We start from the raw sequence: 57,671 nt of genomic DNA on the forward strand, positions 1-57,671 counted from the left end.
GGTGAAATCCGATGCCCAGGCCCGCGCACGCGCCGGGCTCGCGGCGTATGAATCCCATTTCTACGGTTCGGATATTGATGGTCGTGTAATTGAGCGCGCCCGCAGCAACGCCCGTCGCGCCGGGGTTGGCGAGCTGATGACCTTCGACGTCAAAGACGTCGCACAGCTTTCTAATCCGTTGCCGAAAGGCCCGTACGGCACCGTTATCAGTAACCCGCCGTACGGCGAGCGCCTGGACAGCGAACCCGCGCTGATTGCGCTGCACAACCTGCTGGGCCGCACGCTGAAAAGCCAGTTTGGCGGCTGGAATCTGTCGATGTTCAGCGCCTCGCCTGAGCTATTAAGTTGCCTGCAATTGCGCGCCGATCGCCAGTTCAAGGCGAAAAACGGGCCGCTGGACTGCGTGCAGAAAAACTATCATCTGGCAGAAGTCACGGGCGATGCGCCGGTAAGCAGTATGGGCGATGATTTTGCCAACCGTCTGAAGAAGAACCTGAAAAAGCTCGATAAATGGGCGCGCCAGGAAGGCATCGAATGCTACCGCATCTATGACGCCGATCTGCCGGAATACAACGTGGCGGTGGATCGCTATGCCGACTGGGTGGTGGTGCAGGAGTACGCGCCGCCGAAAACCGTGGACGCCAACAAAGCGCGCCAGCGTCTGTTTGACGTCATCGCCGCGACGATTTCCGTGCTGGGGATTGCGCCGAACAGGCTGGTGCTGAAAACCCGCGAACGGCAGAAGGGAAAAAACCAGTATCAGAAGATGGGCGAGAAGGGCGATTTCATGCAGGTCAGCGAGTTTAACGCGCGCCTGTGGGTCAACCTGACCGATTACCTGGATACCGGTCTGTTTCTCGATCACCGCATCGCCCGCCGCATGCTGGGGCAGATGAGCAAGGGCAAAGATTTCCTCAACCTCTTCTCCTACACCGGCAGCGCCAGCGTTCACGCCGGGCTGGGCGGGGCGCGCAGCACAACGACGGTGGACATGTCCCGCACCTATCTTGAGTGGGCGGAGCGCAACCTGCGCCTTAACGGCTTAACCGGACGCGCGCATCGTCTGCTACAGGCGGACGTGCTCGGCTGGCTGCGCGACGCGGATGAACAGTTCGACCTGATCTTCATCGATCCGCCGACCTTCTCCAACTCGAAACGCATGGAAGATACTTTCGACGTGCAGCGCGACCATTTGCGACTGATGACCGATCTCAAACGCCTGTTACGCAAGGGCGGCACCATTATGTTCTCGAATAACAAGCGCGGTTTCCGCATGGATCTCGACGGTCTGGCGAAGCTGGGGCTGAAAGCTCAGGATATTACGCAAAAAACGCAGTCTCAGGACTTTGCCCGCAATCGTCAGATCCACAACTGCTGGCTGATCACCGAAGCCTGAAGGAATTGAAGAATGTCACTGATTAGTATGCATGGCGCGTTGCTGTCGTTCAGCGATGCGCCGCTCCTTGATGATGCAGAACTGCATATCGAAGATAACGAACGCGTCTGCCTGGTTGGCCGCAACGGCGCGGGCAAATCCACGCTGATGAAAATCCTTAACCGTGAGCAGGCACTCGACGATGGCCGCATCGTGTATGAGCAGGATCTGGTGGTGTCGCGCCTGCAACAGGATCCGCCACGCAACGTTGAAGGCAGCGTGTACGATTTCGTCGCTGAAGGGATCGAAGAACAGGCGGTTTACCTGAAGCGTTACCACGATATTTCGCGGCTGGTGATGATCGATGCCAGTGAAAAGAACCTCAACGAGATGGCGCGGATCCAGGAACAGCTCGATCACCACGGCTTATGGCAGCTGGAAAACCGGATCAACGAAGTGCTGGCGCAGCTCGAACTGGATCCTAACGCCGAGCTGGCGTCGCTGTCCGGCGGCTGGTTGCGTAAAGCGGCGCTTGGCCGCGCGCTGGTCAGCGGACCGCGTGTCCTGCTGCTCGATGAACCGACCAACCATTTAGACATCGAAACCATCGACTGGCTGGAAGGGTTCCTGAAAGCGTTTAAAGGTACCATCATCTTTATTTCGCATGACCGTTCATTTATTCGCAATATGGCGACTCGCATCGTCGATCTCGACCGTGGCAAGCTGGTGACTTATCCCGGTAATTACGACCAGTATTTGCTGGAAAAAGAAGAAGCGCTGCGTGTTGAAGATCTGCAAAACGCAGAGTTTGACCGCAAATTAGCGCAGGAAGAGGTGTGGATCCGTCAGGGCATCAAGGCGCGTCGTACCCGTAACGAAGGTCGCGTCCGTGCGCTGAAAGCGATGCGCCGTGAGCGCAGCGAGCGCCGTGAGGTGATGGGCAGCGCCAGAATGCAGGTCGAAGAAGCGACCCGTTCCGGCAAAATCGTGTTTGAGATGGAAAACGTCAATTACCAGATTGACGGCAAAGTACTGGTGAAAAACTTCTCCGCTCAGGTACAGCGCGGCGACAAGATTGCGCTGATCGGCCCGAACGGCTGCGGTAAAACCACGCTGCTGAAGCTGATGCTCGGCCAGTTGCAGGCCGACAGCGGCCGTATCCACGTGGGAACGAAGCTGGAAGTGGCGTATTTCGATCAGCATCGCGCCGAGCTGGATCCAGACAAAACGGTGATGGATAACCTCGCCGAAGGCAAACAGGAAGTGCAGGTGAATGGCAAACCGCGCCATGTGCTCGGTTACCTGCAGGACTTCCTGTTCCACCCGAAACGAGCGATGACTCCAGTGCGTGCGCTGTCGGGCGGGGAACGTAACCGCCTGCTGCTGGCGCGCCTGTTCCTGAAACCCAGCAACCTGCTGATCCTCGATGAACCGACCAACGACCTGGACGTGGAAACGCTGGAACTGCTCGAAGAGCTGATTGATGGCTATCAGGGCACCGTGCTGCTGGTCAGCCACGATCGTCAGTTTGTCGATAACACCGTGACTGAATGCTGGATCTTCGAAGGGGAAGGGCGTATCGGGCAATACGTCGGCGGCTATCATGACGCCCGCGGGCAGCAGACGCAGTCGCTGGCGCAAAAGCAGCCGGTTGAAAAGAAAGTGACGGAAGTCGCTGCGCCTAAAGCAGAAATTGTGAAACGCGGCGGGAACAAACTAAGCTATAACCTGCAGCGTGAACTGGAACAGCTACCGCAACGCCTTGAAACGCTGGAGGCGGATCTGGAATCGCTACAGGCCCAGGTGGCCGATGCCGCGTTTTTCAGTCAGCCACACGACCATACGCAAAAGGTACTGGCCGAACTGGCGCAGGCGGAGCAAACCCTCGAAGAGGCCTTTGAACGCTGGGAATATCTGGAATCACTGAAAAACGGCGCGTAACTGAGGACTCTGCATGTGCGAACAACATCATGCTGCACGGCATATTTTGTGCCCACAATGCGATCTGCTGGTGGCGTTGCCGCACCTTGAGCACCGGCACAAAGCCGCCTGCCCGCGCTGCGGCACCACGCTGACCATCGCGTGGGACGCGCCACGCCAGCGTCCGACCGCCTATGCGCTGTCGGCGCTGTTTATGCTGTTGCTCTCCAACTTGTTCCCCTTTGTGAATATGAACGTGGCGGGGGTCAGCAGCGAAATTGAGCTGCTGGAAATCCCCAACGTTCTGTTCTCAGAGGACTATGCCAGCCTCGGAACCTTCTTTATTGTGTTTGTCCAGTTAGTGCCCGCGTTCTGCCTGGTGACCATTCTGTTATTGGTGAACCGGGTACGGATGCCGCGCAGTCTGCAAATTCACCTCGCCACTATTCTGTTTCGCCTCAAAAGCTGGGGCATGGCGGAAATCTTTCTCGCCGGGGTGCTGGTGAGTTTCGTCAAGCTGATGGCCTATGGGGATATTGGTATCGGCAGCAGCTTTATTCCCTGGTGCCTGTTTTGCGTTCTGCAACTGCGCGCGTTTCAATGTGTGGATCGCCGCTGGCTGTGGGACGACATCGCCCCGATGCCACATCTCCCGGTGCCAATGAAAGTCGGCGTTTCCGGTTTGCGTCAGGGGCTACGCTCCTGCCCGTGCTGTACGGCCATTCTGCCCGCCGACCAGCTCGAATGTACGCGCTGCCATACGATGGCGCACCCGCGGCGTAAAAACAGTCTGCAGTGGACCATGGCGCTGCTCATCACCTCGTTCATTCTTTATCTGCCGGCGAATCTGCTGCCGATCATGATTACCGATCTGCTCGGCGACAAAATGCCGTCAACCATCATGGCTGGGGTGATTTTGCTGTGGAGTGAAGGATCGTACCCGGTGGCGGGGGTGATTTTTATTGCCAGTATTATNTGCCGACGCTGAAGATGATCTCTATCGCCTGGCTGTGCTGGGACGCTAACGGCCATGGCAAGCGCGACTGCGAAAGAATGCACCTGATTTATGAAGTGGTCGAGTTCGTGGGCCGCTGGTCGATGATTGACGTGTTCGTCATCGCCGTACTGTCCGCCCTGGTGAGAATGGGCGGCTTAATGAATATTTATCCGGACATCGGCGCGCTGATGTTTGCCTTGGTTGTGATAATGACAATGTTTTCGGCAATGACCTTCGATCCGCGTCTGACGTGGGATCGCGAGCCGGAGCCTGGCCATGAGGAGTCGTACAAGCATGGAAACTAACCGCGGGGAAGCGAAAGTGCAAAAGGTAAAGAACTGGTCTCCTGTCTGGATCTTTCCCATCGTCACCGCGTTGATTGGCGCGTGGATCCTGTTTTATCACTACAGCCATCAGGGCCCGGAAGTGACGCTGATTACCACCAATGCGGAAGGCATTGAAGGCGGGAAAACCACCATCAAGAGCCGCAGCGTGGACGTTGGTGTGGTGGAAAGCGCGACCCTGACGGACGATTTAACCCACGTGGAAATTAAAGCGCGTCTCAATGCAGGGATGGAAAAACTGCTGCATCAGGACTCGGTCTTCTGGGTCGTGAAACCGCAGGTCGGGCGTGAGGGCATTAGCGGCCTTGGCACGCTGCTCTCCGGCGCTTACCTTGAGCTGCAGCCAGGCAGCAAGGGCGGGCAGCTTGAACGTTATCAATTGCTGGATGCGCCACCGCTGGCACCGCCGGATGCGAAAGGTATCCGCGTGATCCTCGACAGTAAAAAAGCCGGACAGCTCAGCCCTGGCGATCCGGTGCTGTTTCGCGGCTATCGCGTGGGATCGGTGGAGACCAGCACCTTCGATCCGCAGAAACGGGCGATCAGCTATCAGCTGTTTATCAGCGCGCCGAATGATCGTCTGGTCACCAGTAACGTGCGTTTCTGGAAGGACAGCGGTATTGCCGTGGATCTGACCTCGGCGGGGATGCGCGTTGAGATGGGCTCCCTGTCGACCCTGTTCGGCGGTGGCGTCAGCTTTGATGTGCCTGAGGGCATTGACCTCGGTCAGCCGGTAGGGGAGAAAACGGAATTCCGCCTGTATGACGATCAGCGCAGCATTCAGGACTCGCTATACACCGAACATATTGATTATCTTGTGTTCTTCAAAGATTCGATTCGCGGCCTGCAGCCGGGTGCGCCGGTAGAATTCCGCGGCATTCGTCTGGGCACCGTCGGTCAGGTACCCTTCTACGTGCCGGGGCTGCGTCAGGCGCTGAATGATGACTACCGCATTCCGGTGTTGATCCGCATTGAACCTGAGCGCATGGCCAGCCAGCTGGGGGAAAACCCGGACGTTGGCGCGCATCTGAACGAGCTTATTCAGCGCGGCTTACGCGGCTCGCTGAAGACCGGCAATCTTGTCACCGGCGCGCTGTATGTCGATATGGATTTCTACCCGAAAGCGCCTGCGGTTTCCGGTATGCGCGAGTTTGGCGGTTATAAGATTATCCCGACGGTGAGTGGCGGTCTGGCGCAGATCCAGCAGAAACTGGTGGAGACGCTCGACAAGATCAACAATCTGCCGCTCAATCCGATGCTTGAGCAGGCGACCAATACTCTGTCGGAAAGTCAGCGTACGATGCGCCATCTGCAAGCCACACTGGATAATCTTAACAAGCTGACCGCCAGCCAGTCGATGCAGCAGCTGCCGCAGGATATGCAGCAGACACTGCGTGAACTGAACCGCAGCATGCAGGGCTTCCAGCCAGGCTCCGCCGCCTACAACAAAATGGTGGCGGATATGCAGCGTCTCGATCAGGTATTACGCGAGCTGCAGCCGGTGCTGAAAACGCTGAATGAGAAGAGTAACTCGCTGGTATTTGAAGCGAAGGACAAAAAAGATCCAGAGCCGAAGAGGGCGAAATAATGAAAAAGTGGCTAATGGTCTTGCTGACCTGCGCGCTATCCGCCTGCAGCAGCAGCGGCGAAAATAAAACGTACTATCAGCTTCCGCTGGCGCAGAGTGGCGCGCAAAGCGCCACGACGCAGGGCAGCCGCCTGCTGTGGGTTGAGCAGGTTGCTATTCCGGATTATCTGGCCGGGAACGGCGTGGTCTATCAGACCAGTGATGTGCAGTACGTCATTGCCAGCAATAACCTGTGGGCCAGTCCGCTCGATCAACAGCTGCGTACGACGCTGGTGGCGAACCTGAGCAGCCAGCTGCCGGGCTGGGTCGTGGCGTCTCAGCCGCTGGGGAATAATCAGGACACGCTGAACGTCTCGGTGACCGGGTTTCATGGCCGTTACGATGGCCGGGTGATTGTCAGCGGTGAGTGGCTGCTCAACCATCAGGGGCAGCTGACTAAGCGTCCGTTCCATATTGAACTGATGCAGCAGCAGGATGGCTATGATGAAATGGTGAAAATGCTGGCCCAGGCCTGGCGCCAGGAAGCCGGTTCAATTGCCCAGGCGATCAACCAGATGCCATAAGTAAAATTCATCGTCAGCAGGGCCGTAATCGATGCAGTATCGGTTACGGCCTTTTTGTTTTTAGCATCAGTAGATTACTTGTTCTGGCTCACATTTTTTGTACAAATGAACTTCTGAGTAGCTCACAAATATGACACTGGTGTGAATTTTGCGCATTGACGATGCATCTGATTCGGGGTATTCGTTATGTGTGGTCGCAGATTTTGTGATCACTGTTTTCTTTTCCACCAGATCACAAGAATGAGGGAAACGAGGCATGAAGAGACAAAAACGAGATCGCCTGGAACGAGCACATCAACGTGGATACCAGGCTGGCATCGCTGGCAAATCGAAGGAAATCTGTCCATACCAGACCTTAAACCAAAGGTCACACTGGCTGGGAGGCTGGCGAGAAGCCATGGAGGACAGGGCAGTAATCGCCTGATGCTGTCTCTTTAAGAAGCCACCGCCCCGCGGTGGCTTCGCCGTTTTATACTTCNAGTCACTTACTACTGTAAGCTCCCGGGGATTCGCTCCGTTGCCGCCGCGATGCAACGTAAATGATTTCGTATAAAATGGAACAGGATTAGAACGTGGAAGTATCCTGGAACAGACCCACTTTCAGATCCGCTGCCGTGTAGATCAGACGGCCATCGACCAGCACTTCGCCATCCGCCAGGCCCATGATCAGGCGGCGGTTAACGATGCGTTTGAAGTGAATACGGTAGGTCACTTTCTTCGCGCTTGGTAGAACCTGGCCAGTGAATTTCACTTCACCCACGCCCAGTGCGCGCCCTTTACCTTCGCCGCCGAGCCAGCCGAGGTAAAAACCCACCAGCTGCCACATAGCATCAAGACCCAGGCAGCCCGGCATCACCGGATCGCCAATAAAGTGACACCCGAAGAACCACAGGTCCGGGTTGATGTCGAGTTCGGCTTCCACATAGCCCTTATCAAAATTGCCGCCGGTTTCGGTCATCTTGACGACACGATCCATCATCAGCATATTCGGTGCCGGTAACTGCGGGCCTTTCGCGCCGAACAGTTCACCGCGACCAGAGGCAAGAAGGTCTTCTTTTGTATAGGATTCGCGTTTATCTACCATGTTTTCAGTAAACCTTATTTTGAGTTCGGGACGCAGGATAGCTAACACGTGTACGCTGAACAAGTCCGATCAGTTAGAATTAAACCAGCCCAGCCAACGTAACGGCCACGGATAGCGGTGACGGGCATCCTGCTGTGACGCTTGTGCAATACGCTCCTGAATGGTTTGTAACAACGTTGTCTGGCCGTCAGCGTCCCACAGCAGTTGCGTCAGCAGCGGCAGCGCGTCGGTAACATCATCGACCGCCCAGATAAAGAATTGCTCGTCTTCAACCGCTTGTCGAACTTCCTGCGATAAACTCAGATGGCGCACGTTAGCGGAAGGAATAATCACACCCTGTTTGCCGGTCAGATCGCGATGCTTACAGATAGCAAAGAACCCTTCGATTTTCTCATTCAGACCGCCGACGGGTTGCGCACGACCGAACTGATCCACCGAACCGGTAATGGCGATACTCTGGTTGATCGGCGCGCCGGAAAGGGCACTGATCAGCGCACACAGCTCGGCCATCGAGGCGCTGTCACCGTCCACTTCACTGTAAGACTGTTCAAAGGTGAGTGACGCCGAGAAGGGGATCTGCTGCTCAAGGCCCAGCTCCGCCATCAGGAACGACTGCATGATCAGCATCCCTTTGGCGTGGATGTTGCCACCCAGCTCCGCTTTGCGCTCAATGTCAGTAAACTCGCCGTCACCCACATGTACCACACAGCTGATGCGCGACGGTTCCCCAAACGCGCGGGGGTGGCCAGGAAATTCGATGACCGACAGGGCGTTGATCTGCCCGACGCGTTCGCCTTCGGTTTCGATAAGGATCTGCTCAAGCAGAATCTCATCCTGCATGCGCTCAGCAAGGAAACCTTCGCGCCACTGGCGTTGTTCCAGCATCGTGGTGAGCTGCCCGGCGCTGAATTCGCTGCCTTCAGTAAAGGCTGCGGCTTCACGTAGCTGACGGCCCAGCCAGAGCAGGCAGAGCGGCAGCGGTTCTTNTCTTCGAATTCGGTATAAATGGCGTTGGCGCTGAATTCTGGCTCCATCTCCTGGAAATCCGCCAGCGAATCGCGTTCGCCTACCAGCATCACTTTCAGCGACAGCGGCATTGACGGCACATGAACCGGTAGCGGGCGCGAATCGTCAAAACTCAGCCAGTCGAAACGCTGGCGGGTGACGATGTTCTTTAAACGCATCCACAGCAACGGCTGGGCCAGCAACGCGCGCAGAGAGATAACCAGCACGCCACCGTTTGCCTGATGCACCAGACCCGGCTGCAGGGTCACATCACCGTTAAACTGGCGTACGCAGCCAAAAAGTTGCTCGGCCTCGACCCAGTCGGCATAAATAACCGGTCGGGTGCTGGCGAAGTTATCTTCTGCGGATTCTGCAGGTCGTTGCGTGACGATGCCGTTGTTGATGTCGTAACGGACACCACAAAGTGGCTGTTCATGCGGCTGCATGCTCTCTGTCAGCGTGGTGAGAAGCTTAAGATACTCAGGCTCCTCGGGCGCTTTCACCAGCACCACCGGCGAGATGGCTTGCGGATAGAGAAACTGCTCCAGCGCGTAATGCAAACGGGCCTGCGTGTCGCGGAGTATCGAATCGGTTGGTAAGGTCAGCTCGGTCTGAGCAAACAAAGCCTGATAGTCAGTAGTATCAGGAGCCAGCTCACGTCCGGAAAGTTTATTGATGGTCAATGTCGATATTTTTTAGTCAGATGTAAAACGCGGGATTATACCTTATGCTGCGCAGTAGCACACGGAGAATGCAGTGGTCAGGTATGACGGAGCGCACTTCTGTTCATGAATATCGATTTCTTCTCAGCGCATCGGGAAAAAACTGATATCCTGAAATGAGTTACACGGTCACCTTGGGATCGCGATGAAATATCAACAACTGGAAAACCTTGAAAGCGGGTGGAAGTGGAAGTACCTGGTGAAAAAACACCGGGAAGGCGAACTTATCACGCGTTATATCGAAACCAGCGCTGCGCAGGACGTGGTGGAGAAGTTGCTGACGCTTGAAAACGAACCCGTGCTGGTCAATGAGTGGATTTTGACGCATATGAACCCGGCGCTGGCGAATCGTATGAAGCAGACGATCCGTGCCCGGCGAAAGCGTCATTTCAACGCCGAGCATCAGCATACGCGCAAGAAATCTATCGATCTGGAATTTATCGTCTGGCAGCGGCTGGCAGGGCTGGCACAGCGGCGTGGTAAAACGCTGTCAGAAACCATCGTTCAGCTGATTGAAGACGCAGAGAATAAAGAGAAGTACGCCAGCAAAATGTCGAGCCTGAAACAGGATCTGCAGGCGCTGCTTGGCAAAGAAGAGTAATCAAGATGCTGAATTTCAGGCAATAAAAAACCCCGCGATGGCGGGGTTTTTTGTAGACGTTAAACTTAAGCCTGCGGCTGAGTTACGACGTCTTTGATGCCTTTAACTTCGATCTCTACGCGACGATCCGGAGCCAGGCAATCGATCAGTGCAGCGCGAGCTTTCACGTTGTCACAGGTAGAACCGGTAACCGGGTTGGATTCGCCCATACCACGTGCGGAGATCTTGTTGGACGGGATACCTTTAGATACCAGGTAGTCAACAACAGACTGTGCACGTTTCTCGGACAGACCCTGGTTGTAAGCGTCAGAACCGATACGGTCGGTGAAGCCCAGAACCACTACGGAACCGTCTTTCGGATCCAGGTTGCTCAGCTGAGAGTACAGCTGATCCAGCGCCTGCTGACCTTCCGGTTTCAGGGTTGCTTTGTTGAAGTTGAACAGAACGTCAGACTTCAGGGTGAAGTGCTTGGTCTGTACTTCCGGAGCCGGAGCCGGAGCCGGTGCAACTACCGGAGCTGCTTCCTGCTGGCCGAAACGGTAGGAAACACCAACGCTCAGCATGCCGTTGTCCGGACGAACGCCAACGGTACCACCATCACCGATGTTGTTAACCCACTGGTATTCCAGACGGGTAGCGATGTCACGGGTCATTGCCCACTCAACGCCGCCAGCGAATACTGGGGAAACGCCAGTGTCGTGGTTGTCACCAACAGCTGGGTTGTTGTTGCTGGAGTCAGCACGCCATACCATGCCGCCCAGACGGGTGTATACGTCCAGATCGTCAGTGATTGGGTAACCCAGTTTAGCAGTCAGCTGAACGCCCTGAGCTTTGAACGCGCCGTTCTGAGTGTCGCCTTTGTACGGCATACGACCCAGCCAGTCATAACCCATTTCGAAACCAACGTACGGGTTAACCTGGTAACCACCGAACGCGCCTGCACCCAGTTGACTTTCGTGAGTCGGGCCGTCGTTGTTCAGGGAGCTGTCATACCAGCCAGTGTCGTGGAACTGGGACCAACCCAGCTTACCACCTGCATACCAGGTGTTATCTTTCGGAGCGGCCTGCGCTACGGTAGCGAAGCCAGCCAGTGCCACTGCAATCGCGATAGCTGTCTTTTTCATTTTTTGCGCCTCGTTATCATCCAAAAATCGCCATGAAGATACTCAAGAAATTCACGGTTAAATCCTTCACCGGGAGCGTGACTTGTTAATAACTATGCCGTTACTTGCGGCTTAAGCCGGTCACCCCTGGCGATGTAAAGTCTACAACGTAGTTGGAAACTTACAAGTGTGAACTCTGTCAGGCATATGAAAAAAAAAGAGTTGTATACAGAATATTTAACAATTTTGCAGAAATATTAAACAGCATAAAATAGCGCAAACCGCGCCAGACAAGCACTCTCACCGTTTTTGCTGAAAATTGAGACGCTGCTTTTAAAAGCGAAAAAAAATTCCAGGATTAATCTTAAATTCGCTCAATGATAGAAATTTGAATGAATTTTTAGCCCGTTTAGCTGTCTCGTGGCTGTAGAGGTTGCGCGAACCGGACGCATAAGGAAACCGATGGCTTGCCCTTCCTCAGCCGCCATCACCAGTCTCGCGTGTTCATCTTCTGTCAGTTCATCACTTAACCAGCCGATAACCACACTGTAGTTGCCGGTGCGCAGCGCCCGAATCATTGATTCCAGCGTGTTGCAGGGCGACATCTGGCTCAGCTGCATCACCTTTGTCAATGGCAGCCCGGAATCCTGAACCCATTCGCGGCTCAGTTTTTGCTGCGGCGTTAACCACAATTGCCAGCGCGATTGCTGACCCAACTGTTGTAATAAGGGTAGCAGTAAAAGTTGCGTCATCATGGGCTGGTCTTCGTGGTAGACCACTTCGCTAATCAGCCCGGAAGAGGCCTGCGTTGACGCGACGCGTGAATGACGAACCGGGGTAGCGGAAGTCATCGTTGAGTGATTTGCATAACCAGAAGTATACATAGTTTATCCAGCCCTGTGGGTTACTGTATGAATATACAGTACAGCCACTGTGTATAAAGATCAACCCCATTTTCTGAAAGCGTCTCGCAAAAATTCACTGAAGTCGTACAGATGTTCAAAATCATCTTGCCGCCTGCGTCGAAGTTGCCTATTTTCCTGCTTAACGGATCCGTTAATTAAAAAATCACATCTAACGGCATGATTAACAAAGGAATAATCATGAAAAATGATTCTTATAAAAGGATATATCAGTCGCAGGAATATCTGTCTCCATTGGGGACCATTGAATACCGTGCGCTGTTTGGCGGATACAGTCTGGCCATCGAAGAGACCGTTTTTGCGATGGTGGCAGAAGGAGAACTTTATTTGCGCGTGTGTGAGCAAAGCGCGCCGTACCGCGTTAATCACCCGACGCCGTTACTCACGCTACGTAAGCGCGGTCGGCCCGTGCTGCTCAATTATTACCATGTTGACGATGCGCTGTGGGACGATCGCTGCACGCTGTTAACCCTCTCTTCACATTCGCTCGAGGAGGCACAGCGGGAAAAAGACCTGCGTTACGACAGACGAAGGCTGAAGAATCTGCCCAATATTACCTTTCATATGGAGCTGATGCTGCTGGAGGTCGGGATTCGCGACAACAATATGCTCTGTACGCTGGGCGCTGAACTGAGCTGGTTGAAACTGCGGGAAAAAAGAAAAGGAATTAGCGTCAGCGTGCTCTTTGCGCTGGAAGGAGCGATTGCCGGCGTTCATGCGGCGGCACTCCCGGCGCAACGGCGCCAGGAGTTGATGGAGTGGGTCAGTAGCCTTCCGGGATCGCCTCTGTCGCTGCAGGAGAAACTTGCCGCTGAAGGCGACTTATCTCAGGGAGAAGCGTAACCAGCAGACCAATTTGCTGCAACACCAGCGGCTCTTTGCTTTCTGCCCGGGGCTCCAGGTGATGGATCCGTTGCATCAGGCCCGTCAGCGCCTGATGCACCCGTGGTTCATCTTTCGGTGTATGGTGGAATGCATCGTCAACGTAGCATACCGCGTCATCCAGCAGCGCCAGAATATCGGGGTTCGTCAACTGCTCGCGATGCGCGCCCAGCGCCGAGATGTAGCTGGTAAAGGTGTGGTTGAGACACAGCAGGCGAAACGCGGTCTCTTTCATCTCAGCCGTCACCTTGGGCTCTGTCGACATGTTTGAGATTACGGACGCCAGTTCGGCATCGCAGTTCCAGGCTTCGCGGCGAGCAATGCGATAGGCCAGACGGTTATCACGGCCCTGATGGTATTGCTCAAGGATCGCATCCAGATACCGGCAATTGGCATCCACGGCACGCTCCAGCACGCGAGGCAGGTTGCGAAACCGCCAGTCCGGCCAGATGAAACTGACCGCCGCCCAGGCGATGGCACAGCCGATGAGCGTATCAAAAATACGAGGCAGCGCGACCTCAAAGCCTTCGCCCAGCAGGTTGAAGCACAGTAAGACCAGCAGGGTGATAAACATCGTGGCGTTGGCGTACTGCACGGTACGGAAGGCAAAAAAGAGCACGCCGGTGACCACAATGAGCACCAGTTGCCCTTCAACGGATGGGACGAGCAGCAGAACCGGTAAACCGATAGCGACGCCGACCAGCGTGCCGAAAATACGCAGCGCCAGGCGGTGGCGGGTAGCGTTGTAGTTCGGCTGGCAGACGAACAGGCTGGTCAACAGGATCCAGTAGCCATGATGCAAACCGGTCAGTTGTATAAAGGCATAACCGGCGCACAAGACCAGCGACATACGAATGGCATGGCGAAACAACGCCGACTCCGGCGACATATTACGGCTCAGCCGTGCGCGGATATCGCTGAACCCATGCAACCGGTCGTCCGAAAGCAGGTTTTCCGTATCGTTGCGCGGCTGATTTTGCACTTGCTCAGACTCAATCGTCGCCAGTTGAGCGTCGATGGCGCGCAGGTTATTGAGCAAAAAGCCCAGCGCTTTGATCTGATCTGCCGGTACGCCGCTGGCGCGTACTCTGTCCAGCGCGGCATCCAGATGGGTAAAAACACGTTCGAAGCGCGGATCGTGCTGATAGGGCGTGCGCAGCAAAATGGAACGGGCCAGTTGCTGACAGGCCTGCGACTGCATCGACATCAAACGCTGAAAACGAAACATCACGTCGCTGTAGCGGAAGTTATCGCGTAACGTCTGATACTGAATATGCGCCGAGCTGGCGCGTTCGTGAATGTCCTGCGCCACGAAGTAATAATGCAGTGTCCGGCGCGTGTTGCGCTGACCGCGGTCGCCGCGTAATCGGGTCAGCAATGAGGCTTTTGTCTGGTTGAGCATGGCGACCAGTTGGCCGTTAGCGAGCACCAGTTCGTAGACCGGCGCCTGGCTTTCCTCCTCGATATCCGGGTCAAACAGACGTGACTTGAGCTCGAGATAATGCGCCAGTTGCTCGTAGCTGCGGGCGAGATTGTCCTGTAACGGACGAACAGGAAAAATCAAATGCCCGGTCAGTGTCAGCAGGTTATACCAGACAGCGCCCGCCAGCAGGAAAAGCGGCTGCTGGTACCAGTGCTCATACAGCGACACGCCGAGCATGGTGTAAATGGCAATCAGCAACGCACCAAACGCGATGGTGGCGTAACGCTGCCCGAGACCGCCGAGCAGGATAAAACCGCTGGTGGAAAGGGTCAGCCCCAGCGCGAACAGCCACGGCCATGGAAAAAGCAATTCCACCGAGGCGGAAGCGATGAAAAAGCAGACCAGGGTTATCAGCAAATTTCGCAGGCGGCCTGTCAGCCGGTCGTCGAGATCGGTCAATGCTGCCGCGACCACTCCGAGCGTCAACGGGATGGTGAGCTTAACGTCGCCCAGCCACCAGGGCAGGGCGGTAGTGCCGCAAAGGGCAATAAAAATTCTGACGTTGTAGAGCCAGGAACTGTTCCATGTATAGCGGCGAAGCAACGGGCTTAGCATAGCGATAACCGGTCCGGATTATTGAAAACGACGGCGGGCATTGGCTTCACGCGCGGCGCGCGCGGTCTCTACGGACACGACGCGGCGACCCACCGGCCACAGCGCAATCGCGGCGATTTTAAAATTAGCGATCCCAACCGGAATACCAATAAGGGTGATGCATTGCGCGATACCGGCAAAGAGATGCATCAGGCACAGCCACCAGCCGAAGAGAACAAACCAGAAAATGTTGAGGAGCGTACCACCGGCGTTCATTACCGCGCTTTTGCTGTCCGGGTTGAGTTCATCCACATGTACGGCCTCATTACCATAAGGGAGAAGAGACAGTTTGGTGATTTCCCAGCAGGAGCGGCTCAGCGGCAGTGTGACGATCAAAATGATGCTGACCACCGTCGCCAGAAGCCAGCCGAGCGTGGTGGCGAAACCCCCCAGTACAAAATTCAAAATATTCAAAACAGTACGCATAAATCCTCGGTCCATTGCGGAAATGTCGTTGACCTCGTAATTGTAACGTTTTTTTGCGCTGGAGCACCTGGTATCTGGCGGTTAAACTGTGGAGTAATAAAACGTGGCGGGATTTGGCATGACATGGAACTAAAAGCAACTACGCTGGGCAAGCGCATGGCGCAGCACCCTTACGATCGAGTAGAAATCCTTAACGCCGGGGTGAAAGTCTCCGGCGATCGTCATGAATATCTCATTCCTTTTAACCAGTTGCTGGATATTCAGTGCAAGCGCGGGCTGGTGTGGGGCGAGCTGGAATTTATTCTGCCGGAAAACAAAGTGGTGCGCCTCCACGGCACGGAGTGGGGCGAAACGCAGCGCTTTCATCATCATCTGAATGCGCTCTGGGAGCAGTGGGGCCGCGAAATGAGCGACATCGCCGCTCGCCTGCTCACCGAACAGTTGGCAGAAATCTCACGCTTCAGCGCAGAGGGCAAATGGCTGACCCGTCAGGCGACGCTCGGCGTCCAGCAAAAAATCCTGCGCGCGCTGGATGCTTTGCCGATCCCTGTCGCGCGGCAGGAGACGTTCGACAACTGTCGCGAACTCTGGCGCCAGTGTCAGGGCTGGCTGAAAGACATCGACAGTAGCCGCCTGCAGCATAATCAGGCTTATACCGAGGCGATGCTCAGCCAGTATGCCGCTTTCTTTGAAAAGATAGAGGCCTCGCCGCTGAATCCGGCGCAGGCACGGGCGGTGGTCAATGGTGAGCAGTCGCTGCTGGTGCTGGCGGGGGCGGGCAGCGGTAAAACCTCCGTGCTGGTGGCGCGGGCCGGCTGGCTGTTAATGCGCGGGGAAGCATCACCCGAACAGATCCTGCTGCTGGCGTTTGGCCGTCAGGCGGCAAAAGAGATGGACGAGCGGATCCGCGAGCGGCTGAACACCGATGCCATCAGCGCACGTACGTTTCATTCCCTCGCGCTGCACATTATTCAACAGGGCAGCAAAAAAGTGCCTGCCATCAGCAAACTGGAAAACGACAGCAAGGCGCGGCAGGCACTGTTAATCAAAACCTGGCAGCAGCAGTGCAACGAGAAAAAAGCGCAGGCTAAAGGCTGGCGGCAGTGGCTCGACGAAGAGATGGGCTGGAATGTGCCGGAAGGCAACTACTGGCAGGACGAAAAAGTGGTGCGGCGGTTGGGCGGGCGGCTCGATCGTTGGGTNTATGCACGGCGGCTCGCAGGCTGAGATGATTGATGCGGCGCCGGAAGAGGTGAGAGATCTCTTCAGTAAGCGTATCAAGCTGATGGCTCCGCTGCTTAAAGCCTGGAAAACGGCGCTGAAAGCGGAGGATGCGGTGGATTTTTCCGGGCTAATCCATCAGGCCATTAACGTGCTGGAGAAGGGACGTTTTGTCAGTCCGTGGAAGCATATTCTGGTGGATGAATTCCAGGATATCTCCCCGCAACGGGCGGCGCTGCTGGCGGCGTTGAGAAAACAGAATTCGCGCACCTCTCTTTATGCAGTAGGCGACGACTGGCAAGCCATTTACCGCTTTAGCGGCGCGCAGCTCACGCTGACCACCGCCTTTACTCACTATTTTGGCGAAGGCGACAACTGCGCGCTGGATACTACCTACCGCTTTAACAGCCGTATCGGCGATGTGGCGAACGCGTTTATTCAGCAGAATCCGCATCAGCTCAACAAACCACTCAACAGCCTGAAAGTGGGGGATAAAAAAGCGGTCACCCTGCTGCCTGACGATCAACTCGATGCGCTGCTCGACAAGCTCAGCGGCTATGCAAAACCGGATGAGCGTATTCTGGTGCTGGCGCGCTATCACCATCTGAAACCGGCCAGTCTGGAAAAAGCCGCCACTCGCTGGCCGAAGCTGGCGATCGACTTTATGACCATTCATGCCAGTAAAGGGCAGCAGGCCGATTATGTGATTGTCATGGGGTTGCAGGAGGGGCAGGACGCGTTTCCGGCACCTGCCAGAGAGTCGATCATGGAGCAGGCATTGCTGCCGCCGCCGGAGGATTTCCCGGACGCCGAAGAGCGGCGGTTGCTGTACGTGGCGTTAACGCGTGCGCGTCAGCGCGTCTGGTTGTTGTTCAGTAAAGAACAGCCGTCGGTGTTTGTTGATGTGCTGAAAGCGCTCTCTGTACCGGTGGCGCGCAAACCGTAACCGCAGGCTGGCGCGTTGTGCGCCAGCCCGGGTATTTACTTCAGGCGATCCGCCAGATAACGCGGATAATCGGGGATCAGGATGTCCACTTCATCACTGAAGTTAGGCGCCTGAATAATGAAATCTGCAGTAGAAAGGTTAGTGGCAACCGGAATATTCCACACTGTCGCCAGACGCAGCAGCGCCTTAACGTCGGGATCGTGCGGCACGGCGTTGAGCGGGTCCCAGAAGAAAATCAGCACGTCGATCTTCCCTTCCGAAATCTGTGCGCCTACCTGCTGGTCGCCCCCCAGCGGGCCGCTCAGCATGGCGTTAACGTTAAGCCCGGTGGCGCGCTGGATCAGATTCCCCGTGGTGCCCGTCGCTGACAGCGTGTGGCGCTCCAGCAGCGAACGATGGCGCTCCACCCATTTCAACAGCATGTCTTTACAGTGATCGTGCGCCACCAGCGCAATATGCTTGCGCGCCGGGAGCGTGCGTGTTGTGAGTTCCATAGTACCCTTCCGCATGTTGAGATGCAGACAGAGTACTGGATGCAATCATGGCTGCAAACCGCGAGGGCAAAAAAATGATAATTCTGTGCAGAAATGCGGGGTTATGACGAGGGTTGCTGACGCGCCCACTGCAAAAAACGGTTGCGCGTGTCCGAATCGGCCTGCTGAAACCAGTATTTCAGCCGCTGCTCGGCGAGGGTTTGCGACTGCAGTGACGGAAAATCCAGCTCGGTTTTTTTCGACAGTAGCGTGCTGTCATCCGGCATAGTGGCGCTCAGTGGAGAATGCGAGGCCAGCGTCCGGTTGTGGTTATACACCGCCGTTGCCCGTTCATAATCAATGCCGGAGGCGGTTTTCGTCACCGCGAGAATATCCAGCCTGACCGGGATGGGGGCCGCATTTCCGTCGAGCAGTGAGATGCCGGGCGCGGCATCGAACGCTTGCGTCTCTGTTTGCGTCTCCAGACGCGGCAGATTGACATTCACCAGGCTGATTAAGCGGGTGTCAAAACTGGCGATCAGCGGCGGCGAGACGTAGCGCTGATAACTCCTGTCAGGCAACTGAATAACTTTTTGTACCCGAAAAACCACCTGATGTGGGCCGTTATCCAGTTCAATACCGTCGGCACCGCGAAGTAACGAACTGGAGACTTTTTTGCCATCAAGCACCAGCAAATCGACATCTCCCGCCAGGCGCAGCGTAGTGGCCGGGGCAAGGGCCGGGATCAGGAGCGTTGCACACAGCAGCAGAGTTCCGGCTTTCATTGGTATCTCCTGATAAAGAGTGAGCCCACAGAGAGTGTATCAAAATTTTACTAACTACGATTTTATTAACATATAGACACGGTCGTCGGTTTTGCCCTCATACTTCAGTATGGGATGCATGGTTGGCTGGTGTGGAATGTCGTACACTTTGATGAATTGCCCGGAGGATAATGATGAAAGAGAACGATATTGCAGGCATTTTGACATCCACCCGCACCATCGCGCTGGTGGGTGCGAGCGACAAACCTGAACGCCCGAGCTATCGGGTGATGAAGTATCTGCTCGATCAGGGATATCACGTGATCCCGGTTTCTCCGAAAGTGGCGGGCACCACGCTGCTCGGGCAGAAAGGCTACGCAACGCTTGCTGATGTGCCGGAAAAAGTGGATATGGTTGATGTGTTCCGCAACTCAGAAGCCGCATGGGGTGTGGCGCAGGAAGCCATTGCCATCGGCGCGAAAACGCTGTGGATGCAGCTGGGTGTGATCAACGATCAGGCCGCCGTGCTGGCTCGTAATGCGGGGCTGAATGTGGTGATGGATCGCTGCCCGGCGATTGAAATTCCGCGCTTAGGCCTCGCGAAATAATAAAAAACCCCGCTCTGGCGGGGTTTTTACTAATTACGCAGTCGTGGTGCCTGTAGCTGGCGGCGAATGGTTTGCGCCAGCTCATCCATTGACGGCTGCTCGGGATGTTCATCGCTCATCTCGCCGCTCAGCTGAGCTTCAGCAAGGTACGTATGCACTGGCTGACCGTCATCATCTTCCATCACTACATGATACCAGGGGGCGGCCCGCAATTGGGCATTCACCGCCATTTCGTCTTCAGCGGGTTCATCAAGCGAGTATTCTGGATCGATATCAACAATAACGCCCAGATAGCCCAACAGGGAGTGGCGGACCTGCTGGCCGATACCGAATTTGCTGGCAATCATAGTCACCTCCCGGGAAACATTACCTGCCTTTGATATGCGGGCAAATGTTCCACTTTTCAAGTTACATGACGCGACAGGCAAACCCTTTCAGATACAGCCCTTCCGGGTAGGTAGCGATCACCGGGTGATCGGCGGCCTGACGGAACTGCTCTATAAATTGTACATCACGACCAGCATCTATTGCGGCATCAGCGATGATTTTCTGAAATAAATCGGTCGTCATCAGTCCTGAACAGGAGAAGGTCAGCAATACGCCGCCCGGGTTCAGCAAATGGATCGCCAGCATGTTGATATCTTTGTAACCGCGGCAGGCACCCTGCAGCTGGCTTTTGTTTTCGACGAATTTCGGCGGGTCCATGACGATCACGTCAAACGTCTCACCCTGGTCACGGTATTTGCGCAGCAGCTTGAACACGTCATCACGTACAAAGTCCGCTTTGCTGAGATCCAGGTTGTTCAGCGAGACGTTCTGCTTCGCAACATCCAGCGCCTCCTGCGAAGTATCGACGCTCACCACCTGGCGGCAGCCGCCCATCAGCGCGGAAACGGCAAAACCGCCGGTGTAGGAGAAGCAGTTCAGCACGCGTTTATCGGCAACGCGGCTGTCGCGTTGATCGAGGTAGTAACCGGTTTTATGGCCCCCCTGAATATCCACCAGCAGTTTCATGCCATGTTCTTCAATGGGCAGCAGGGCGGGGGGCAGTTCACCCGTCACCGGGCCTTGTGTCAGCGCCATGCCTTCTTTTTTACGCACGGCGACGTCGCTGCGGTCGTAAATTGCACATTCCGGGTAGAGCGTCTGCAGCGCGGTGATCAACGCTGCACGCTGATATTCCGCCCCCGCGCTGAGCAGTTGTAAGACCAGGAAATTGCCAAAGCGGTCGATGGTCACGCCAGGCAGGCCGTCAGATTCACCGGCGATGAGGCGATAGCTGTCGAGCCCGTCCTGCTGCGCCAGCCAGCTGCGCCACTGCTGCGCCTGCTGTAAGCGACGGACAAAGAAATCGCTGTCGATGGCTTCGCTCGCCTCAAACGTCCAGACGCGGGCACGAATTTGTGACGCCGGTGAGTATGCGCCGCGCGCCAGCCATTTCCCCTGATGGTCGACGATATCAATGGTTTCGCCGAGGCTGGCTTTTCCTTCCATACGGGCAACCGCGCCGGAGAAGATCCAGGGATGACGGCGCAGTAACGATTTCTCGCGCCCTTTGGCTAACACTAAACGGGAAAACCTGTTCAATTCTGTTTTTTGACTCTCATGTGCTGTGTTCATTAGGTACTCCCATGGAAAACGCAAGCATTACAACATCAGTTGGAAATGGCGCGTAGGGTAGCACATGAGAAAGGGTGTTTGGGGGCTTTCATTGCCTCCTTTCTATTCCGCGCCGCAATAGCGATAATACCCACACGAACTGTGAATCCGGAATCACGATGAAATACTCTCTGCCTTACCGCAAGCTGCGCAAACGGCCGATGAAACTCGGTACGACGGTAATATTAATGGTCAGCGCCGTCCTGTTTTCTGTACTGCTGGTGGTACACCTGATCTATTTCTTTCAGATAAGCCACATGACAAGTGATGCGCTGGCGAACAAAGCGCTGGCGGTTGCCCGGACGCTGGCGGATTCCCCGGAGATCCGCCAGGGATTGATGAAAAAACCGCAGGAGAGCGGCATTCAGGCGATTGCCGAAGCGGTGCGTAAGCGTAACGACATGCTGTTTATTGTTGTGACGGACATGAAAACTCTGCGCTATTCCCATCCGGAAGCGCAACGCATCGGGCAGCCATTTAAAGGCGACGATATCTTGCTGGCGCTTGAGGGCAAAGAGAACGTCGCCATCAACCGGGGGTTTCTCGCCCAGGCGCTGCGTGTTTTTACTCCGATTTATGATGACAATCACCGGCAGATCGGCGTGGTGGCGATAGGTCTGGAGCTGAGCCGGGTAACTGAGCAGATCAACGACAGTCGCGGCAGTATCATCTGGTCCGTCTTATTTGGCGTGCTGGTTGGCCTGCTGGGCACCTGGGGGCTGGTGAAGGTGCTTAAACGCATTCTGTTCGGGCTGGAGCCGTATGAAATCTCCACCCTGTTCGAGCAGCGTCAGGCGATGCTGCAATCTATCAAAGAAGGGGTGATTGCCGTCGACGCCAGCGGCGAAGTGACGCTCGTTAACGAGGCGGCACAGGAGTTGCTGGACTATCGCCGGTTGCAGGATGATGCGCAGCTTTCTACGCTCAGCAACACCTGGTCGCAGGTGGTGGATTTAAGCGAAGTTCTGCGTGACGGCACCGCGCATCACAATGAAGAGATCAACATTAAAGACCGGCTTCTGCTCATTAATACTGTACCGGTACGTAGCAACGGTAAAATTATTGGCGCCATCTCTACCTTCAGGGACAAAACGGAAGTTCGCCAGCTGATGCAACGGCTTGATGGCATGGTGAACTATGCTGACTCACTCCGTGAACGATCCCACGAATTCATGAATAAATTGCATGTGATTCTGGGATTGTTACATCTGAAGAGTTATAAGCAACTTGAAGACTACATCATTAAGATGGCGAACAACTATCAGGAAGAGATTGGCTCACTGTTGGGTAAAATAAAATCGCCGGTCATTGCGGGTTTTTTGCTGAGTAAAATCAATCGCGCATTCGATTCTGGCCACAAGCTGGTGATTAGCCATGACAGCCAATTGCCGGACAGCAGTGATGAAAATCAGGTTGGGGTATTGATTACCGTACTCGGAAATTTGATTGAAAACTCGCTCGACGCGTTAGGTCATCAGCCTGGGGGGGAAATTAGCGTCTCCTTATACTATCGCAATGGCTGGCTACATTGTGAAGTCAATGACGACGGTCCTGGAATAGAGCCGGATCGTATTGACCTTATTTTTGTGAAAGGCGTCTCGTCTAAAGGATCTGAACGTGGCGTTGGTTTGGCACTTGTTAAACAGCAAGTTGAAAGTCTTGGCGGCACTATTTCCGTGGAATCCGAACCCGGTGTTTTCACGCAATTTTTCGTACAGATTCCCTGGGATGGGGAGAGGGCCAGCACATGATCTCTGTCTTTATTATCGATGACGACGCGATGGTCGCGGACTTAAACCGCCGCTATGTCTCACTGATCCCTGGTTTTCAGTGTTGCGGAATCGCCTCCACGCTGGAAAAGGCCAAAGAGGTTATCTTCCATAGCGACACCCATATCGACCTGATTCTTCTGGATATTTATCTGCAGAAAGAGAACGGCCTGGATCTGCTTCCGCTGCTGCATGCTGCGGGTTGTAAAAGCGATGTCATCGTTATTTCTTCCGCCGCCGATGCGATCACCATTAAGGACTCGCTGCACTACGGCGTCGTTGATTATTTAATCAAACCGTTCCAGGCGTCACGTTTTGAAGAAGCGCTCACCAACTGGCTGCAAAAGAAAAAAGACATGGACAAGCACCAGTATTATGAGCAATCAGAGCTTGATCAGCTAATCCATGGCGGGGCATCCCATGAACAGGATCACCGCCGTTTGCCGAAAGGGTTAACCCCGCAAACGCTGTGCACGATTTGCCAGTGGATTGACGCGCATCAGGATGCTGAGTTTTCCACCGACGAGCTGGCGAATGCGGTAAATATATCTCGCGTATCCTGTCGTAAATATCTTATCTGGTTAGTTAACTGTCATATTCTCTCGACCAGCATCCATTATGGCGTAACCGGAAGGCCTGTTTATCGCTACCGTATTCAGCCAGAACATTATTCTTTACTTAAGCAATATTGTCAGTAGAAGATAAATTGGCGCGACAGGATTATGACGTTATTTATTTGTGATAATTATTATCATTATGAAAAATAAAAAAGTGTAAGGTTGCTGCTTCAAAAATCGTAAATTGTGCCAGATCAATTACAGGAAAATATAACTTCTAATTCAATGAGTTGATATCGCCAGATGTCACATTGTTTTTAATTTCAAAAACGCTAACAAAAGTTAATAAAGTATCTTCTGTCTTATAGAATGTGTATTTTTAATCCCAAAGGAGTAGTCCGGAAATAACTGGATACATATATTAAAACGATAATAGTAGCAATGGATACTGCTACATCTTAGGGATAAGCACATTCTGTGAGCTGATAATATGTTCATGATTTTCATAAAGATACAACAAAAGCCACTGAGTCTGCCTCTGCTCGCCTTTTTCAAAACTGCCCATCGCCAGAGAGTCATGCTCCCTGAAAACACCATAAAAGCCGATAAGAACGATCATGGATGTCATGAGAAGTCCTTATTCAATATTTACAAATTAATCACGCTTTCAGACGGAACGAATATTGGCCAGGCTCTGCACCCAATTCACAAAAAACAGAACATGGCTGTGATCTATTTATCAAAATTGGATAGTTTTATCGCGAGGGTAAATAAATGCTATTTAGTATACAACTTCTCATAATATTAATATGTTTGTTTTATGGTGCCAGAAAAGGCGGTATCGCGCTGGGTTTGTTAGGCGGTATCGGTCTGGTCATTCTGGTTTTCGTTTTCCATCTCGAACCCGGTAAACCGCCTGTTGACGTTATGCTGGTGATCATCGCCGTGGTCGCCGCCTCGGCAACCTTGCAGGCGTCGGGCGGGTTGGATGTCATGTTGCAGATCGCCGAGAAAATGCTGCGTCGCAACCCGAAATACGTCTCCATCGTCGCACCGTTCGTGACCTGTACACTGACTATCCTCTGCGGTACCGGGCACGTGGTCTACACCATTCTGCCGATCATTTATGATGTGGCGATCAAAAACAACATTCGTCCGGAACGCCCAATGGCGGCCAGTTCCATCGGCGCGCAAATGGGGATTATCGCCAGCCCGGTCTCCGTGGCAGTGGTTTCTCTGGTCGCTATGTTGGGTAACGTGACTTTCGAAGGCAAGCATCTGGAGTTCCTCGATCTGCTCGCTATCACTATCCCGTCCACGCTGATCGGTATCCTGGCGATCGGTATTTTCAGCTGGTTCCGCGGTAAGGATCTGGATAAAGACGAAGATTTCCAGAAATTCATCTCTGTGCCGGAAAACCATCACTATGTGTATGGTGACACCGCCACGCTGCTGGACAAAAAACTGCCGAAAAGCAACTGGCTGGCAATGTGGATCTTCCTCGGCTCCATCGCCGTGGTTTCCATCCTGGGTGCCTTCTCTGAACTGCGTCCTACGTTTGGTGGAAAAGCGCTGTCAATGGTGCTGGTCATCCAGATGTTCATGCTATTGACCGGGGCGCTGATTATCATCCTGACGAAAACCAACCCGGCGTCTATTTCTAAAAACGAAGTCTTCCGTTCCGGGATGATCGCGATTGTAGCGGTGTATGGTATCGCCTGGATGGCTGAAACCATGTTCGGCGCGCATATGTCTGAAATCCAGGGCGTACTGGGCGAAATGGTGAAAGAGTATCCATGGGCTTATGCGATTGTTCTGCTGCTGGTATCTAAGTTTGTTAACTCCCAGGCGGCCGCACTGGCGGCGATTGTTCCTGTCGCACTGGCTATCGGCGTCGATCCGGCGTACATCGTGGCGTCTGCCCCGGCGTGCTACGGCTACTACATTCTGCCGACTTACCCAAGCGATCTGGCGGCGATTCAGTTCGACCGCTCCGGAACCACCCGCATTGGCCGCTTTGTTATTAACCACAGCTTCATTCTGCCGGGTCTGATTGGCGTCAGCGTATCCTGCGTATTTGGCTGGATCTTTGCCGCTATGTACGGATTCCTGTAAGAAGCCTGTTTGTATTCACCGGGGCTGACTGGCGTGACAGCCGTCATGGCGATCGGCTCCGGTGAAAAGATGTCAGGAAAATGAAAATGGCAATCAAGAAAGAAAATACCGGCGTTGCTGGTGTGAAAAAAGATGAGAAGCAGGATACGCAGTTTTTGCTGGACTCCTTCATGCGCAAACATGCTTCTTACAAACAATACCGGTACCCCCTCTCACCACGAAAAAAAGCCGGGCATGAACAGCGCAGTTAACGACAGCGGGTTTCCGCTCACTTTCGCCTCCGTCAGTGGAGGCGCAGAACTGTGTGCATATCTGCCTGAATCATAAATAGCCACAACGATCAGTGAGAAAACAATGTCGAACAAACCCTTTCATTATCAGGATCCTTTTCCCCTTTCAAAGGATGACACCGAATACTACCTCCTCAGTTCCGATTATGTGTCCGTTGCAGAATTTGAAGGGCAGGAGATCCTCAAAGTAGACCCGCAGGCGCTGACCTTGCTCGCGCAACACGCCTTCCACGATGCCTCGTTTATGCTGCGCCCGGCGCATCAGCAGCAGGTGGCCGATATCCTCAGCGACCCGGATGCCAGCGAGAACGACAAATACGTCGCGCTGCAGTTCCTGCGCAACTCTGAAATCGCTGCGAAGGGCATTCTGCCGACCTGCCAGGACACCGGTACGGCGATCATCACCGGTAAAAAAGGCCAGCGCGTCTGGACCGGCGGCGGTGACGAAGCGGCACTGGCCCGTGGGGTGTACAACACCTATATCGAAGATAACCTGCGTTACTCGCAGAACGCGGCGCTGGACATGTACAAAGAGGTCAACACCGGCACCAACCTGCCGGCGCAGATTGACCTCTACAGCGTGGACGGCGACGAGTACAAATTCCTCGGGGTGTACAACACCTATATCGAAGATAACCTGCGTTACTCGCAGAACGCGGCGCTGGACATGTACAAGGAGGTTAACACCGGCACCAACCTGCCGGCGCAGATTGACCTCTACAGCGTGGACGGCGACGAGTACAAATTCCTCTGCATCGCCAAGGGCGGCGGCTCGGCCAACAAAACCTACCTGTATCAGGAAACCAAAGCGTTGCTGACGCCGGGTAAACTGAAAAACTACCTGGTTGAGAAAATGCGTACCCTCGGCACCGCGGCCTGCCCGCCGTACCATATCGCGTTTGTGATTGGCGGCACGTCTGCCGAATCGACGCTGAAAACCGTCAAGCTGGCCTCGACCAAATACTACGACGGTCTGCCGACGGAAGGTAACGAGCACGGCCAGGCGTTCCGCGATGTGCAGCTGGAAAAAGAGCTGCTGGAAGCGGCGCAGGATCTTGGTCTCGGCGCGCAGTTTGGCGGTAAATACTTTGCGCACGATGTCCGCGTTATCCGTCTGCCGCGCCACGGCGCCTCCTGCCCGGTGGGAAGCTGGCCTCGACCAAATACTACGACGGTCTGCCGACGGAAGGTAATGAGCACGGCCAGGCGTTCCGGGACGTGCAGCTGGAAAAAGAGCTGCTGGAAGCGGCGCAGGATCTTGGTCTCGGCGCACAGTTTGGTGGTAAATACTTTGCGCACGATGTCCGCGTTATCCGTCTGCCGCGCCACGGCGCCTCCTGCCCGGTGGGGATGGGCGTCTCCTGCTCGGCGGACCGCAACATCAAGGCGAAGATCAACCGTCACGGCATCTGGCTGGAAAAACTGGAAGATAACCCGGGCAAATACATCCCGGAATCGCTGCGTAAGGCGGGTGAGGGTGAAGCGGTGCGCGTGGATCTGAACCGTCCGATGAGCGAGATCCTCAACCAACTGTCGCAGTACCCGGTGTCCACGCGCCTGTCGCTGACCGGCACCATTATTGTCGGGCGCGATATCGCCCACGCGAAGCTGAAAGAGCGGATGGACAAAGGCGAGGGGCTGCCGCAGTACATCAAGGATCACCCGATCTACTACGCCGGTCCGGCCAAAACGCCGGAAGGGTACGCCTCCGGTTCGCTGGGGCCCACCACCGCAGGGCGTATGGATTCCTACGTCGATCAGCTCCAGTCCGAAGGCGGCAGCATGATCATGCTGGCGAAAGGCAACCGCAGCCAGCAGGTGACGGACGCCTGTCATAAGCACGGCGGTTTCTACCTCGGCAGCATTGGCGGCCCGGCGGCGGTACTGGCGCAGGGCAGTATCAAAAGCCTGGAATGCGTGGAATACCCGGAACTCGGCATGGAGGCTATCTGGAAAATCGAGGTGGAAGATTTCCCGGCGTTTATCCTGGTGGATGACAAAGGCAACGATTTCTTCCAGCAGATCCAGTCATCGCAGTGCACGCGCTGCGTGAAGTGAACAACATTGTTCTCCAGTTTGCTATTCTGACAGTGTAAAGAGACAGGCATTACAGGAGAACAATGATGGCAAACGTCTGCACGCTTGCATGGGTTCACGGCATCGTTCAGGGCGTCGGGTTTCGTTACAGTACGCAACGTGAAGCGCTGAAACTGGGGCTGACTGGCTACGCCCGCAATCTGGATGATGGCAGCGTCGAGGTGCTGGCCTGTGGCGACGCGCAACAGGTGGATGCGTTAATCGACTGGTTAAAAGCGGGAGGGCCGCGGAGCGCGCGGGGGNCAGCATGCGGATCGCCGGTGAGGTATTGAATTCGAGGTAAAACGCGCGCACAAAACGCACCACTTCCCAGTGTTCGGGGGAGAGGGCGATGCCTTCGTTTTCGGCGATGGTCGCGGCCATCGGCTCACTCCACTGCGTCGTGTCTTTCAGATAGCCTTCGCTATCGGTCTCAATTTCTTTGCCGTCAAAAATAAACATAAGTCTTCATAATCCAAACGAACTGGCGGCAGTGTAGCAAAAAAGAAAGCCCCGCATAAGCGGGGCTTGAGTGTCGAACGCTAACCGTTAGTCTCTGCTGGCGAACCCAAGAATGCTCAGCAGGCTGACAAAGATGTTGTACAGCGAGACATACAGGCTGACGGTGGCGCGAATGTAGTTAGTTTCGCCGCCGCGGATGATGTTGCTGGTCTCAAACAGGATGGCGCCTGAAGAAATCAGGATGAACACCGCGCTAATCGCCAGGTGCAGCGCCGGCAGTTGCAGGAAGATGTTCGCCACCATACCAATCAGCACCACCACGATGCCCGCCATCAGCATGCCGCCAAGGAAGGACATGTCTTTGCGGGTGGTCAGCACGTAGGCCGAGCAGCAGAAGAACACCAGCGCGGTACCGCCCAGCGCCATGCCGATCACATCGCCCATCCCGGCAGAGAGATAAGCATTAAGAATCGGACCCAGGATGTAACCCAGGAAGCCGGTAAAGGCGAAGGCCGCCAGGATACCGCTGGGTTTGTTTGCCAGCTTGTAGGTCAGGAACATCAGACCATACATGCCGACCAGCGTCAGGATCAGCCCCGGCGAAGGCAGCATCAGCACGGTGCTGGCCGTGGCCGTGATGGCAGAAAATGCCAGCGTCAGGCTGAGCAGAAAATAGGTATTACGCAGAACTTTATGCGTACTCAGCAGCGATGAACGATCGCGTGACGAGGTAATTATACGATCCATAAGTCACTCTCTTATGACAGATATCATTAACGAAGAAGCATAAAAAAACGAAAGAAAAAGCCCTAATGCTTTTACCCAACTTTACTGATTTCGCCCCGGCTATGAATAGCAGATTATTTCACCGTTAATCATAAATGCAGCATAAACGATTTTTTCATTTGGCGAAGCAGATCGACATCTTATAGGTTACTGAAAATTATTGCTTTATCACTATTCCACGTCTAAGAGTGGATGCAGTGTCGCAAAAATTTTCTGCATAAGGCAATGGATATGAAATCACCTAAACACAATCGCATTACGCAACGATTACTGACGACAGGGCTGCTGTGCGTGACATCGTCAGCTTTTGCCGCCACGGTGCCTGCGGGAACGGAGCTGGCGGCGGATCAGACGCTGGTCAGAAATAACGGCAGCGAGCCGTCGTCGCTCGACCCACACAAAGTCGAAAGTGATGTCGAAGCGAACATTATCAAGGATATGTTCGAAGGGCTGGTATCGGTCAATGTTGACGGTCAGGTCGAGCCGCGGTTGGCTGAAAAATGGGAAGAAGAAAACAATACCGTCTGGACCTTCCATTTACGCCCCGGCGTCACCTGGTCCGATGGCACCGCCATTACGGCGCAGGATATCGTCTGGAGCTGGCAGCGTCTGGTGGGTTCGCCGTACGCCACGTATCCGGCAAACATGCACATTGTTAATGCGGCAGAGATTGCCGATGGCAAAAAAGCCCCCGATACGCTGGGCGTGAAGGCGCTCAACGACACCACGCTGCAGGTGACGCTGACGCAGCCCAACGCGGCGTTTTTGCCGATGCTGGCACACCAGTCGATGGTGCCGGTCGATAAAATCCTGATTGCCCGTTTTGGCGATAAGTGGACGCAACCCGAGCATATCGTCACCAGCGGCCCGTATAAACTCTCACAGTGGGTGGTGAATGAGCGCATCATGGCGCAGCGTAACCCTCGCTACTGGGATGACGCGCATACGATTATCAATACCGTCACATACCTGCCGATTGCGTCTGAGACTGCTGATGTGAATCGCTATCGTGCGGGTGAGATTGACATTACCTCGACAGTGCCGATTAACCAGTTCGCCTCGCTAAAGAAAACGCTGGGCGATCAGGTCAATGTGAAGCCGCAGCTGGCGACCTATTACTACCAGTTCAACACCACCAAACCGCCGTTTAACGATCCGCGCGTGCGTCGGGCGCTGAATATGGCGCTGGATAAAGAGATCATTGCGCAAAAAGTGCTGGGGCAGGGGCAGCGTGCGGCCTGGCTGCTTAGCCAGTCCGATATTGGCGGCGTTAAATTGACTAACCCGGACTACGCCAGCTGGCCGATGGAAAAACGCATCAGCGAGGCGCAGAAGCTGCTGGAAGCAGCTGGCTTTGGCAAAGATCATCCGCTCACCTTCAACCTGCTGTACAACACGCAGGAATCGCACCAGCGTATCGCCATTGCCGCCAGCTCAATGTGGAAAAAGAACCTTGGTGTGGAGGTGAAACTGCAAAATCAGGAATGGAAGACCATGCTCGATAACATGCACACCGGCAATTTTGACGTGGTGCGATATGCCTGGATTGCTGACTATGACGACGCCTCGACGTTTCTGAACAATTTCCGTACCGGTGACAGTGAAAACACCAGCCGCTACAGTAGCCCGGCGTTCGATGAAGCGCTGATCAACGCGTCGAAAGCAAAAGACGTGGCAGAACGCGGAAAATACTACCAACAGGCAGAAGACAGCCTGGGACAGGATGTCCCGGCAATACCGGTTTACCACTACGTTCGCAGCCATCTGGTTAAGCCCTGGGTGGGAGGATTCAACCCGGATCAGCTCGGGTATTACTACACGAAGGACATGTACATCAAAAAACATTAAGCCTGATAGCGCGCTAAGATGCTGAATAACGGGTCAATGCGCTGCTATTTCAACCGAAAAACCGCATTTTGATGGTTTTTCAGGCAAACGATCAAAAACAGGCTTTACACGAAGAACAGGGATGTTTATAGTGCGCCTCATTCCGGAAGTGTGGCCGAGCGGTTGAAGGCACCGGTCTTGAAAACCGGCGACCCGAAAGGGTTCCAGAGTTCGAATCTCTGCGCTTCCGCCAGATTAAACAAGGGGTTACCGAAAGGTAACCCCTTTGTTTTTTGGGCTATTGGAATACAGTTCGAATATTTCTCCTGAATCGACGATTTTACTGCCTGACTGAATCCCTTTCCGACAAATGTGACCGGACAAATTACAAACGGGCAGATTATTCTCCGTCATGTATGATTGCCCCTTCATGGAGACGGTGGTGTGTCAGTTTTTTTCCCCTGTAAGACCTGAATTCGCTGCAGGGCTTTATCCAGTCCGTTAACCGGTAACTGCAGTTCAATTTTCTCAGCACCACCTCCTGAATTTTTGCCTGTCAGCGTCCATTTATTAGCTTTCATCAGTATCTTCACCTGCTCTTTATCCCACTGAACAGGAACGACACACCCTTCCGGTACACACGTACTGAACTTCAGCGTATCCAGATTCTTATCATCAGCAGACAGCCTGACGCCTTCTGCAAGCGCCAGTCCAAATGGCAGAGTCAGTTTTCCGGTTAAGGACGTCTCCGGATCACCGCTCAGTTCAGCGGAGAGTACTCTGGCGCCCGCATTTGTCTGCAACTGCAGGGCAGAGCAGACAGTCCCTGCTGTGTCCGTATTTTCCTGACAGATAACCATCCAGTTTCCATAACGCTCCTGAAGTACCACAGCATCGGCACCATCGGGCAAAACGGCCTGAGCCTGAAATCCTGCGGACATATAAATTAACGCTACTCCGGTTAATAAACGTTTCATTCATTCCTCTGTTTTTATATTGTCGTTACCCTGTCCCCGGATAACAGAACCTGACCATGGAGCCGGTAATTCCGGCCCCTGGTCCCCGGTGGCTTATTTTCCGTGACTTACCAGTTGTATTTCACCCCCAGCATGCCCTGGGTGTTGCTGTAGCCTTTGTCACCCATCTGCACGCCAACACTGCCCCAGACGCTCAGGCGATCGTTCAGCTTGCCTTCCACACCGGTACGCACTTCACCCAGGTTGCGGGCACCGTCACGACTCACCGTCGTTCCGTCCATCTTCACACCAAAGGCCTGGGTGTTGTGGATCCAGTTCACTTCCACGAACGGCTGGAACTCACGCTGTTTACCGTCATCCATTTTATGGTGACTGTTCAGGTATGTTCTTACGCCGAGACGCGTCTGGATATTGCCGTCGCCCTGCGTTTCGATGCGGGTGCCGTCGTGCCGGGTGTGCGCGTTATCCTTCACGCCCATCCAGGTGACCTGTGCCTGCGGCTGTACGTACCAGGTGTTCAGCGTGCCCTGGCTGCCGTAAAATTCACCGGCTTTCAGGGTATAACCGGCTTCCAGCGAGGCGGTCAGCCCTTTAGATTTGTACTCATCGCGCTCACGGTTGTCGGCGGTCACGCTGCTGTCGAACCAGTTGTACAGCATCCAGCTGTCCACATACGCCCCGGTTTTGTCCGCGTCATTCTGGTACCAGGTGCCGTACAGACCGGCACTGTAACCGCTGACGCGTCCGTCTGAGCCGTAACCGGCGCGGTCGCTGCGGGTGTTGCTGTGCTCATTGGCATAGCCACCCATCACGCCCAGATGCCAGCGGTCAAGGCCGTCGGTGCTCCACTGCGCGATATCGCCGCCCAGCTGCAGCACATAGCGGTTGCTCTGTGTCTTCAACTGACCGTCACCGGCAGAAGAACGCTCGTGGCCGCCGACGTGGCGCATCCACATGCTGCTGACATTGTCATTGCCGTTATGCAGGGCGTCGGTGTACTGCGGTTCGCCGAGACGGTCGTGCAGGCGGTGGTTAAACAGCGTGTTGGCCGCCGCGATGTTGCTGATATAGCTGCCCGCTTCCGGGCGCAGCGCGTCCGGCGCAGTCGGGTCGACCACCGGCGGTTTAACCGGGTCCTGCGGCGGAACAGCACCGTTCCATTTACTGGTCAGATACCAGTTCTTCGCTGCATCACCCGTTCCTTTCGCCAGCGTATAGACATACGCCCCGGCTTCCACGGTACCCTTCGTTAATGCAAAGTTACCGGCTGAGTTTCCATCCACCTGCACCAGTTCAATGCCGTTTACCGTCTGTGCACCGCTGCCGCCCACGTTATTCACCTCAACCCGGGTGCTGCCACTGGTGTCACCGTGCACAGTCAGTTTGTCCGTCGGCGAGTCATCACCGTTAAGTACCGTGTTAAGAGCCAGCAGACCGTCCTTGCCGGTATAGTTACCGTTGACCACTAACTGGTTGCCCGTTTTGCTGCCGGCAAGGTTCAGTGTGCCGCTACTGGTCAGGTTACCGCCCAGTGTAAGCAGGCCAGCCGCCGCCGCTTCATGGCCGGGCAGGGCATTCATGGCACTGAGGGTGCCGCTGTTCACGACGTTGCCGCCCACCAGACCCTGTCCGCCCAGCATACCGCCGGATGCCACCGTCACATCACCGGCACCCGCGCCACCCAGTACCGTCTCAGGCGACGCCAGTACTATTGTGGCACCGTCAGCCACCGCCACGCCGGCTGTCATGTCACCGTTCGTACTTTCCACTGTCAGGACACCGTTGTTCACATTAAGCTGACCGCCCCCGGTTATTTCTCCCTGTACGCTGCCACCCTGTGACAGATTCAGCGTCCCGTCATTCAGTGCCAGCGTCCCGTTCTGCGCGGTATTCAGGCGTCCGGCTGACTGGGTGGTGCCGTTAAGGTCCGCTTTCGCACCGCTGTTAATCGCCAGCGTCGCGGTGCCACCCAGCGCACCGTCCACATCAGTACGCAGGGTACCACTGAGCACAGTGGTGTCACCGGTGTAGTCGTTACCGCTGCTGGAGAGCGACAGCACATCACCGCCCGTCGTACTGATAGCGAGGTTACCGCTACCCGTGATGCGGGCAGACTGGTCTGCGGCCGCACCGGTGGCTCCCGGTGTCCCGTCGAGCGTCAGGGTCTGGTCCTGCAGGATTTCCAGCGCTTTCAGACCGTAATTCACATACAGACCATCCTCGCTGCCGGTGGTCCCGGTGGTGGTGAGACGGAAGTCCCAGGTGCCTTTTGCCACCGTGTTACCGCCCTGGACGATATCCACTTCTGTGGCATCACTGATAGTGTTGCCGTTCTGGCCCTGCAGTATCAGATTACCGCCACTGCCGGTGACCTGCGTGGCGCTGACCAGTGGGTCATCAGGGACGCCCGGGCGTCAGTCTCATGGTCAGGAACATAGGTTTCAGGGATGATAATCTGCACCGTGCCGTTACCGGATGCATCCAGCGTGTCGACAGTTACATGGCTGTCAGCCATTTTCCCGTCAGGCGCCATCGCGTTAAACACCATCTCACCACCGGCAAACGCGAGACCACCGATGGTCTGCTCCCCGTCTGCCACTGTAGTGATACTACCGACATTCGCTTTCAGAATGGCGCTGGTCAGGGCAGAAGTGTTCACGCCACTCAGATCCAGTGTCGCATTGTTCAGGTCAACGGTTCCGGTAAAGGCGTTGCCTGCTGTTGATGAGAAGTTAAATGCCTCGCCCGCCGTATCCACCTGCAGCACACCGGCACCGGTCAGGACATTCTGCAGGGTAAACGCGCCTGCGGTGGCGAGATCAATCAACCCGTTGTCGTTCAGGGTGGCTGTCGCTGGCAGTGTGGCGTCAGTGACGTGCAGCGTGCTGCCGGTCTGTACATCGTATGTACCGGTAAACGGACTGCCGGCGTCCGTGACCGTCACTTCCGCATTGTCGGTCAGGGCTACCGTTCCGGCTCCGGTGACCCGGCTGTCCAGGTCGCCGTCATAGGCATCCAGTGACAGGATACCGGTGTTATGGGTACTGACCGTGGCTGTTCCCGTGTTCTCCGTCCCGGAGGCATGCAGTTGGGTCCCATCTGTAACATCCCAGGTCCCGGTAAACAGGCGGTTATCCGCTGTCGCCATCACATCCGTTGCGTTATTCAGCGATACGATCCCCTCTCCGCTGAGACGGTTCGCGAGCGACCCCGTGACACCGTCCAGCGTCAGGGTGCCGTTATCCTTAATATCACCGGTACCTGCGCCCTGTGCATCATTCATCACCACTTGCGCGCCATTGCTGATGGCGGTAGTCGCGCTCAGGTCACCGTTGGCACCGTCAATCGTCAGCGTGCCGCCGGTGACATTCAGACTACCGGCACCGGTCAGGCTGCCGTTGCTGTAACCGCCACTGGACAGGTTCAGCGCACCGCCGTTAATGTTGAGGACGGAATCGACATCACCCGCCAGTTGACCGGCAGTTTGCTCAGTACCGTTCAGGTCAGCCTTCGCAGTACTGTAGATATGCAGCTCACGGGTGTCACCCAGCGCACCGTCAGCATCCGTCCGCAATGTCCCTGCCTGTACCTGTGTGGTCCCGCTGTAGTCGTTAAGACCATTTGACAGGGAAACCTGTCCGGCTGTACTGATGGCAAGATGACCGGTACCGGATATTTTCGCCGACAGGTCCGCATCTGCACCGCTGGCTCCCGCGAACTCAGCCAGCGTCAGGGTCTGCCCGGCACGGATATCCACTTCCTTCAGACCATAATTCACATACAGACCGTCTCCCGGCGCCGTGGTCAGGCGGATACCGTACTGACCGTCAGCCACAACCGTGCCGTTCTGTGCGATGGCAATGCTCTCGTCGGTGCCAGTGGCATTCCCGTTCTGGTCGGTGAGCGTCAGAGCGCCGCCGGAGCCGATGACCGTGTCTGCCTGTACCAGCTGAATACCCGGCCTTGTATCATCCTGCTGCAACAGGTTCAGGCGGGTATCCGGGTCTGCCGTCAGACCCGGGTCATTCCATGGGTCGGTGAGTGTCACCTGAACATTGCCGATTCCGTTCGCCTGAAAATCACGACCGTTGCGGCTGAAGGTGCCTGCACCGGCAACCAGCGTTCCCGTCTTCAGGACGCCATCAGACTGTGCGGCACCCGGCAGGGAAATATCCAGCGCCAGCGTACCACCATTGAAAGCCAGTCCGTCCGTATGCTGAACCCCGCCGCTCACCATCGTGGTGTTACCGGCGCTGGTCATCAGCAGGGCCTGTGTCAGCGCCGCAGCATTATCTCCGGACAGGGCAAAGGTGCTGTCCTGCAGGTCCGCCGTGCCCGTAAAGGCCGTTCCGGTTGAGGAGGCAAACGAAAAGGTGTCGTCCGCAGACGCCAGGTCCACACTCAGCAGACCGCTGCCGGTGAGCACATTATTGAAAGTAAAGTTACCCGTACCGTCTGTCGTGGCACCGGCAACGTCCAGCGTACCTGGCGCGGCAATGTTCACCGCACTGGTGCCCAGACCAGTATTGCCCGTGGTGGACTGCACGGTAGTGGTGAGGACGCCACCGTTAATCTGTGTGGCACCGCTGAAGGTATTCTCTTTACTCAGGACCGTATGGCCTGCATCCTGCATCACAGTACCGTTGCCGGTAATCAGTGGGGTGAACTGGTAGCCACCCGCCGTGGTCGGGTCAGTCTCAGTATGATTAAACACCAGCGAGGCACTGCCAGCCCCCATGTTCACACTGTCTGCGCCGGTGATAACCCCGGCACCCGCTGCCGCATCGCCATGGGCCGCACCAATGTTGAGTGTGCCGGTGCTGCCAGTCTGCATCGCGATTTCCAGTGGGTTGTCGGTATCCAGCGTACCGTTGTTGCTCAGGGTGAGGGTGCCGGAGCCTGCCATTCCCAGATAAACGAGCGGGGATCGAAGCAGGGAGCCCGCGCCGTCTACAGTAATAGTACCTGAGGTGGTCGCCAGCACCCCGACGCCGGTGAGGCTGCTTTCAATGACCGCACCTCCGCTGCGTATATTAACGAAGCCTGTTCCTGCCTGTCCTACGGCCAGCCCCNCCCCCGGTTGGGTTGGGCCATTCAGTCCCCCAAGGATGAGGCCGGCATTGCTGTTTACGGTCCCCCCTTCAGTGATATTCAGGGTGCCGTTACCATACTTCCCGATGATTGACGAACCGCCGATATCGAGATGCCCCGCCTGATTGACGTTGATCAGACCCGTACCGCTGGCTTCTGCGCCGGCCGTAATGCTTTCAGCAGTGACGTTACCGCCAGCGTTAATATTGAGCGTCCCGGTTCCGGCATCGCCTACTATCAGCGGAAGCATGGTGCTGTTATCGACGGTCCACTGCCCGCCACTGCTGACAGTGACAGTGCCGTTACTGCCAGCATATTGCCCAAGCGTGCCGCCTTTTGACGTCATCAGGCCACCGTTACGGACCTGCACGTCACCGGTACCCATATACCCCACGGCCCAGACCGGGCCTGAGGCTACCCCGGTATTCAGTACGGCATCAGCACCGTCTACACTGACGGTACCTTCACCCCCGGCTGCCACCCCGACAACGAAGCTGTCTGTGTTTACCGTACCGTTCGCATCGATATTAAGAGAACCGGTTCCTGATAATCCCACTTCTGTCGCATTTGTGGTGTTGTTCCACACCGCGCCGGAACTGACGTTAACCGCACCGTTACCGCTGGCTGATTTACCAATGATACTCTGACCGCTGGCCTGCAATAACGCGCCATCGGTGAGCGTCACAGTACCGGTACCTGAATCACCCACAACCAGACTGTCTGCCAGCCACTGAGAATCGGCGCCATCCACTGTGACAGTGCCGTTACTGCCTGTACCTGCACCGACTGTACTGGTATCGCTGACACTTACCCTGCCACCATGTGTGATATCCACTGACCCCGTACCGGACTGAGCTACTGTCAGGTCAACGGTATTCAGTATCGAGTCAGTGCTGTCCACCGTCACGGAGCCATCGCCCGTCGCTGCATTTCCCAGAATAGTGGAGAATGACTCAACCGTACCGCCGTCATGAATGTTGATAGTGCCGGTTGCAGCATTGCCCACAATGAGGCTGGCACTCTGTCCTGCAGTTAATGCAGCGCTGTTCCAGACGGCACCGTTACTGACATCCACCGAGCCGTTACCGGCACCGGTATTACCCACAGCGCCGCCCTTGCTGGTCACTACGGCATTGTTGGTCAGAACCATTGTCCCGTTACCGGCCGCACCCGTGGTCAGACTGCCGGTCAGGTTCCACTGCGAACCCGCACCGTCCACTGTCACGGTACCGGTGCTGCCTGCCGCACTGCCTGTGATGCCAGATCCGGCACCGGTCGTGTTCACCACACCACCCTCAGTGATGGTGAGTGTGCCCTGACCACTGGCGCCTGTGGTCAGCGATGTCGTGTTCATCACGGCATCCACACCGCTGACATTTACCGTACCCACACCCGCCGCAGCGTTGCCGATAGTGGTGTTACCCGCCGTCACCGTACCGGTCGTGTTGACATTAAGAATACCTGTACCCGCATCACCCACCTTCAGCGCNTCAGTGATGGTGAGTTCACCCTCACCATTCATTCCCATTATCAGGGCTGCAGTATTCAGTACGGCATCTTCACCATCTACATTTACAGCACCGACACCGGTCGCCGCATAGCCTATATTGGTATTGCCAGCCGTGACGGTAGCGGTGGTGTTGATATTGAGAGTACCGGAGCCGCCACTGCCCACCGTCAGCGTCTGTCCGGCACCAGCAGCATTTATTAGATTCCACTGTCCGCCACTACTGACATCAACGTCACCCTGGCTACCCGTATCCTGACTCACCACGCCAGCACCCATGCTGTCCACCATACCGCTGTCAGTAATGGTGAGAGTACCTGTACCTGCTCGTCCCACTGTCAGGGCCGCGGTGTTCAGCACGGCATCGGTTCCGGCCACCTTCACCACGCCAGTCCCCGTCACAGTGGCGCCAAGGGCGACAGTCCCGGCAGTGACGCTGCCAGTGGTATTCACGTTGAGCGTACCCGACCCGTTTTGGCCCACATTCAGTGACTGTTTTGCTCCGCTGGCATTGATAAGATCCCACTGAGAATGACTGCTGACATTCACGGTACCCGCGCTGTTCGCGCTGTAGCTGGCATTGAGGGCATTACCGATATAGCTTGCACCGGCGCTCTGTACCAGACCACTGTTGGTAATGTTCAGTGTGCCAACGCCCACGTAACCATTGCTGCCGACGTTCAGGGCGACGGTATTCAGCACCGCATTAGTACCATCCACATTCACGATGCCTGTGCCAGCATCACCATAATAGCCGCTGCCAATATGTGTGGCCCCGGCAGTGACGCTGCTGTCGGCATGGATATTGAGTGTGCCCGTGCCGCCGCCGCCAACTTTCAGACCCTGAAGTACGCCACTGGCATTAACGGCATTCACGGTGGTTCCACCACTCACATCCAATATGCCTGTGCTGCCTTTTTGCGCGCCAAGCGTGATGCCGCCACCGGCAGTCATCAGCGCACCATCAGATAATGTCACGGTACCAGAACCCTGAAGTCCAATGTTCGTCGTCGATGTCGTCGTCCAGGTGGAGCCATTACCCTCTACCGTAACGCTGGCGATATCCGAAGCAAGCCTGCCAACGTTAATGGTATAAGTACTCAATGCCCCCCCATTAGTGACCTGTATGGCGGTAGGATCTGCCTGGTTTTTGCCTTCCATATAAAAGGTTCCGCCCGTGCTGAGACGGGAACCTGCGCCATCAATCGTAATGAGAGTATGGGAGGTCGCGTCATTAGTCCGCATTTGACCACCTGCCGTAAGATTTACGACACCTCCGTTTGTGATGGCTATTGTAGGCGTGGTGCCGGTAACGGACCCCATGAAAAAGTTGCCACTGTCCGTCCATACGGAACCAGCACCGTCCACCGTCACCGTACCATTGATCGTATCCCCGGAACTGCCGTGAGTAACAACATTGCCTCCGTCGGTGATGGCCGTTAAGCCGCCGGCAGCCACATTAAAATTTCCGGAGGTCAGTCTGGAGTCTGTACCGTCGACCCTGAGCGTGCCGCCGCTGCTTACATTGGTTGGGCTAAGATTACTTAAGCCGATGACTTGTCCGCCATCGGTGATAGCGAGGTCACCATTAATCAGCAGGCCACCGTTTGCGTATGACAAACTGGAACCTGTACCCTCAATAGTGATTTCACCGCCAGCACCTACTGACGTACCGCTATTACCGGTAATCACTGAACTCCCCCCGGAGATGTTCAGCGTTCCCGTGCCTGCACTGCCCACTATCAGTTTTTGTCCTGATAAATTCCACTGGCTGCCACCGCTGACATCAACCACACCTTTGCTGCCCGCAAGTAATCCAATCGTGCTGCCGGCAGTGCTGTTTACAACACCACCGTTCGTAATGGTTAACATCCCCTCGCCGGCATGTCCCACTGTCATGGCAGTCGTGTTCAGTACCGAGCCGGTGCCATCTACCGTGATGGTTCCCGAGCCTCCGGCTGACAATCCAGCTGTACTGGCGCCACCCGTGACGGTGCCACCATTACTGATGGTGAGGTCTCCCGTCCCGCCACTGGTACTGCCCACAATAATGCTTCCGGCATCTGCATAAGGATTATCCTGGGTGACAGTCAGATTAGGGGTACCCAGACTGCTGTCCACGACCAGGTCAGCAAAGGCGATACCGGGCAGGGCCATCAATACCAGGAGAGAAAGCACGCTGATTCGTGAAGGAAGACGGTGTGCAAAGGAGATATCGTTTACACAGGTAATAGTGTGGGGCGTCTGGCTTACGGATGATACCTGTTGTTTACCGTTCACCAGTTCAGAGCAGACCTGAAAGACCCGTAGTGTGTTGTTCCAGATAACACGATAGATTTTGTTCATAATGGACATCCCTTATACATCCCAGTCCCTACCACACAGGTATCTGTTCTGTAAGAATCCTGCACCACCGAGCTCAAACCACGATGTGATGCGATTATTACTATTTCCGGAGAGCGTCTCCGGCGTGATTCCGGGGTCTGCGATCCACACCCGCGTTCCCGGATAAACACTGAAAAAGGGCTATTTGTTTTATTCATGTTCTATTGTTGTTAATGCTGTTAAATAATTTTTTATTAAATTGATTTATAAATATTTGTATTTAAAAGAGCAGGTTTCGACCGTGTCAGGAGGAATGACGTCAGCACTTCAGCGTCTATTTCTGAAGCGCAATAGCTATTGCCTGAGGATGAAATATATTAGGTTGTGGTTCTGGTTAATCTCCCCATGCAAGACCGCGATGGATAAATTAAGAAACGTGAACAAGACGTTGTTTTAGCGGCCTTCTGGAATGGGTGTTGCAAAAGAAGGTGGCTATCTGATTGAAAGTAATGTAATTTTCTTCAGAGTTTACCTGTCCCGTAGGCGTTTCATTTGGCTGAGGTACCTTATAAAAATACATTACCACTATCGAGGTAAGAATATATCTGAATATTGTTCGTGTTGGTTGCCACTATATCCTTTGTGATGTTTTTCAGATTAATTCTCTTTAAGTTATTTCTCCGACTCCAGTCTTGCACTGCACCGTCAGCAAGTCAATATAGGGAGAGAGTTGGCGGCGGGGAAACAAATAACGGCACTGAATTAACGGCTTCATAAATTCTTAGTGATACTTAGTTGACTACCTGGTTTTTCCGGAGTTGTCGTAAGTATATGAAGGTTTGTATGAGATTTTATTTTGGCTATATAAGAATTTTATGCATGTTGCATGGTCTGCTAATAATTTGGCGAGTAGCACAATTAGCTAAAGGAATACAGCCATAGAGAAAGCTCGCGAAAAGTAATTCACTGAATTTATTATGCATTCCATTTTATCTGTTCTCCGATTACGGAGCCGCATGCTCTCCTGATGACTTCTTAACCAGTCAGCACTGTCTAAGCGGTGGAACAGGTATTTGACAGCGGGTGCGAGGCGAGGGTACGCAAACCTCTCACTCATGAGAGTGTGCATATCAGTCTGCATTTCTGTTTTGTCTTCCCTAAAGGTCGCCGGTCCGTTTCATCCAACTGCCGCTAAAGCCCCTTGACATAATGAGGAATAGATCTTACATTGGTAACAAGTTACCTAAGTAACTATGTATACCCCCTAGTTTATGAGCTTCTTGACGTTACCGCTCACTTTTTGAATGAGGAAGTGTAATGACAACTGAACAGGAACAACCAATGACTGATTCTCTCAATATTGAACGGGTGCAAACTGGCTTCCGTATAGAAAAACGTATCCTTAAGGTGCTAAAAGGCCTGGCCGAATACCACGATATGAGTTTAGGGGATTTGGTTGAAGGAATAGTGCTCCATGCATTTGAGGGTAAGTGTGCATTTGGTGAGCAAAGCCTGGCTTGTATCGCTGAGTTAAAGAAAATTTATGCACTGGATCTGGATGCTAATGCATCGCACAAATTAATCGAGAAAGAAAAATAATTTAAAATTAATGCTCCATATGTCCCTGACTCCTGAACTGACAATAAAGTAAATATTGTCAGTTTACCTTATTTTGATTAGCAGGCATCTCAAATGGACTGCAAAAGAAAGAAAAGCCGCTGCTTTATAAGATGCTTATTATTTAAAACGATTTCGAAAGCTATTTTCATTTCCTTTGTAAAATATCTTAAAAGAGTACAATCACGCCGGAAATCAACTATTGCGCTACAAAAGATGAGTGATGAACAATTGAAGGACATCGGTCTTACCCGTGATGACATCCCATAGCCGTTTTTCTTCGTGTTTAACTTACTTATCCCATTAACACCTGCCTTACATCGTTGAGCCACTATACTGACCATTGCAGTTGTCATTTTCATACGAAGCTGTGCACGGTTAATTACCTCATACCAACCTTACCCATGACCAGCAGGAGAACAATATGCAAAAAAGTAAAAACGTAATAGGGCTGATAGCCTTCTCGGCAGTCGCAGCATTGTTCAGCACGGTAAGTGTGCAAGCCCAGGCACCGGCGAACGCCGCGCAGAATGGTGCCGCAGGCCAGACTGAATCGAGCGCCAGGCTCAACGCCAGCGACGAAAAGGCGTTAAAGGACATGGCGCAGGCCAATATCAACGAAATCGCCGCCGCCAGGATTGCGCAAAGCAAGGCCCAAAGCAGCGAAGTCAAAGCCTTCGCTGAGCAAATGGTCAAAGACCACGGCGATGCCTTGACCAAAGTACAAGCCGTCGCCCGGCAAAAGGGCGTGGCACTGCCGGCTGAGCCGGACGCCAGTCATAAGGCCATGGCCGATAAGCTGGAGAAACAACATGGCGACGCATTTGACAAGATGTATATGGAGAACGCCGGTACCAGGGACCACAAAATGGTGCTGTCGACGTTGCAGAGTGAATCCGGCAAGATCAAAGATCCCGATGTGAAGGCGCTGGTCGACGCGCACACGCCAGTTGTTGAGCAGCATCTAAAATCCGCCCAGCAGATGACGATGTCAGCAGGTAAGTAAATACGTTATCCGGTGGGCATACGATCCTGCGCCTGCGTAAATGTGCCGATCGATGCCCGCCCTTTGGCCTGGAATGCCTCGCCAGGGCAACGTATTTCAAATTTAACGCCAGTGGGTTGGGATCAATAATGGGTTTTCTTTCAGGCGGTCTTCTGTTTTGGGAAGTCAACCGTCACCATCAGCCCACCTTCTGCAGACGTGCTCAGACATATGCTGCTGTTGTGTTGCTGCGCAACCGCTTTGACGATGGCAAGTCCCAGCCCACTCCCGCTCTGTATCTGATTGGGATCGCGAAAAAATCTATCGAACACGCGCTCCCTCAACGCAACTGGAATGCCGGGCCCTGCATCTGAAACACGTAACTGAATGGATTTCTCTAACGATCGTAAATCCACCTCAACCCGTCCGCCCTCAGGACTGTACTTCACGGCATTTTCAGTTAAGTTGTCGATAAGCGACATCAGGCGTTCCCTGACACCTGTCATCCAGATCTCATCATCTGAGTAGAATTCAAGCTCAATCCTGCGCTCAGCAGCCAGCGGAGATAACGCAGCCAGTCGCTCTTGTATGAGCGTCGTCAGCGGCACAGGCTCCATAACAGTGTCATTGCGCGCTTCGCTGTGCATCATCAGCAGCAACTGATTGACGAGACGCGCTGCACGGCTATTGCTACGAATAATCCCTGTCAGCAACTCTTTTTGTCTATCGCTGCTTACCCAGGACTGCAACGCCTCGACATTGATGCGCATCGCAGCCAGTGGGGTACGCAACTCGTGAGCCGCATCGGCAATGAAAACGCGTTCCCTTTCAGCGCCTTCTCGCACTCTGGCAAGTAATCCATTGACCGCATCGACCATATGGCGAAGCTCCCTGTGCTTTGGCACGGCTTTTATGGGAGAGAGATCGTCCGGCGTGCGTAAGGCAACTTCATTGACCACCTTGTTCCAGGGGCGCATGGCAATGCGGATTGACAGCCATGCTGGAAACAAAAGAAAAGGAATGCATACCAGCAGTGGCATGACGTAGTAGCCACGCGAGTTCAGGTAGATAAAGAAGTTCCAGCCTCCGGCAGGGGTGACCAGGGTGACCTCCGTGTTGGCGCTCCCGGATTTTAGGGTACGGCTGGTCCAGGTGCGACCTTCACTCTCACTATTCTGGAGTTTGCCATATCTTGTGTTTGTCACGCCTGTCGGAGCACCAGAAGATGAATAAATGATCTCATTATTCTTCCGAACAATGAGGCTGATTGACAGCGCGGGATCTTCACCTCCGCCATAATCTTCCCGCAATGCCTTACTGAACGCTGCCAGCACATCGGTTCGCGCCTGCGGGCGATCGTCCAGATTCTCAACCACAGTAAAAATGGTTTCGTAAGTCTTGCTGCCCGTTAATATCGGCGGGCTACGCAAGTCCTCCCACAAAATCCAGGTCAGAAAAAGACACCAAAGCAGTGTGAGCAGTAGCATCTGCGCGATCATAATTCGCCGTACGAGCGTTGGGGTTCTCAGATGCCGCCAAACATTACGCATCAACCTGCTCCCTTCTGGATCGGTACGGTATCAATGACATACCCTACGCCTCGCACCGTTCGCACATAGCCGTCGCCGATTTTGCGCCGCAAATTACCCATATGCACATCGAGAGCATTACTCAAATTCTCTTTTTCACCGAAGATCCTTTCCTCCAGAAAACGGCGTGTAAGCACACGGTCAGTGCGCAACATCAACGCTTCAAGTAACGCGTATTCACTTGCCGTCAACTCAATATTTCGCGCATTCACTGTCACGCGACGCGTCGGTACATGGAGAGATAATCCGCGAATGTCTATCGCCTCCTTCTCAAAACCGTAACTGCGCCGTGCAAGGGCTCTCACCCTGGCCAACAACTCAGCGAGAACAAAAGGTTTGACGAGATAGTCGTCAGCACCGGCATCCAGCCCGCACAGGCGATCCTGCAGAGTGCCCCTCGCAGTCAGAATGATGACGGGGATACCCTTGAACTGCTGGCGCAAGTACGCCATCAGGCCCATGCCATCGCCATCGGGCAGTCCGAGGTCGAGCAACACAAGTTCTGGCACGCAGACATCAAGTTGATGCAGCGCATCCACTTTGCGGCGAACCCATATGACATCTAACCCTTGATCTGCAAGGGCAATACGTATGCCGTTGCCGAGATCCAGGTCGTCTTCGATAAGGAGAATTTTCACGATAGTAATGTTATCAACAGTGAATGAAGAACATCTGAAGAAAAAGACGGTATCAGGAAATCTGTCAGGTTTGCAGCACCTGTATTTGCTTCATGCTTTCTTCATTTTTAGCTCATGAGAACTTTAGGGGGCGCATTCAAAGTGAACGTTCTGGCGTTTAAAACCCGCTTGTATCGTAACAATTTGAATCCACAAGGAATTCTTTAATGAGAAACGTCGAACTGCGTCATAAGTTCCTCTCTTCACTCCTGGGACACCCCCTGAAAAAAACGCTGCCGGGCGCGCTGCTGGCGTTACTGTCCACCCCAACACTGGCGGCAGAGCCGCAACAGGGTAACGTGTTGACCCTGGGGGGCGGCGTGAACGTCGCACCACGCTATTCTGGTTCGGATGAAAACCGCGTCACGACGGCTCTGGTGCTGGATTACGCGATGCGTAATGGGTTCTTCGTGAGTACCACGCGGGGGATCGGTTACGGCAACAACATCGGCAACCTCGATTACAACGCTGCGCTGAGCTATCGCACAGGTCGTAAGGACCATGACGTGAGCAGCGACGCAATGAGCGACGGCAGCGACTATTTAAAAGGTATGGGCGACGTCAAAGGCTCGGCGCTCGGTGTATTTGGTCTGGGGTATAAGGTGACCGACTGGCTTAATGTGCAACTGCAGGCTGAGGTGCCGTTTTCTCAGCGAGACAATGGCGCAGCCCTGCATTTCGGCATTATCAGCCCGCTTTATAGCTCATCGAAAAATACTGTGACGATGGCGCTGACCAGCAGTTGGGGGACAAGCAACTATATGCAGACTTACTACGGGGTAAGTGCATCACAGTCAGCTGCCTCGGGGTTGACTCAATATGATGCCGAATCGGGGATTTATGCCTGGTCAATGAATATGGACTGGACGCACAACATCAACAACAGCTGGAGTGTGGTTGCCGCTGCCGGCTTTACGCAGTTGACGGGTGATGCGCGCAACAGTCCCCTTGTTCAACGAAAAGCATCGCCCACGGGAAGACTGACAGTGACATATCGCTTCTGATTGTCGCGACGTTATGCGGAACACAAACGCTAACGTGTTGCCATCGGGGCCATGAACATAGGCCCCGTAAAACCCTTCACTCTATGTCTTTACATTCAATTCTCTTTCGGGTTATTGTTATATTATAACATAACGCAGGGGGTCGTATGCTTTCTCCAACATGCTTTTCACTCTCCATTTTCCTGCGGCTTGGCGTAGGAATTCTTATTTTAAGTCTTTTGTGGATCGCCGTTCTGTGGGCGATTGCGTTGCCATGATTGAACTCCAGGCACTCAGAGTGGGTTATGACTCCTTGCCCGTGACGCCTGCCATCAGCGGAAGTCTTGCCCAGGGAAGCATGACGGCTATCGTCGGTGATAATGGTTGTGGTAAATCGACATTACTCAAAACGCTGGCGGGTTTTCTTCCTCCGGTGAAGGGGAGCGTTCACTGGCCCAAAGGACGTCCGGTCATCGGATGGCTTGCCCAGCGTAATACGCTCGAGTCCGACTTCCCGATTGTTGTGCAGGATGTTGTGAATATGGGGCTTTGGCCAAAGGTCTCGCTTTTTCGCAGTATTGGCCGTAGTGAGCGGTTGCGAGTTGCCGCCGCACTCGAACGCGTCGGGATGCTTCATCTCGCCAGAACCCCTGTCGAGACGCTATCGGGAGGGCAATTCCAGCGGATGCTATTTGCCCGGGTCTGGCTGCAACAGGCACCGCTGGTCATGCTGGATGAACCCTTGACGGGGGTGGATGAAAATACCAGCCATGTTCTGATGTCATTGATCGGAGAAATGCATCAACGGGGGCAAACGATTCTGGCGGTTCTGCATGATACGCCGCGGGTGAATCGCTATTTCCCTGCGGTACTGCGTCTCGGCAGCGCGAGCTGTGAGTGGCAAATACAGGCGAAAAAGGCGTGTGTGGCATGACGTTACCTTTCCTCATTCAGCCGTTTATCGAATATGGGTTTATGCGTCGGGCGCTGGTTGCCTGCCTGGCGCTGTCGTTAAGCACCACCACGCTGGGCGTTTTCCTGTTTTTACGGCGGATGAGCCTGATGGGCGATGCGCTGTCGCACGCTATTCTGCCAGGCGTGGCCACCGGTTATCTACTGAGCGGTATGTCGCTCCTGGCGATGGGAACGGGCGGATTTATTGCAGGGATTTTGGTCGCGCTGGTGGCGGGGTGGGTCAGCAGACGAACGCCTCTGAAAGAAGACGCCAGCTTTGCCGGATTCTACCTTGGTTCGCTTGCGCTGGGCGTCACGCTTGTCTCTTTACGCGGCTCCAGCGTGGATCTCCTGCATCTCCTGTTCGGCTCGATTCTGGCAGTAGATCAGCAGTCTCTGACATTCGTTGCGGCGGTGGCCACACTGACATTGCTTTGTCTGGCGGTGTGTTATCGGGGACTGGTGAGCGAGGTGTTTGACAGCACATGGCTTGAGGTCAATAAGAGACGTCTGCCAACGCTGTTTCATACGCTTTTCCTCGGACTGTTGGTCCTCAATCTTGTCGCGGGTTTCCAGGTCCTCGGTACGCTGATGGTGGTCGGCATGATGATGTTGCCGGCGGTTGCTGCCCGCTGCTGGATGCACACCCTGCCGGGAATGATACTGCTGGCGGGTATTGTCGGCGTCCTGTGTTCATGGATCGGGCTCAGTATTTCCTGGCGCGTCGCATTGCCCGCAGGGCCATCTATCGTCCTGTGCGCCAGCGTTTTTTTCCTTTTTTCAATATTATTCGGCGGTCGTAGCAGGCTGGCTGTTGTTCTGCTGCGCCCATTTTTTGGNGAAACGTACAGCGTTTTTTCTGGCATTAAGCATGGGGATGATGGCTCACGGCGTCAGTGCCAAAACCTTAAATGTGGTCACCAGTTTTTCTATTCTGGGTGACATTGTTCAGCAGGTGGGTGGCGAACACGTAACGGTGAAAACCCTTGTTGGGCCAGATGGCGATCCTCATACCTTTGAGCCATCCCCGCAGGACAGCGCAGCAATCGGTAAAGCCGATGTGGTGGTTGTCAATGGGCTGGGGCTGGAAGGGTGGCTCGACAGGCTGATTAAAGCATCAGGTTTTAAGGGGCAACTGGTTGTCGCTTCTGACGGTGTGGCAACACATACGATAGATGAAGATGGCAAAACCGTCGTCGACCCTCATGCCTGGAACAGCGCGGCTAATGGTGCCCGGTACGCGCAGAACATCGTGAAGGGACTTATCAACGCGGATCCGGAAGATAAGGCCGCGCTGAGCAAGGCAGGCGATGACTATATCGCGCAGTTGCATGAACTCGATAGCTGGGCGAAAAAACGTTTCAGTGACATCCCGGAATCTAAGCGTATTGTTCTGACCAGTCACGATGCGTTTGGTTACTTTAGCCGCGCTTATCATGTCCGTTTCCTTGCTGTGCAAGGGCTGTCTTCTGAAAGCGAAGCCAGCGCGAAAGACGTTGCGGCGCTCATTGACCAAATCAAAGCGGATCATGTCACAACCTGGTTTATGGAAAACCAGCTCGACCCGCGTCTGGTAAAACAAATCGCGAATGCAACAGGAGCGCAGCCTGGCGGAGAATTATTCCCTGAAGCGCTTTCACCGAAAGGGGGGCCTGCCGCGACCTATACTCAGGCGTTTAAACACAATGTTGACGTCATCGCTGACAGTATGAAATGAAGATAATGCGGTCATAAATCCCATCCAGTTATCTTTAACAGAGGCCTGCCTGCGCAGGCCTCACTTCCTGGCAGCACAACATTGCTGTGTTTCAGGGCTGCCGACACTGCGGCGCCATGCGCCGGGAGCCTGGCCAAACTGACGCTTGAAGCTGCGGTTGAAGGACTGCTGGGAGTCAAAGCCCAACGCGATCGCCACGGTCAAAATCGGTTCGTCGCTGTGGGTTAAACGCTCGACCGATTTTTGCAGTTTTTGCGCGCGGATATACTCCGCGAGCGGATAGCCTGTGTGTTCTTTGAATATCCGCTGGAGGTGCCATTTCGAGTAGCCGGCTCGTCTGGAAACGGTGTTAATGTCCAGACGGTTTTCAAGGTTGTTGTCGATCCAGTCGAGTAAGTCGTGAATGATTGCGCCCGTGTTCATCGTGTTCCCCACCTGGTATTTAAAAGCATCTTTGTCTGTTGCATTTAAGGGTGGCCTGCTTTCACATTAATTGCAAGTTTTATTGTTGCATTTTAATCCTTGCCGGGAGCGCGTTTTTACCGCCGACGAAAATAGCACATAAAGTGTATTAATTATTCTTGCACTTAATTTAGCGCCTTCCTACAATCGCCGCGATAGTGTATTCGCAATTGTTACAGTTTTGTGGCGATGAACGACACAAATGGCCTCAAGCCAGCCCGGACAAAGGAAGTGGCGCGGCGTCTCCCGCAGCGTCTTGCCCGGCGGCTAAATTACCGGAATAAAAATAATGAGCCTGCAAAAACCCTGGGTTAACTTTCGTCTGCATGCACTGGGGACGATGTTACTCTCCGTACTGCTCGTCGGATGCGATGACGGTGTCGCGCAAAACGCCGTGCCGCAAGCACCCACCGTCAGCGCTGCTGACGTGGTAGTGAAATCCATCAGTCAGTGGGATAGCTTTAACGGTCGGATTGAGGCGGTGGAAAGTGTTCAGCTGCGCCCCCGCGTCTCCGGTTACATTGATAAAGTGAATTACACCGACGGCCAGGAGGTGAAAAAGGGCGAGGTGCTGTTCACTATTGATGACAGAACCTATCGCGCCGCACTGGAACAGGCGCAGGCGACCTTAGCGAGAGCCAAAACGCAGGCCAGCCTGGCGCGAAGTGAGGCTAACCGTACCGATAAATTAGTCAATACCAACGTGGTATCCCGTGAAGAATGGGAGCAGCGTCGCTCGGCCGCCACCCAGGCGCAGGCCGACATTCGCGCCGCACAGGCGGCGGTTGACGCCGCGCAACTTAACCTCGATTTCACCAAAGTGACCGCGCCTATCGAGGGTCGCGCCAGCCGTGCGCTGATCACCAGTGGTAATCTGGTCACCGCGGGTGACAGCGCCAGTGTGCTCACCACACTGGTATCGCAGAAGACGGTTTACGTCTACTTTGACGTGGATGAGTCGACCTATCTTCACTATCAAAATCTCGCCCGCAGCGGGCAGGGGGCGTCCAGTAATCACCTGGCGCTACCGGTTGAGATTGGTCTGGTGGGTGAGGAGGGCTACCCCCATCAGGGCAAAGTGGATTTTCTTGATAATCAGTTAACGCCGAGTACCGGCACGATCCGTATGCGCGCGCTGTTGGATAACGCGCAACGGCAGTTCACGCCGGGGCTCTTTGCCCGCGTACGCCTGCCGGGTAGCGCTGAATTCAAAGCCACACTTATCGACGATAAAGCGGTGCTGACCGATCAGGATCGCAAATATGTTTATATCGTTGATAAAGAGGGGAAAGCGCAGCGTCGCGATATTACACCGGGGCGCCTGGCAGCCGGTTTACGCATCGTGCAACAGGGGCTGAAGCCAGGCGACAGAGTCATCGTCGATGGTTTACAAAAAGTGTTCATGCCGGGTATGCCGGTTAACGCGAAAACCGTTGCCATGACCGCCAGCACCGCCCTCAACTGATATCTTACCTGAGAATCCGACATATGGACTTTTCCCGCTTTTTTATCGACAGGCCGATTTTCGCTGCGGTGCTGTCGATTCTGATCTTTGTCACAGGATTAATCGCCATCCCGCTGTTGCCGGTTAGCGAATATCCTGACGTCGTACCGCCCAGTGTGCAGGTGCGCGCGGAGTATCCAGGTGCCAACCCGAAAGTGATTGCAGAGACCGTGGCGACGCCACTGGAAGAAGCGATCAACGGTGTTGAAAACATGATGTACATGAAATCTGTCGCAGGTTCCGACGGCGTACTGGTGACCACCGTCACGTTCCGTCCGGGTACTGACCCCGATCAGGCGCAGGTTCAGGTGCAAAACCGGGTATCACAAGCCGAGGCGCGGCTGCCGGAAGATGTGCGGCGTTTGGGCATCACCACCCAGAAACAATCGCCGACGCTGACGCTGGTGGTGCATCTGTTTTCGCCCGGCGGGAAATACGATTCACTGTATATGCGTAACTACGCCACGCTAAAGGTGAAGGATGAGCTGGCGCGTCTGCCCGGCGTCGGCCAGATTCAGATTTTTGGCTCGGGCGAATATGCAATGCGCATCTGGCTGGATCCGAACAAGGTGGCGGCGCGCGGGTTGACGGCTTCGGATGTGGTAACGGCGATGCAGGAGCAAAACGTACAGGTTTCCGCCGGGCAGCTCGGTGCCGAGCCACTGCCGAAAGAGAGCGATTTCCTGATCTCAATGAACGCCCAGGGTCGTCTGCACACGGAAGAAGAGTTTGGCAATATTATTCTGAAAACGGCGCAAGACGGCTCACTGGTACGCCTGCGCGACGTGGCACGTATCGAAATGGGCTCTGGCAGCTACGCGCTGCGTTCCCAGCTTAATAATAAAGACGCGGTCGGGATTGGTATCTTCCAGTCCCCGGGGGCGAACGCTATCGATTTATCCAACGCGGTGCGCGCCAAAATGGACGAACTGGCAACGCGTTTCCCGGATGACATGAAATGGGCGGCACCTTACGATCCGACGGTTTTTGTTCGCGATTCCATTCGCGCGGTAGTGCAAACGCTGCTGGAAGCGGTGGTGCTGGTGGTACTGGTGGTGATTCTGTTTCTGCAAACCTGGCGTGCGTCGATTATTCCGCTGATCGCGGTGCCGGTATCGGTCGTGGGAACGTTCAGCATTCTCTACCTGCTTGGCTTCTCACTGAATACCCTCAGCTTGTTCGGGCTGGTGTTGGCTATCGGTATCGTTGTCGACGACGCCATCGTGGTGGTGGAAAACGTTGAGCGAAATATCGAAGAGGGGCTTGCTCCCCTCGAGGCGGCACATCAGGCGATGCGTGAAGTGTCCGGGCCGATTATCGCCATTGCACTGGTGCTGTGCGCGGTGTTCGTACCGATGGCGTTTCTCTCCGGGGTCACCGGTCAGTTCTACAAACAGTTTGCGGTGACTATCGCGATTTCGACGGTGATCTCCGCCATCAACTCGCTGACGCTCTCTCCGGCGCTCGCTGCCCTGTTATTAAAGCCGCACGGCGCACCGAAAGACGTCCCGACCCGGCTGATTGATCGTCTGTTCGGTTGGATTTTCCGTCCGTTTAACCGCTTTTTCCACCGTAGCTCGGACGGTTATCAGGGGCTGGTGGGCAAAACGCTCGGACGACGTGGTGTGGTGTTTGTTGTCTATGTGCTGCTGCTCTGTGCCGCTGGCGTCATGTTTAAAGCCGTACCCGGCGGGTTTATTCCAACCCAGGATAAGCTGTATTTAATTGGCGGCGTGAAAATGCCGGAAGGCTCTTCGCTGGCACGCACCGACGCGGTGATCCGCAAAATGAGCGAAATCGGGATGAATACCGAAGGTGTGGATTATGCGGTCGCCTTTCCCGGGCTTAATGCACTGCAGTTCACCAACACGCCGAATACCGGGACGGTCTTTTTTGGCCTGAAACCGTTCGACCAGCGTAAAAAAACGGCTGCGGAAATTAACGCTGAGATCAACGCTCAAATTGCTCAAATTCAGCAGGGCTTTGGCTTCTCTATTTTGCCGCCGCCGATTTTAGGGCTGGGTCAGGGCTCTGGCTATTCGCTGTACATACAGGATCGCGCTGGTCTTGGTTATGGCGCGTTGCAGAGCGCGGTGAATATGATGTCCGGTGCGATTATGCAGACGCCGGGGATGCATTTCCCCATCTCAACCTACCAGGCAAACGTTCCGCAACTGGATGTGCAGGTCGATCGCGATAAAGCGAAAGCGCAGGGCGTGTCGTTGACCGATCTTTTCGGTACGCTGCAAACGTATCTGGGATCGTCTTATGTAAACGATTTTAACCAGTTCGGGCGCACCTGGCGTGTGATGGCGCAGGCTGACGGGCCATTCCGCGACAGCGTGGAAGATATTGCTAATTTGCGCACCCGTAATAATCAGGGCGAAATGGTACCGATTGGCAGTATGGTGAACATCAGTACCACGTACGGGCCGGACCCGGTGATTCGCTACAATGGCTATCCGGCGGCGGATCTGATTGGCGATGCTGATCCCCGCATCCTCTCTTCCTCGCAGGCGATGACGCACCTGGAGGGGATGTCTAAACAGATACTGCCGAATGGGATGAATATTGAATGGACGGATCTGAGCTTCCAGCAGGCCACTCAGGGCAATACGGCGCTGATCGTTTTCCCGGTCGCGGTTCTGCTGGCGTTCCTGGTACTGGCGGCGCTGTATGAAAGCTGGACGCTGCCGCTGGCGGTGATCCTTATCGTCCCGATGACAATGCTGTCCGCGCTGTTTGGCGTCTGGCTGACCGGTGGCGATAACAACGTGTTCGTGCAGGTTGGTCTGGTGGTACTCATGGGGCTGGCGTGTAAAAACGCGATTCTGATCGTTGAGTTTGCCCGCGAGCTGGAAATCCAGGGGAAAGGGATCATGGACGCGGCGCTGGAAGCCTGCCGACTGCGTTTACGCCCGATTGTGATGACTTCCATCGCCTTTATTGCCGGGACGATTCCGCTGATCCTCGGTCACGGCGCGGGGGCGGAAGTGCGCGGCGTCACCGGGATCACCGTGTTCTCCGGTATGCTGGGCGTGACGCTGTTTGGTCTGTTTCTGACCCCGGTGTTTTACGTTACGCTGCGTAAATTCGTGACGCGCGGCAAACCGGTAAGGGACGTATTGCCTGCTTAGGCTAATGTAGATAATAAAAAACCGCCTTCACCGTGAAGGCGGTTTTTTTCGCAATGAGAAAATAATTACTGCGCTTTTTTATACAGGGCATCAATTTCGGGCACCGGATCGCACCCGCTGGTATCGGCTTTTTTGACCGCTTCCAGCGCGCTTGCCACGGTATGGCGAGCTAATACCTCCAGCGAAGCCTGCTCCGCTTCATCGGCAATAGATTTGAAGTACCAGCACGCGTTGGCGCTGACCACGCAGCGAGCCGGTATGTCGGGACGCGAGGCCCACAGCTTTTTATCTTCTATGACGGAAATGTAGATATCGCGCAGGGTGATTTTTTCCGCCGGGCGACCAAGATGGATAGAACCGTTGCGGCCAAGCGTTGAAACAATAATGCCGTCACGCGTGAGCGGAACCATTAATTTGCGGATGAGGCTCGGATTCGCTTCCAGCCCGTAGGCCAGAATCGCACTCGTCGAACGTTCACCCGATTGCTCCGCCATCGCTACGCTGAGAACCATCTGCAAAGCTGTCGGGAAGCGGTAATCTAACATTTTATTGTCCTGGGTCGCGGTGAATCTTGTTCTTTTTGGCACCGCAGAGGTGAATAGTCATTGAGCAACAATATAACAAATACGGTAATTTTTTTGAAGCAATCTACGATTGACCTGACATGTAAAGAAGCGTTTCCAGCCTGCTACCGGACAGAATTTCAGATAAAAATAGGGCGGTACAGTAACGCTGATGAAATCACTACTCCATTGATTTTGTTATAGTTGAAAGCGTGCAAATATGCCATGCAGGCAGAATAAATTTTTGCTTCACAACATGATGAGGCCGATCCTGAAAACCGGCGGTCCGAACGGGTCTCGGCGTTCGACGCTCAGCACTTCCGCCAGAGGCGAAAAAGGGGATACCTTTCGGTACCCCCTTTTTTGAACCGGTTGGGATATGTCGCCGTTTATGCCACCGGGCGAACAGGGGCGTCGGTCAGTTTCGGGTCACCGCCAGCAAGGCGCTGACGTGTGTTCTCATCGCTTAACATGGTATACGGGAAGATAGCAGGTACGGCGCTGACCTTATCCAGCCGCGCAATTTGTTCAACCGAGAGCGTGACGTTGGTCGCCCCCAGGTTGTTTTCCAGTTGCGCCAGCGTGCGTGGGCCGATGATCGGCAGCGAGCCTTTCGCCGCCACCCAGGCAATAGCGATTTCGCTNNAGGCTGTGTTCCACCTGCAACCCGGCAATCGGCGCGACGCCGCGCAGTTCGGCAATTGTTGCCGCCCGCGCCACGCGCCAGGCCGGGAAGTCCGACAGTCCGGCGTAAAGAATTTTGCCTGCCCGCACCAGATCTTCAAACCCGCGCACAATCTCTTCCGACGGGGTAACGCCATCGGCCATGTGCGCCCAGTAGATATCAAGGCGATCGGTTTTCAGGCGTTTCAGGCTCGCTTCTGCGGCACGGATCATCACCTTGCGACTGTTGCCGGTGGTGAGAACGCCTGGCTGCGGGCTGGAACCGAGGGTGAATTTACTCGCCAGTACAAACTCGTCGCGCCGCCCGGCCAGCAAATCGCCGAGAAGCTCTTCCGACTGGCCAAATTGGTAGCCGTCGGCGGGGTCGGTAAAGGCTCCGCGCCATGTCCCCAGCGGGTGCCGAAATTCCCCGCGCCGAGGACCAGCTCAGAAACGCGCAGGCCGGTGTGTTGGCCAAAAAGTTTATAACGCATGGATAATTCTCCTGTGGAGACGGCTGGATTAGCGCTCGCCCGGCTCAAGAAGACTACGGGTGGCTTCGTTAAGAATATGCTGCGACAACGTCTGGTCTTCTACTGTGCGGGCGAGCAGCAGCGCCCCGACCATGGTGGAAAATACGGCTATTGCACTGCGTGCCGTGTTGCGTGGAGGGGAAGTGGCGATCGCCCCGTCAATCGCCGCGAGTTGGGCGCAAATACCCGATTCAAAGCAGCGGGCCGTTTCTGCGCCGTGGCGGGCGACATCAGGGCCGAGCGCCGCAAGGGCACAGCCTTCACCGGGGCGATCCCGGTGATCGGGGGAGAGATACTCGTTGACCAGCGCGGCCAGCGGATCGTCCCCATTGCAGGCGCACAGGTGTTGCCATTTTTCCACGCTCTCGGCGATCATTTGCCCGCAGGCTTCGGCGATCAGGGCGTCTTTCGAGGCAAACTGTTTGTAAAAGCCGCCATGCGTCAGGCCCGCTGATTTCATCAGGGCGCTGAGTCCCACACCGTCAAATCCTTGTTCACGAAACAGCTTTCCTGCTGCGCTCACCACCGCCCGACGGTTCTCCTCGGCCTGCGCCCGACTGACTCTCATGCTGTTACCTCATCGTTTAATTTAGATGATGAATAACATCCTGCGAAAATAGATGTCAATCAACATCTATTTTAAGCGCACGAGAAGCCAAACTCGCTCGCGGGCGAACAAACATCACGTATGAAATGACAAAACTTGCGCTTTTCCTGACGGTGGATTGACAATTAAATGCCTGGTCAGTAATTTCAAATGCAATTACTGACCAGGCAAGTATCATGACTAACACTACGGATATACCCAACGTCAAGCTTCACCTCGGTTTGCTGCTTCATCTTGCAAACCAGTTTAAAGATCAGCTCATTAACCAGTATTTTTCCGACACGGATATCACCGCAGCTCAGTTCAAAGTGCTGATCAGTATCTATAAAGGGTTCAACCGCCCTATAGAAATCAGCAAGAACCTGCTGATGGATGCCGGGGCGATGAGTCGCATGATTGAGCGCATGGTGAAGCGTGAACTGATCGTACGAAACCCAAATCCGGAAGATAAACGGCAGGTAATACTGGCATTGACTGATAAAGGGCGGGCCATTTGCGACCGCTTTCAGAATGAGGCACTGGCCTCAATTATTGGTCTCCTGACGGCACGCCTGACCGTCGGGGAGTCCCGGCAACTTGAAGCGCTACTGATAAAAATGTTGCCGGACGAGGCTATC

Annotated in this window: 42 protein-coding genes, 1 tRNA gene and 9 pseudogenes (1 of these 52 running past the window's edge); 29 read left to right on the plus strand and 23 right to left on the minus strand. The window is 54.6% G+C overall.

The annotated features are described in order from the left end of the window. From rlmKL to rmf, 6 genes and pseudogenes are all read left to right on the plus strand, one after another. A partial coding sequence (gene rlmKL / locus GM30_RS20795) for a bifunctional 23S rRNA (guanine(2069)-N(7))-methyltransferase RlmK/23S rRNA (guanine(2445)-N(2))-methyltransferase RlmL (RefSeq protein ID WP_049850144.1) occupies positions 1–1,396 on the plus strand: 1,396 nt, incomplete at its 5' end. A gap of 12 nt (positions 1,397–1,408) precedes the next feature. Continuing rightward, positions 1,409–3,316 carry an ABC transporter ATP-binding protein gene (locus tag GM30_RS20800; protein ID WP_049850145.1) on the plus strand — a complete coding sequence of 636 codons (1,908 nt, stop codon included), beginning with the start codon at positions 1,409–1,411 and terminating at the stop codon, positions 3,314–3,316. 13 nt (positions 3,317–3,329) lie between these two features. Continuing rightward, a pseudogene (gene pqiA / locus GM30_RS20805) lies at positions 3,330–4,597 on the plus strand (membrane integrity-associated transporter subunit PqiA). Beyond that, a complete protein-coding gene (pqiB, locus tag GM30_RS20810; protein ID WP_049850146.1) occupies positions 4,587–6,224 on the plus strand; it encodes an intermembrane transport protein PqiB in 1,638 nt (545 codons plus the stop codon). Before pqiA ends, pqiB begins: the two are co-directional and overlap by 11 nt. Then, positions 6,224–6,787 carry a membrane integrity-associated transporter subunit PqiC gene (gene pqiC / locus GM30_RS20815; RefSeq protein ID WP_049850147.1) on the plus strand — a complete coding sequence of 188 codons (564 nt, stop codon included), beginning with the start codon at positions 6,224–6,226 and terminating at the stop codon, positions 6,785–6,787. Before pqiB ends, pqiC begins: the two co-directional genes overlap by 1 nt. Positions 6,788–7,043: 256 nt before the next feature. Continuing rightward, entirely contained in the window at positions 7,044–7,211 is a 168-nt protein-coding gene (gene rmf / locus GM30_RS25035; protein WP_054179110.1) for a ribosome modulation factor, read from the plus strand. A gap of 141 nt (positions 7,212–7,352) precedes the next feature. Here rmf and fabA read toward each other — a convergent pair whose 3' ends face one another. Next, entirely contained in the window at positions 7,353–7,871 is a 519-nt protein-coding gene (gene fabA, locus GM30_RS20820) for a bifunctional 3-hydroxydecanoyl-ACP dehydratase/trans-2-decenoyl-ACP isomerase (protein WP_049850148.1), read from the minus strand. Between the two features lie 69 nt (positions 7,872–7,940). Next, positions 7,941–9,559, minus strand: a pseudogene (locus GM30_RS20825) (AAA family ATPase). 184 nt (positions 9,560–9,743) lie between these two features. On the opposite strand from GM30_RS20825, the gene matP reads away from it, so the two are divergent. Next, positions 9,744–10,199: a macrodomain Ter protein MatP gene (matP, locus tag GM30_RS20830; protein WP_049850149.1), complete on the plus strand. Its 456-nt coding sequence runs from the start codon at positions 9,744–9,746 to the stop codon at positions 10,197–10,199. A gap of 65 nt (positions 10,200–10,264) precedes the next feature. Here the strand turns inward: matP and ompA are convergent, their stop codons facing one another. Continuing rightward, a complete protein-coding gene (gene ompA / locus GM30_RS20835; RefSeq protein WP_155484020.1) occupies positions 10,265–11,323 on the minus strand; it encodes a porin OmpA in 1,059 nt (352 codons plus the stop codon). Between the two features lie 353 nt (positions 11,324–11,676). Continuing rightward, positions 11,677–12,186, minus strand: a complete 510-nt coding sequence (sulA, locus tag GM30_RS20840) for an SOS-induced cell division inhibitor SulA (RefSeq protein ID WP_049850151.1) — start codon at positions 12,184–12,186, stop codon at positions 11,677–11,679. Between the two features lie 219 nt (positions 12,187–12,405). On the opposite strand from sulA, the gene GM30_RS20845 reads away from it, so the two are divergent. Then, a complete protein-coding gene (locus tag GM30_RS20845; RefSeq protein ID WP_049850152.1) occupies positions 12,406–13,068 on the plus strand; it encodes a TfoX/Sxy family DNA transformation protein in 663 nt (220 codons plus the stop codon). Here the strand turns inward: GM30_RS20845 and yccS are convergent. Together yccS and GM30_RS20855 are read right to left on the minus strand one after the other, a co-directional pair. Continuing rightward, the gene (gene yccS, locus GM30_RS20850; RefSeq protein WP_049850153.1) at positions 12,989–15,145 is read right to left on the minus strand and encodes a YccS family putative transporter; all 2,157 of its coding nucleotides are present in this window, start codon (positions 15,143–15,145) and stop codon (positions 12,989–12,991) included. The genes GM30_RS20845 and yccS overlap by 80 nt on opposite strands. Positions 15,146–15,163: 18 nt before the next feature. After that, positions 15,164–15,610, minus strand: a complete 447-nt coding sequence (locus GM30_RS20855) for a YccF domain-containing protein (RefSeq protein WP_049850154.1) — start codon at positions 15,608–15,610, stop codon at positions 15,164–15,166. Between the two features lie 123 nt (positions 15,611–15,733). Between GM30_RS20855 and helD the strand changes: the two are divergent. Continuing rightward, positions 15,734–17,777 (plus strand): annotated as a pseudogene (gene helD, locus GM30_RS20860) (DNA helicase IV). Between the two features lie 35 nt (positions 17,778–17,812). Here the strand turns inward: helD and mgsA are convergent. Both mgsA and csgI read right to left on the minus strand, forming a co-directional pair. Then, complete coding sequence (mgsA, locus tag GM30_RS20865; RefSeq protein ID WP_049850155.1) at positions 17,813–18,271, minus strand: methylglyoxal synthase; 459 nt, start codon at positions 18,269–18,271, stop codon at positions 17,813–17,815. A gap of 101 nt (positions 18,272–18,372) precedes the next feature. Continuing rightward, on the minus strand, positions 18,373–19,035 hold the full coding sequence (gene csgI, locus GM30_RS20870) for a curli synthesis inhibitor (RefSeq protein WP_049850156.1): 663 nt from the start codon (positions 19,033–19,035) through the stop codon (positions 18,373–18,375). A gap of 173 nt (positions 19,036–19,208) precedes the next feature. On the opposite strand from csgI, the gene GM30_RS20875 reads away from it, so the two are divergent. After that, entirely contained in the window at positions 19,209–19,622 is a 414-nt protein-coding gene (locus tag GM30_RS20875) for a CoA-binding protein (RefSeq protein WP_038154630.1), read from the plus strand. Between the two features lie 29 nt (positions 19,623–19,651). Here the strand turns inward: GM30_RS20875 and hspQ are convergent, their stop codons facing one another. Beyond that, on the minus strand, positions 19,652–19,969 hold the full coding sequence (gene hspQ, locus GM30_RS20880) for a heat shock protein HspQ (protein ID WP_049850157.1): 318 nt from the start codon (positions 19,967–19,969) through the stop codon (positions 19,652–19,654). Positions 19,970–20,030: 61 nt separating this feature from the next. After that, on the minus strand, positions 20,031–21,242 hold the full coding sequence (rlmI, locus tag GM30_RS20885) for a 23S rRNA (cytosine(1962)-C(5))-methyltransferase RlmI (protein ID WP_049850158.1): 1,212 nt from the start codon (positions 21,240–21,242) through the stop codon (positions 20,031–20,033). 158 nt (positions 21,243–21,400) lie between these two features. Here rlmI and GM30_RS20890 point away from each other — a divergent pair, with 158 nt between their 5' ends. Together GM30_RS20890 and dcuR are read left to right on the plus strand one after the other, a co-directional pair. Further along, positions 21,401–23,032 (plus strand): sensor histidine kinase, encoded by a 1,632-nt coding sequence (locus GM30_RS20890; RefSeq protein ID WP_049850159.1) that lies wholly within the window; start codon positions 21,401–21,403, stop codon positions 23,030–23,032. Continuing rightward, entirely contained in the window at positions 23,029–23,748 is a 720-nt protein-coding gene (dcuR, locus tag GM30_RS20895; protein ID WP_049850160.1) for a two-component system response regulator DcuR, read from the plus strand. The genes GM30_RS20890 and dcuR overlap by 4 nt, the downstream gene beginning before the upstream one ends. Before the next feature lie 310 nt (positions 23,749–24,058). Here the strand turns inward: dcuR and GM30_RS26425 are convergent, their stop codons facing one another. Further along, positions 24,059–24,235 (minus strand): hypothetical protein, encoded by a 177-nt coding sequence (locus tag GM30_RS26425; RefSeq protein WP_155484021.1) that lies wholly within the window; start codon positions 24,233–24,235, stop codon positions 24,059–24,061. A gap of 146 nt (positions 24,236–24,381) precedes the next feature. Here GM30_RS26425 and dcuB point away from each other — a divergent pair, with 146 nt between their 5' ends. From dcuB to yccX, 5 genes and pseudogenes are all read left to right on the plus strand, one after another. Then, on the plus strand, positions 24,382–25,722 hold the full coding sequence (gene dcuB / locus GM30_RS20900) for an anaerobic C4-dicarboxylate transporter DcuB (protein ID WP_049850161.1): 1,341 nt from the start codon (positions 24,382–24,384) through the stop codon (positions 25,720–25,722). 86 nt (positions 25,723–25,808) lie between these two features. Then, the gene (locus GM30_RS26430) at positions 25,809–25,973 is read left to right on the plus strand and encodes a hypothetical protein (protein ID WP_155484022.1); all 165 of its coding nucleotides are present in this window, start codon (positions 25,809–25,811) and stop codon (positions 25,971–25,973) included. A 103-nt stretch (positions 25,974–26,076) separates the two neighbouring features. Then, positions 26,077–27,159, plus strand: a pseudogene (locus tag GM30_RS27450) (fumarate hydratase); the annotation flags it as partial. 101 nt (positions 27,160–27,260) lie between these two features. After that, a pseudogene (locus GM30_RS20910) lies at positions 27,261–28,070 on the plus strand (FumA C-terminus/TtdB family hydratase beta subunit); the annotation flags it as partial. A 65-nt stretch (positions 28,071–28,135) separates the two neighbouring features. Further along, positions 28,136–28,348 (plus strand): annotated as a pseudogene (yccX, locus tag GM30_RS20915) (acylphosphatase); the annotation flags it as partial. On the opposite strand, the pseudogene GM30_RS25050 reads toward yccX, so the two are convergent. Next, a pseudogene (locus GM30_RS25050) lies at positions 28,344–28,550 on the minus strand (TusE/DsrC/DsvC family sulfur relay protein); the annotation flags it as partial. The pseudogenes yccX and GM30_RS25050 overlap by 5 nt on opposite strands. 87 nt (positions 28,551–28,637) lie before the next feature. After that, positions 28,638–29,297, minus strand: a complete 660-nt coding sequence (yccA, locus tag GM30_RS20920) for an FtsH protease modulator YccA (protein WP_038154607.1) — start codon at positions 29,295–29,297, stop codon at positions 28,638–28,640. Positions 29,298–29,567: 270 nt separating this feature from the next. On the opposite strand from yccA, the gene GM30_RS20925 reads away from it, so the two are divergent. Both GM30_RS20925 and GM30_RS20930 read left to right on the plus strand, forming a co-directional pair. Next, entirely contained in the window at positions 29,568–31,184 is a 1,617-nt protein-coding gene (locus GM30_RS20925; protein WP_049850163.1) for an ABC transporter substrate-binding protein, read from the plus strand. 144 nt (positions 31,185–31,328) lie between these two features. After that, positions 31,329–31,416: transfer RNA gene (locus tag GM30_RS20930), tRNA-Ser, on the plus strand. Between the two features lie 175 nt (positions 31,417–31,591). Here GM30_RS20930 and GM30_RS20935 read toward each other — a convergent pair. The 3 genes and pseudogenes from GM30_RS20935 to GM30_RS26440 all read right to left on the minus strand — a co-directional run bounded on the left by GM30_RS20935 (position 31,592) and on the right by GM30_RS26440 (position 41,093). Further along, positions 31,592–32,140 carry an invasion associated locus B family protein gene (locus tag GM30_RS20935; protein WP_049850164.1) on the minus strand — a complete coding sequence of 183 codons (549 nt, stop codon included), beginning with the start codon at positions 32,138–32,140 and terminating at the stop codon, positions 31,592–31,594. 107 nt (positions 32,141–32,247) lie between these two features. Beyond that, positions 32,248–34,095, minus strand: a pseudogene (locus GM30_RS26435) (autotransporter outer membrane beta-barrel domain-containing protein); the annotation flags it as partial. A 392-nt stretch (positions 34,096–34,487) separates the two neighbouring features. After that, positions 34,488–41,093, minus strand: a complete 6,606-nt coding sequence (locus GM30_RS26440; RefSeq protein WP_155484024.1) for an ESPR-type extended signal peptide-containing protein — start codon at positions 41,091–41,093, stop codon at positions 34,488–34,490. Between the two features lie 1,287 nt (positions 41,094–42,380). Here GM30_RS26440 and GM30_RS20950 point away from each other — a divergent pair. From GM30_RS20950 to GM30_RS20960, 3 genes are all read left to right on the plus strand, one after another. Next, on the plus strand, positions 42,381–42,662 hold the full coding sequence (locus GM30_RS20950) for a hypothetical protein (protein WP_202864733.1): 282 nt from the start codon (positions 42,381–42,383) through the stop codon (positions 42,660–42,662). 93 nt (positions 42,663–42,755) lie between these two features. Continuing rightward, positions 42,756–42,950, plus strand: coding sequence for a DUF1127 domain-containing protein (locus tag GM30_RS20955; protein WP_049850167.1), 195 nt, complete (start codon positions 42,756–42,758; stop codon positions 42,948–42,950). A gap of 154 nt (positions 42,951–43,104) precedes the next feature. Beyond that, entirely contained in the window at positions 43,105–43,686 is a 582-nt protein-coding gene (locus GM30_RS20960; RefSeq protein WP_049850168.1) for a DUF4142 domain-containing protein, read from the plus strand. Between the two features lie 140 nt (positions 43,687–43,826). Here GM30_RS20960 and GM30_RS20965 read toward each other — a convergent pair whose 3' ends face one another. Both GM30_RS20965 and GM30_RS20970 read right to left on the minus strand, forming a co-directional pair. Next, positions 43,827–45,215 carry a sensor histidine kinase gene (locus GM30_RS20965; RefSeq protein WP_049850169.1) on the minus strand — a complete coding sequence of 463 codons (1,389 nt, stop codon included), beginning with the start codon at positions 45,213–45,215 and terminating at the stop codon, positions 43,827–43,829. Next, positions 45,215–45,892, minus strand: a complete 678-nt coding sequence (locus GM30_RS20970; RefSeq protein WP_049850170.1) for a response regulator — start codon at positions 45,890–45,892, stop codon at positions 45,215–45,217. The genes GM30_RS20965 and GM30_RS20970 overlap by 1 nt, the downstream gene beginning before the upstream one ends. Before the next feature lie 206 nt (positions 45,893–46,098). Here GM30_RS20970 and GM30_RS20975 point away from each other — a divergent pair, with 206 nt between their 5' ends. The 4 genes and pseudogenes from GM30_RS20975 (at position 46,099) to GM30_RS20990 (ending at position 49,585) form a co-directional block, all read left to right on the plus strand. Then, complete coding sequence (locus tag GM30_RS20975; RefSeq protein ID WP_049850171.1) at positions 46,099–46,935, plus strand: MipA/OmpV family protein; 837 nt, start codon at positions 46,099–46,101, stop codon at positions 46,933–46,935. A 253-nt stretch (positions 46,936–47,188) separates the two neighbouring features. Then, positions 47,189–47,848 (plus strand): metal ABC transporter ATP-binding protein, encoded by a 660-nt coding sequence (locus tag GM30_RS20980; protein ID WP_049850313.1) that lies wholly within the window; start codon positions 47,189–47,191, stop codon positions 47,846–47,848. Then, a pseudogene (locus GM30_RS20985) lies at positions 47,845–48,684 on the plus strand (metal ABC transporter permease); the annotation flags it as partial. The gene GM30_RS20980 and the pseudogene GM30_RS20985, both read left to right, overlap by 4 nt. Positions 48,685–48,739: 55 nt before the next feature. Beyond that, complete coding sequence (locus tag GM30_RS20990; protein ID WP_049850172.1) at positions 48,740–49,585, plus strand: metal ABC transporter substrate-binding protein; 846 nt, start codon at positions 48,740–48,742, stop codon at positions 49,583–49,585. Between the two features lie 60 nt (positions 49,586–49,645). Here GM30_RS20990 and GM30_RS20995 read toward each other — a convergent pair whose 3' ends face one another. Further along, entirely contained in the window at positions 49,646–50,008 is a 363-nt protein-coding gene (locus GM30_RS20995; protein WP_049850173.1) for a helix-turn-helix domain-containing protein, read from the minus strand. A 328-nt stretch (positions 50,009–50,336) separates the two neighbouring features. Between GM30_RS20995 and oqxA the strand changes: the two genes are divergently transcribed. Both oqxA and oqxB read left to right on the plus strand, forming a co-directional pair. Then, a complete protein-coding gene (gene oqxA / locus GM30_RS21000; protein WP_049850174.1) occupies positions 50,337–51,512 on the plus strand; it encodes a multidrug efflux RND transporter periplasmic adaptor subunit OqxA in 1,176 nt (391 codons plus the stop codon). A gap of 23 nt (positions 51,513–51,535) precedes the next feature. After that, the gene (gene oqxB, locus GM30_RS21005; protein WP_049850175.1) at positions 51,536–54,688 is read left to right on the plus strand and encodes a multidrug efflux RND transporter permease subunit OqxB; all 3,153 of its coding nucleotides are present in this window, start codon (positions 51,536–51,538) and stop codon (positions 54,686–54,688) included. Positions 54,689–54,753: 65 nt separating this feature from the next. Here oqxB and oqxR read toward each other — a convergent pair whose 3' ends face one another. The 4 genes from oqxR to GM30_RS21020 all read right to left on the minus strand — a co-directional run bounded on the left by oqxR (position 54,754) and on the right by GM30_RS21020 (position 57,015). Beyond that, complete coding sequence (gene oqxR, locus GM30_RS21010) at positions 54,754–55,233, minus strand: efflux pump transcriptional repressor OqxR (RefSeq protein WP_049850176.1); 480 nt, start codon at positions 55,231–55,233, stop codon at positions 54,754–54,756. A gap of 407 nt (positions 55,234–55,640) precedes the next feature. After that, positions 55,641–55,874 carry a hypothetical protein gene (locus GM30_RS28275; RefSeq protein ID WP_476691229.1) on the minus strand — a complete coding sequence of 78 codons (234 nt, stop codon included), beginning with the start codon at positions 55,872–55,874 and terminating at the stop codon, positions 55,641–55,643. Beyond that, positions 55,780–56,250 carry an aldo/keto reductase gene (locus GM30_RS28280; protein ID WP_476691230.1) on the minus strand — a complete coding sequence of 157 codons (471 nt, stop codon included), beginning with the start codon at positions 56,248–56,250 and terminating at the stop codon, positions 55,780–55,782. Before GM30_RS28280 ends, GM30_RS28275 begins: the two co-directional genes overlap by 95 nt. A 186-nt stretch (positions 56,251–56,436) precedes the next feature. Next, positions 56,437–57,015, minus strand: a complete 579-nt coding sequence (locus GM30_RS21020) for a TetR/AcrR family transcriptional regulator (protein ID WP_049850177.1) — start codon at positions 57,013–57,015, stop codon at positions 56,437–56,439. Between the two features lie 215 nt (positions 57,016–57,230). On the opposite strand from GM30_RS21020, the gene GM30_RS21025 reads away from it, so the two are divergent. Beyond that, a protein-coding gene (locus GM30_RS21025) for a MarR family transcriptional regulator (RefSeq protein WP_049850178.1) crosses the window boundary here: on the plus strand, positions 57,231–57,671 show its 5' portion. Its footprint extends 15 nt past the window's final position; the window shows 441 of its 456 coding nt (coding positions 1–441); it begins with the start codon at positions 57,231–57,233; the stop codon falls past the right edge of the window.

The organism is Trabulsiella odontotermitis, from assembly GCF_001188485.1.
GTDB classification, from domain to species: Bacteria; Pseudomonadota; Gammaproteobacteria; order Enterobacterales; family Enterobacteriaceae; genus Trabulsiella; species Trabulsiella odontotermitis_A.

Excerpts from the sequence above, each read along its gene's own strand:
- oqxB (WP_049850175.1), top strand. The coding sequence starts at position 51,536 with ATGGACTTTTCCCGCTTTTTTATCGACAGGCCGATTTTCGCTGCGGTG.
- rmf (WP_054179110.1), top strand. The coding sequence starts at position 7,044 with ATGAAGAGACAAAAACGAGATCGCCTGGAACGAGCACATCAACGTGGA.
- GM30_RS20890 (WP_049850159.1), top strand. The coding sequence starts at position 21,401 with ATGAAATACTCTCTGCCTTACCGCAAGCTGCGCAAACGGCCGATGAAA.
- GM30_RS20980 (WP_049850313.1), top strand. The coding sequence starts at position 47,189 with ATGATTGAACTCCAGGCACTCAGAGTGGGTTATGACTCCTTGCCCGTG.
- GM30_RS20955 (WP_049850167.1), top strand. The coding sequence starts at position 42,756 with ATGGACTGCAAAAGAAAGAAAAGCCGCTGCTTTATAAGATGCTTATTA.
- mgsA (WP_049850155.1), bottom strand. The coding sequence starts at position 18,271 with ATGGAACTCACAACACGCACGCTCCCGGCGCGCAAGCATATTGCGCTG.
- GM30_RS26430 (WP_155484022.1), top strand. The coding sequence starts at position 25,809 with ATGGCAATCAAGAAAGAAAATACCGGCGTTGCTGGTGTGAAAAAAGAT.
- dcuB (WP_049850161.1), top strand. The coding sequence starts at position 24,382 with ATGCTATTTAGTATACAACTTCTCATAATATTAATATGTTTGTTTTAT.
- rlmI (WP_049850158.1), bottom strand. The coding sequence starts at position 21,242 with ATGAACACAGCACATGAGAGTCAAAAAACAGAATTGAACAGGTTTTCC.
- GM30_RS20975 (WP_049850171.1), top strand. The coding sequence starts at position 46,099 with ATGAGAAACGTCGAACTGCGTCATAAGTTCCTCTCTTCACTCCTGGGA.
- GM30_RS26425 (WP_155484021.1), bottom strand. The coding sequence starts at position 24,235 with ATGACATCCATGATCGTTCTTATCGGCTTTTATGGTGTTTTCAGGGAG.
- oqxR (WP_049850176.1), bottom strand. The coding sequence starts at position 55,233 with ATGTTAGATTACCGCTTCCCGACAGCTTTGCAGATGGTTCTCAGCGTA.
- GM30_RS20960 (WP_049850168.1), top strand. The coding sequence starts at position 43,105 with ATGCAAAAAAGTAAAAACGTAATAGGGCTGATAGCCTTCTCGGCAGTC.
- GM30_RS20990 (WP_049850172.1), top strand. The coding sequence starts at position 48,740 with ATGGGGATGATGGCTCACGGCGTCAGTGCCAAAACCTTAAATGTGGTC.
- GM30_RS20925 (WP_049850163.1), top strand. The coding sequence starts at position 29,568 with ATGAAATCACCTAAACACAATCGCATTACGCAACGATTACTGACGACA.
- dcuR (WP_049850160.1), top strand. The coding sequence starts at position 23,029 with ATGATCTCTGTCTTTATTATCGATGACGACGCGATGGTCGCGGACTTA.
- GM30_RS20965 (WP_049850169.1), bottom strand. The coding sequence starts at position 45,215 with ATGCGTAATGTTTGGCGGCATCTGAGAACCCCAACGCTCGTACGGCGA.
- pqiC (WP_049850147.1), top strand. The coding sequence starts at position 6,224 with ATGAAAAAGTGGCTAATGGTCTTGCTGACCTGCGCGCTATCCGCCTGC.
- pqiB (WP_049850146.1), top strand. The coding sequence starts at position 4,587 with ATGGAAACTAACCGCGGGGAAGCGAAAGTGCAAAAGGTAAAGAACTGG.
- GM30_RS20855 (WP_049850154.1), bottom strand. The coding sequence starts at position 15,610 with ATGCGTACTGTTTTGAATATTTTGAATTTTGTACTGGGGGGTTTCGCC.
- ompA (WP_155484020.1), bottom strand. The coding sequence starts at position 11,323 with ATGAAAAAGACAGCTATCGCGATTGCAGTGGCACTGGCTGGCTTCGCT.
- GM30_RS20935 (WP_049850164.1), bottom strand. The coding sequence starts at position 32,140 with ATGAAACGTTTATTAACCGGAGTAGCGTTAATTTATATGTCCGCAGGA.
- GM30_RS21020 (WP_049850177.1), bottom strand. The coding sequence starts at position 57,015 with ATGAGAGTCAGTCGGGCGCAGGCCGAGGAGAACCGTCGGGCGGTGGTG.
- matP (WP_049850149.1), top strand. The coding sequence starts at position 9,744 with ATGAAATATCAACAACTGGAAAACCTTGAAAGCGGGTGGAAGTGGAAG.
- GM30_RS20800 (WP_049850145.1), top strand. The coding sequence starts at position 1,409 with ATGTCACTGATTAGTATGCATGGCGCGTTGCTGTCGTTCAGCGATGCG.
- oqxA (WP_049850174.1), top strand. The coding sequence starts at position 50,337 with ATGAGCCTGCAAAAACCCTGGGTTAACTTTCGTCTGCATGCACTGGGG.
- fabA (WP_049850148.1), bottom strand. The coding sequence starts at position 7,871 with ATGGTAGATAAACGCGAATCCTATACAAAAGAAGACCTTCTTGCCTCT.
- yccS (WP_049850153.1), bottom strand. The coding sequence starts at position 15,145 with ATGCTAAGCCCGTTGCTTCGCCGCTATACATGGAACAGTTCCTGGCTC.
- GM30_RS20950 (WP_202864733.1), top strand. The coding sequence starts at position 42,381 with ATGACAACTGAACAGGAACAACCAATGACTGATTCTCTCAATATTGAA.
- csgI (WP_049850156.1), bottom strand. The coding sequence starts at position 19,035 with ATGAAAGCCGGAACTCTGCTGCTGTGTGCAACGCTCCTGATCCCGGCC.
- GM30_RS20845 (WP_049850152.1), top strand. The coding sequence starts at position 12,406 with ATGAAAAATGATTCTTATAAAAGGATATATCAGTCGCAGGAATATCTG.
- GM30_RS20875 (WP_038154630.1), top strand. The coding sequence starts at position 19,209 with ATGAAAGAGAACGATATTGCAGGCATTTTGACATCCACCCGCACCATC.
- sulA (WP_049850151.1), bottom strand. The coding sequence starts at position 12,186 with ATGTATACTTCTGGTTATGCAAATCACTCAACGATGACTTCCGCTACC.
- hspQ (WP_049850157.1), bottom strand. The coding sequence starts at position 19,969 with ATGATTGCCAGCAAATTCGGTATCGGCCAGCAGGTCCGCCACTCCCTG.
- yccA (WP_038154607.1), bottom strand. The coding sequence starts at position 29,297 with ATGGATCGTATAATTACCTCGTCACGCGATCGTTCATCGCTGCTGAGT.
- GM30_RS20995 (WP_049850173.1), bottom strand. The coding sequence starts at position 50,008 with ATGAACACGGGCGCAATCATTCACGACTTACTCGACTGGATCGACAAC.